Below are 54,351 nucleotides of genomic sequence, written 5' to 3' on the forward strand. Positions count from 1 at the left end.
TGACCCTGATCATTGATGACCTTGACGGTCTTGTGATGGCGACGCTCGATCGAGCCGGTCACGATGACAGTATCCGGGCGATGATGTCTGCGGCCGTGGTCGTAGAACGCAACCGTGCCGTGTTTACGGTGATGAAGGCGTTGACCCTGATCATTGATGACCTTGATGGTCTTGTGATGATGTCGATGATGGGTTGCGATGATTACGTCAGCTTCGGCTGCCGACGCTATCGTCGGCATCGCGATAAACAGCGCCAACGCGCTTACGATCATTGTTTTCATTGCAATATCTCCGTCTGCTAATTGGCCCTTCGCGGGGATAACCGCGTCCCATCCCTTTGGTTCCGAGTGGCGTCGTCGGGTCACGCGGCGCGATCAGTGACCGCTGCTGCCGAGCATTGCGGCATGTCGAAAGAGGGAATTTCGCCACCAGGTCTTGTTGGCGGGACGCTCTTTCAGAGCCGACCCGAGGCGTTGCGCAGCTCGGCAAAGCAGCGCTGCGCACGACCCCCTCCATGTCATCGCGTTCGATCACCTGAGCTGTGGTGTGAAGCATCTGCCTTGTGAGGAAGACCGTCGGCACGCGCCTTCCGAGAAGACGACCAATCAGGCCGTCTCAGATGCCGTAAGCAAGTGCAAAGTAGGCCACCGGTGCCAAGATCAGCAAAATCCCCATCGCGATCAGCACGGCGATCGCCAGGCGCTCTGTTCGCCTGACAAGGTCAGCGACCTTGTCGTCGTCAGCCGACGGTATGAGGTCAAGGACCGAAGAAACTTCAGGAGGACTGTCGTTGTCGTTTGCGGGTCGGGTCACCCCTTCACGCACTGATCTCTGGACAAAGGTCACTGTTGGCCTCTCTATCGAATACGCCACGCCGCTTGGCGGGTGCCACAAACAATCGGGTGCCCGCTAGTCTTTGGAGAATGGCGGGCACCCGATTGACCGCCGATGAAGGGACTCATACTCGGCAGCCTGCTTGCAATGTATTGGGAGGGCATAGGTTGCCGCCTCCAGACCTATGGCTGTGACCCCAGGACTTCAGTCAATACCCTGTTCCGACCTTGGTCCGCAGTTCGACGAAGGGGTGGCGGACATTTGTTTCGACGCAGAAGAACGCGGGAACATTAGTAGGCTCTGATGAGTTCACTCTCAGCAACACAATTTTGGGAGAGATATCGTGAACAACATAATCTGGCTCGTCGGAGCAGTCGTCATCGTGATTGCGATACTGAGCTTCTTTGGCCTCCGATAGACGTCGTGTCTGCCGAATTGGCGATAACCGCGAACTCGCTGGCGCAACTGGAAGCGATTCAGCACGCTATGGGGCCACGCCACGTAGTCCCATAGCGTGCGTTTTCCCGTTCCCTACGCCAAGGCAGGCTCGGGGATGGTAGTTGCGCCGCCATTGCCTCGCTTCGGCGGAATTGCGCAAAAAGCAGGACAAGGTGGCGGATCATCGTCGTCATCCCGCCCCAGGCGACGAAACCAAGGGGACAACCGCCTCAGCGGCCTTCGATCGATGGGCTTTCGCCACGATGTCCGAAGCCGATACTGCGCGTCAGGGTGTTGACCGTCGAGCGCTTTCAGAGCGTCAACAATTGCATCAATCGTCACGATTGAACCGTCATCCAACTGACGCAGCATCGGCATTCCAGCGACGGCGCGCGCGTCGGATGCCCACGAGGCGAGTAACGCCCGTTTGTCGACGATGCTCATTGTTGGGTGGTGGAGGACATCATCAGGATGTCCCAGTATTTCCGACATGCTGCCGGGGTTGCGTGCTTCGGTTTGTGAAAGGATTTCAGATTCCCTGGTCATCTCCATTCTCCGCAATCAAGGCCTCCCGGCTCGGCCGGGAGGCGGGACCGCAGGGTGAGGTGGTGGGTCAGGCTACCTTGCTGTGTGGCCGGGTATCCTGGCTGATCTGCCTGGCCTGCAAGCCTTCCTTGTCGGTCGATGTCCCAATGCCAATCCGACGCGGCTTCAGCTCCTCGGGAATGTCGCGAACCAGATCGACCGACAGCAAGCCATTCTCCAGTGTGGCATTCGCGACCTTCACATAGTCTGCCAGCTTGAAGACCTGTTTGAAGTTTCGCGTCGCCATGCCGCGGTGAAGAATTTGCCGGTCGCTTTCCTCGGGCTGTTTCTGACCGGTTACAATCAGTTCAGGGCCGTGTTGTGTAAGCTCGACCTCATCGCGGCTGAAGCCGGCGATTGCCATCGTAATGCGATAGTCGTTGTCGCCGGTCTTCTCGATATTGTAGGGCGGCCAATCCGACCGCACTGTGTCATCGAGCATGTCAAAAAGGCGGTCAAAGCCGACCGTCGTGCGATACAGGGGGGCGTAATCATAGCTTCTCATAGCCATATCCTCCGTGAAGCAACATGGTTTCCAAGCTACGTCGCGGGGGGTGACCGCGACGCCTATTTGTCGAGCTTAAGCCTCGACGGCGAGCGATTTGGGAATGCCAAGGAGACCTTTCAAGAGGGGGCTGCAAAATTTTTTGAGGTTGCCGAAGCACCTTGTCGGCGCGCTTTCCGCAGCCGCCAATGACCGCTCGACGGGTTCTTCCTGTTAATGAGTTTTCCAGGTCGCGTTGCGGTTTGTTCCGATCTGTCCAGTGCGGTTTGGCATCGCCTGGTTCTGGAATGCTGAGGCACTGGCGATCACCTCGTGACCAATTTCGCCATCCATTCCGAGCGGTACCAATCGACGAATTTCTTCAGGCCGTCCTCGATCGAAATGCTGGGGCGAAAGCCGAAATCGCGCTCCAACGCCGTCATGTCGGCATAGGTCTGCTCGACATCGCTGGTCTGCATCGGCTCGTTGTTGCGGATGGCTTTGACGCCGAGCAGCCGCTCCAGCGTGGCGATGAAATCGTCGAGCCGCTCCGGGCGGTTGTTGCCGACATTGTAGATCCGGCACGGCGGGGCCTCGACCGGCGGCTTGTCGAGCACGGCGACAATGGCGCGTACGACGTCGTCTATATAGGTGAAATCGCGCCACATCTCGCCATCGTTGAAGACGCGGATCGGTCTGCCCTCCAGCATCGCCTGGGTAAACAGCCAGTAGGCCATGTCGGGCCGGCCCCAGGGACCGTAGACGGTGAAGAAACGCAGCCCGGTCTGCGGCAGGCCGAAGAGATGAGCGTAGGTATGGCTCATCAGCTCGTCAGCCTTCTTGGTGGCAGCGTAGAGCGAGACCGGCCTGTCGACCTGATCGGTTTCCGCAAACGGTACCTTGCGGTTGCCGCCGTAGACCGAGCTCGACGAGGCATAGACCAGATGCTCGAACCCGACTGCCGCGCGGCAGAATTCGAGCACTTCGAGGTGGCCGACGACGTTGGAGCGGACATAGAGCCTGGGATTGTCGAGCGAATGGCGCACGCCCGCCTGTGCTGCCAGATGCACGACCTTGACGATGCCTTGCCCGGCGAGCGCATCGGCGAGCGCGCCCTGCTCAGCGATGTCGAGCTGGTGAAAGGAAAAACCCTTGTGTGGCTTGAGACGCGCGAGCCGGCCCTCTTTGAGCGCCAGGTCGTAATAGTCGTTCATGTTGTCGACGCCGACGACGGCTTCGCCGCGGTTCAGCAAATGATGGCAGACATGGCTTCCGATGAACCCCGCGGCTCCGGTGACGAGTACAGGCAACAACGTTCTCCAGGCACATGACCAAGCCAGCCATAAGAGGCGATTGGCTGCATTCCATTGGTGCTATAGTCGAAAGCCGAGATTGAGGCCATTGGCCAAGCTGACGCGTCAGCTCGCCTCGCGCATCGCCTCGGCGGCCTGCAGATCGACCGAGACCAGCTGGCTGACGCCCTGCTCGGCCATGGTTACGCCGAACAGCCGGTTCATGCGCGCCATGGTGATCGGGTTGTGGGTGATGATGACGAAGCGCGTCTCGGTAGTGGCGGCCATCTCATCCATCAGGTTGCAGAAACGCTCGACATTGTGATCGTCGAGCGGCGCGTCGACTTCGTCGAGCACGCAGATCGGCGCCGGGTTGGTCAGGAACACGGCAAAGATCAGCGACATCGCCGTCAGCGCCTGCTCGCCGCCCGAGAGAAGCGTCATCGTCTGCGGCTTCTTGCCGGGCGGGCGCGCCAGGATTTCGAGCCCGGCTTCGAGCGGGTCGTCGGATTCGATCAGCTGCAGTTCAGCCGTGCCGCCTCCGAACAGATGCGAGAACAGCCGCTGGAAATGGCCGTTGACGACGTCGAAGGCGGCGAGCAGCCGCTCGCGGCCCTCGCGGTTCAGGCTCTGGATGGCTTGCCTGAGCTTGCGGATCGCCTCGATAATGTCCTCGCGCTCGGAAACGATGGTCTCCAGCCGGTCGGACAATTCCTTCTGCTCTTCCTCGGCGCGCAGATTGACGGCGCCGAGCCGTTCGCGCTCGACCTTCAGCCGGTCGAGCTGGCGCTCGATGTCGGCCATTTCCGGCATCGGGCTGTCGACCTCCAGCCCGGTATGGCGGATGACCAGATGCGGCGGCGTGTTCAGCGTTTCCTGGATGCGCGCCTCGACCTCGAGTCGGCGTTCGTCGGCCGCGGTCAGCCGCTCCTCGGCGCGGACGCGGGTTTCGCGGGCATCGGCCAGCGACTGGATCGCCGCGGTGGCGGCCTTGTCCAGCTCAGCCTGCTTGTTTTCGGCCTCCTGCAAACGGTCGGCAGCCGCCTTGCGCAAGGTTTCGGCCTCGGTCAGCTGTGACAGCAGCGCGCGGCGCCTGGCGTCGATCTCGTCCGGGGCGTCGGCCAGCGTTTCGCGCTCGGCCTCGGCTTCGGCCCTGCGCTCGCCGAGCGAGGCGATCTGGGTGGAGGCGTTTTCGGCCCGCTGCAGCCAGCTGCTGCGCTCGGCGCCGATGGCGTCGAGCCGGCGCGTGCGCGCCTCGGCCTCGCGCCTCAAACCCTCATGGACGGCGCGCGCGTCGGCAAGGGTCGCGCGGTCCCTGCCGACATTGGCGGCGGATTGTTCGAGCTGCAACTGCAAGTCGCCGAGATCGGGCGCGTCCTGCAGCAGCATTTCGGCCTCGGCAAAGGCGGCGGCGGTCTCTTCATGGCTGTCGACGATGCGCGCCCGCGCCTCGTCCAAAGCGGCACGGCGGCTCGCCAGCTCGCCGCCGGCCTTTTCGGCCTCGGCCAAAGCGTTGCGGGCGGCGTCCAGCCCGTGCTGGGCATCGCGCCCGGCCTGGCGAGCATTGCGTTCAGCTTCGCTTGCCTGGCGCAGCGCCTGTTCGGCCTGGGCAAGCGCGGCTTCGGCCTCGCGCACGATCTGCGTCGCCTGTACCGCCTCGGCGTCGAGCTCGGCCAGCCGGTTCTTCTGCGCCAGCCGCTGCGCGGCAGCGGTCGGCGCATCGGCGCTGGCGGTCAGTCCATCCCAGCGCCACAGCGCGCCGTCGCGGCTGACCAGGCGCTGGCCGGGTGCTAGCAGTGCCTGCAGCCGGCGGCCGTCAGCAGCATCGACGATGCCGATCTGCGCCAGCCGGCGGGCAAGCTGCGACGGCGCGCTGATCACGCTGGCAAGGCTCTTGATGCCTTCCGGCAGAGCCGCATCGCCCGGCTTGACCTGGCTTTCGCCCCAATGCACCGGCGCGCTGCGGTCGAGCGGTACGTCGAGGTCTTCGCCAAGGGCAGCACCCAGGGCCGTTTCATAGCCGCGCTCGACGCTGAGCTGTTCGAGCACGGATGGGAAAAGATCGCCGCTGGCGGCGTTCAGGATCTTGGCAAGCGTACGGGCTTCGGTCTCGATACCGGCGAGTTCCGCCTTGGCGTCCTGCAGCGGGGGACGGGCGGCACTCTCAGTCTCGCGCGCCTCGGCGACCGCCTGTTCGGCAGCAACGGCGCCGGCCTCGGTTTCCTCCAGCCGGGCAAGCGCGTCCTCGACCAGCGCACGCTTCTCGGCGGGATCAGGCAAGCCGGCGACTTTGGAGATGATCTCGGACAGTTCGCGGTCGACGTCGGCCAGCTGGCGGCCAAAACGGTCGCGGCGTTCGGCGGTTTCGCGCAGCGTGCGCTCGATCTGGTTTCGCGAGGCGGCGGCTTCGGCCCGTTCGGCGGTCAGCGCAGCGAGTTTTGCTTCACTTTGGGCGAGCGTCGCGCCGGCCTGCTCGAAAGCGGCGCGCGTGGTGGCCTCACGTTCCGCGGCACCGGCATTTTCGGAGTTGAGCGTGGCCTCTTCGTCGCGCAGGCGCTCAAGGATGTCCGCATTGTCGCGCACCATGCGCTCTTCGCGGGCGATGTCGCCGTCGAGTTGCTGCAGCCGGCGCTCGAGTTCGGCCTGGCGGGCACGGATGCGGCCGGCCTCCTCCTCGATCTGCGCCTTGGCGATCGACAGGCGCTGGAAGGCGGCCGCGGCCGCGGCCTCAGCGTCGCGCAAGTCGGGCAGCCGGTGGGCGGCGATGCCTTGCTCGCGGGCGGCAGCCATCTGCGCAGCGGCGCGGTCGCCGACCAGAGCAGTGGCAATGGCGAGTGCCGAGCGGGCCTCGCCCTCTTGGGACTTGGCCAGTGTCCAGCGCAAATGCAAGAGCGTGGCTTCCGCCTTGCGGATATCGGCCGACAGATTCTTGAAGCGGGAGGCCTGGCGCGCCTGGCGCTTCAGGCTTTCGATCTGGCTCTCCAGCTCACCGACGACGTCGTCCAGCCGTTCAAGGTTCTGTTCGGCCGCCTTCAACCGAAGCTCGGCCTCATGCCGGCGCGTGTGCAGGCCGGAAATGCCGGCCGCTTCTTCGAGCAGCGCGCGGCGCGCTTGCGGCTTGGCCTGGATCAATTCGCCGATGCGGCCCTGGCCGACCATCGACGGCGAGCGGGCGCCGGTCGACTGGTCGGCGAACAGTAGCTGCACGTCCTTGGCGCGGGCTTCCTTGCCGTTGATGCGGTAAAGCGAACCTGCCTCGCGCTCGATGCGGCGCGATACCTGCAGTTCATCGGCGTCGTTGAAAGCGGCGGGCGCGGTGCGGTCGCTATTGTCGAGGAACAGCGTGACTTCGGCGGTGTTGCGGGCCGGGCGCGTTCCCGAGCCGGAAAAGATCACGTCGTCCATGCCGGACGCGCGCATGTTCTTGTACGAGCTTTCGCCCATCACCCAGCGCATCGCCTCGACAAGGTTCGACTTGCCGCAGCCATTCGGCCCGACAATGCCAGTCAGGCCGCGTTCGATGACGAACTCGCCGGGTTCGACGAAGGACTTGAAGCCGAGGAGGCGAAGGCGCGAAAACTTCATTCGCGCCTGCCCGGAAGACACAGAGATGCGCAGACGCCGAAGCGCAGTCGCTCCGGCGCCGCCTGGACGTCAGAGCAGAGGGTCGATGATGGCCGATATTTCCTCAATCGACATCGCACCTTTGTAGGTCTTTCCGTTGATGAAGAAGGTCGGCGTCGAGTCGACCTTGAATTCATCGGCGCCGCGCTTCTGGACCGATCTCACATCGTCCAGAAGTTTCTGGTCCGTCAAGCAGGCCTCGAACGACTCCTGTGTAAAACCGGCGAGCTTGGAGATCTGCAGCAGGGCGTCCTTGGTGTTGTTGACGCCGACCCAGTTAGCCTGCTGCTTGAACAGCACGTCGACCATCGGAAAATAATTGTCCTTAGAACAGCGCGCCAGCATGAAACCGGCTTCGGCGCTCGGATCGAACGGGAATTCGCGCAGGATGTAACGGGCCTTGCCGGTGTCGATGTATTTGGCCTTCAACTCAGGGAAGGTGGTTGCGGCGAAATGCGCGCAATGCGGGCAAGTCATCGAGGCATATTCGACGATGGTGACCTTGGCGTCGTCCTTGCCGAGTTGCTTGTCGGGCAGAGCGCCGGGCTTCAGCAGCTGAGCCATGTCGACGTCGCCGCTCGATTCCGGCGCCTTTGCCGCGGCAGGCGTGGCAGGCGTCGCGGCAGGCACGGCTGGCGCCGCAGGCTTTACGTCCGCAGCCTTGGCGTCCTCGTCGGAATCGCTGCATGCGGCGAGCATTGCCACTGCCGGAATGGCTGCCAGCGACGACAGAAGGTTTCTGCGGGACAAGCTACGGTTCATGCGAATCACCTGACTATGGTTGGATTTTGCAATGCAAAGGCTAGAAAAGGCGAGAGTTGGCGGGAATTAAGGCATCGCCGTCCCCATTCCAATCGGCTAACTCTATATGCATCATCACGAATGCGCGAGATTGGTGACGGGTTCATGACCGGCCGACTATCCTGGTCGCTTGCGCTCGCCAAGAATGGTGGCGCCCAGCCGCTCCAGCGAGGCGCGCAAGCCTTCATCCTCGATCTTGCCGACCGTATCGGACAATTTGGCCTTCTCGACAGGCGTCAACGGCCTGGGAGCCGGCTTGGGCCGAGCCTTCTCTGACAGCACCGGCTTCTGCACGATCCTGATGCGGCCGATTGCGTTGAAACCAAGGAAGGCGTTGACCCGGTTGATGATTTCGCCGGTCTCGTGCTGCAGATGGAGTGCGGCCATGCCTTCGCAGGCGATGACCAGTGTCGCCGGCTCGAACGGGTCGTCCTCATGCATGCGGCGCGGCCACTGGATTTTTTCCGGGCGCGAATGGCCGGCGAGCCTGGTGCCGGCGATCTCTTCCCACGACTGCACCAGGCCGATCGAAATGCCCGCCCGCTTGCGCAGCACGGGATCGAGAATCTGGGTCGCGAGATCGCTCACCGGAACGGGATTGCCGTAGGGCGTTCTCCCTGCCATGTACGTTCTCCAGCCACGCTCCTCACCAGCCAGACCTTACCAACCAAGAGCCAGCCCGCGATCAATGGCACTGCACGAACAGACCCGCAAGGCCGCATCCCATGACAGCAGCAAAGCCGCGTCCGGAGACATCGCTCTCCGCCTGCTCGGCTGGTACGACGCGCACCACCGCGAACTGCCATGGCGGATCACGCCGCGCGCGGCCGTGGGTGGCGCGCTGCCGGATCCCTACCGCATCTGGCTGTCGGAAGTGATGCTGCAGCAGACCACGGTCGAAGCGGTAAAATCGTATTTTCGCGCTTTTGTCGAGAAATGGCCTGATGTCGTGGCATTGGCCGCGGCACCGACCGAGGATGTGATGAAGGCCTGGGCCGGGCTCGGCTATTATTCGCGGGCGCGCAACCTCAAGGCCTGCGCCGATCTCGTCGCGGGGCAAGGTGGGCGATTTCCGGATAATGAAACGGGATTGAGGGAATTGCCGGGGATCGGCGCCTATACGGCGGCGGCGATCGCGGCAATCGCCTTCGACCGCCCGGCGGCGGTCGTCGACGGCAATGTCGAACGCGTCGTATCGCGACTCTATTCGGTCGCTACGCCGCTCAGCGAGGCAAAACCCGAAATCCGCGCGCGGGTCGAAAGACTGGTTCCGCAGACAAGGCCGGGCGACTTCGCCCAGGCGATGATGGACCTCGGCGCCACGATCTGCACGCCAAAGCGGCCGCGGTGCATGCTGTGTCCGTTGCGCGAGGATTGCAGCGCCCTCCTGTCCGGCGATCCCGAGCGCTTTCCGGTGCGCTTGCCGAAGGCCGACAAGCCCCTCAGGCGCGGCGCCGCCTTCGTTGCCGAGCGCACCGATGGCGCCATCCTGTTGCGCAAGCGGCCGGAAAAGGGCCTGCTCGGCGGCATGACCGAAGTACCGACCTCCGGCTGGACCGCACGGATCGACGGCGCGACGACTGCGGACGCGGCGCCCTTCCCCGCCGACTGGCGGCGCGCCGGTGAGATCGCGCATGTCTTCACCCATTTCGCGCTCGAACTCGAAGTCTTTCACGCTCACATCGGAAGTGATGCTCCTGATGGGTATTTCTGGTCGCTGGCCCATGACATTTCCGGGGAAGCGTTGCCGACCGTCATGAAAAAGGTAATCGAAGCGGCGATACCGGGAGCGACCAAAAAGAAGCTCGCCTCGAAGGGATAAAAATGACTGAAATCCGCCACATCGTGTTCGACATCGGCCGCGTGCTGATCCACTACGATCCGAACATTCCGTTCAGCCGCCTGATCCCGGATGCCGAGGAGCGCAAGTGGTTCTTCGACAATGTCTGCACGCATGACTGGAACATCGAACAGGACCGTGGCCGGACGTGGGAAGAGGCGGAAGCGCTGCTGATCGCCGAGCACCCCGATCACGCTGAAAACATTCGCAATTTCCGCCGCTACTGGCACGAGATGGTGCCGCATGCCTATGAGGACAGCGTCGCCATCATGCTCGGCCTGATCGAGAGTGGCCACGACGTGACCATGCTAACCAATTTCGCCGCCGACACGCTTGCCGAGGCCCGGCAGCGTTTCGACTTTCTGAGCCGCCCGCGCGGCGTCACCGTCTCGGCCGATATCCGTGAGATCAAGCCGGACCGCGCCATCTACGACCACCACGTCGCCGCGTTCGGCCTCGATCCATCCGCGACGCTGTTCATCGACGACAGCCCCAGGAATGTCGACGGCGCCAAGGCCGCCGGCTGGCAGGCAGTGCTGTTCAGGGACGCAAAAACGCTCAAGGCGGACCTTGAGCGTTTTGGGATCGCAGTCTGAGACAATCGGGAAGTGGCCGATCAGGCCCCTGCCCGCTCCATGCCGAGGCGGGCGATGCGGCGCAGTTCGTCGATCGGGGTCAGGCCGCCGCTGCGCTCATAGTGCCAGAAAGTCCAGCCATTGCAGGCGTCCAGCCCCTGCACCTCGGCGCCGATCTTGTGGATCGAGCCGGCGCTGTCGCCGATCGCCACCGTGCCGTCGGCGCGGACCTTGGCCGCCCAGCGCTTCTTTGAGTCGTAAAGCGTGGCGCCTGGGGTCATCAGCCCGGTATCGATGAGGCTGACAAAGGCGACGCGCGGCTCCGCGCGCTTGCCGGTGAGTACGGTGAGATCGGCGCCTTCCAGCGGACGCACGGCGTCAATGCGCTCATTGGCGGCGTCGATATAGGCCTGCTCGCGCTCGATGCCGACAAAATGGCGGCCGAGCCGCTTGGCGACGGCACCGGTGGTGCCGGAGCCGAAGAACGGGTCGAGCACGATGTCGCCGGGCTTGGTCGAGGCCATCATGATGCGGGCAAGGAGCGCTTCCGGCTTCTGCGTCGGATGCAGCTTGTCGCCATTGTCGTTCTTCAGCCGCTCGCCGCCGGTGCAGATCGGAAACAGCCAGTCGGAACGCATCTGGATGTCGTCGTTCGACGCCTTCATCGCTTCGTAGTTGAACGTATAGCTCTTGCCCTTCTGGTCGCGCGAGGCCCAGATCATGGTCTCATGCGCGTTCTGGAAGCGGCGGCCACGGAAGTTCGGCATCGGATTGGTCTTGCGCCAGACGACATCGTTGAGGATCCAGAAGCCGAGATCCTGCATCTTGGCCCCGACCCGGAAAATGTTGTGGTAGGAGCCGATAACCCAGATGGTGCCATTGGGCTTCAGGACGCGGCGCGCCGCCAAAAGCCAGGCGCGGGTAAAGGCGTCGTAGGCCTCGAAGCTCTCGAACTGGTCCCAGTCGTCGTCGACGGCATCGACCTTGGACTGGTCGGGCCGGTGCAGGTCGCCGTCGAGCTGCAGATTGTAGGGCGGATCGGCGAAGATGACGTCGATGGACTTTTCCGGCAGCCGGTCAAGTGCGGCAACGCAGTCGCCCTTGAGAATCGTGTCCAGCCATTCGGATTGCTGGGGGGCGTGGGAGAGGTCGTCGAGAAGACGCACGGCAGACATGTTTACACCCAAGGCACGCGTTACTGTTTACTCCCCGTTATGGTTACCGATCAGCGTAAATATTCCGTGAAGGGAAGGACCGGACCGATGGTATCGGCCTCGTTCATTTGCGCGAGCCGGCCTGTTGGTGTATGCCGCGCGGCTCAAGCCCTGCCGGGCTTGCCCCTCCTTCCCCTGTTCCGGATTGCCATGCCCCAGCCAGATCTTGTCATCTTCGATTGCGACGGCGTGCTCGTCGATTCCGAAATCATCGCCGCCCGCGTCGAGGCCGAACTGCTGACACTCGCCGGCTTCGAAATATCGGCCGAGGAGATGGCCGAAACCTATGCCGGGCTGACCTTCAAGGACATCATGATGCGGGTCGAGGAGAAATCCGCGATCCCGTTCCAGGCCTCGATGATCGACCGCGCCGAAGAGTTGGTCGACCGCAAATTGCGCAGCGACGTGCGCGCCATCGACGGCGTGCGCGAAGCGGTGGCCTCGGTGACGGCGCCGCGCTGCGTCTGCTCCAACTCGCGCTCCGAGCGGATCGAGTTCATGCTGGAGAAAGTGGGCCTGCTGCCGTTCTTCGCCGGCCGGATCTTTTCAGCGCTGGAGATACCGAGCAGGAAGACCAAGCCCGCCCCTGACGTGTTCCTGGTCGCGGCGGAGAAACTCAATGCCGATCCGGCAAACACCTTCGTCATCGAAGATTCCGTGCATGGCGTCGCCGGCGCCAGGGCTGCCGGCATGCGCGTGATCGGCTTCACCGGAGCCGCGCACAGCTATCCCGGCCATGCCGATGCGCTGACCGAGGCCGGCGCCGAAACGGTCATCCGTCGCTGGGCCGAACTGAAAAGCGTGATTGCCGCTCTGTCGGAGTGGTCGGACGCCTGAGTCAACTCAGTCCTTGGCTTTGGCCGACCTTACTCGCGCCGGTCTTTTCTTTGCCCTATTATAGGCAATAGCGGCGCGGACGAGCGCTTTCAGGGCATCCGCATCGATCTCCTCGCCCTCGGACACATCGATGGCGCGCCACACCTTGCCGTTCAGCCCGTTGTTGAACAGCCCGTCTGGATCCGGCAGGCTGGCGCCGTGGGAAAAGGTAAGCTTCACCTTGTCCTTATGGGCGTTGCCGACGGCGATCATGCCGTCGCACGACCACACCGGGCTTCCCATCCACTTCCACTCCTCGATGATTTCAGGATCGGCGTCGAGGATGGTCTTGCGCAGGCTGGCGAGCGTTTTGCCCCGCCAATCGTCCAGTTCGCGGATTCTGGCGTCTATCCGTGCGGAGGGTGAAGGTCCTGCCTCTGACTTGTTGGCACCGCTGGTCTTCATGGTGTCCTCCGTTCACATCTTCTCGCCGGGCAATTTACTGGCCTGCTTCACCCAGCTGACAAACCTGCCTTCGTCGATCACTTCGCCTTCATGAATGTCGAGATAGCGCACTTCCTTCTGTTTCGACCCGCCGGGAGGAATTGGATCCAGCGACATGCCGCGGAAGAAGGCGACTTTGACGTAGTTGGTGAAGCAATGCAGGCTGAGGAACCAGCCGCCGCCCTCGATCCCGTAGAGCGGCGAGTTCCATTTGACGGCCTTGTAGACGCCGGGGAAGGCACGCTCGATGAGCGCGTCGAGGCGGCGCCCAACACCGCCTTTCCAGCCCGGCATGGCCGCGATATAGGCCTGCACGGGCGCATCCCCATAGGCCTTCGGGATCTGCGGGTTGCCGGCTGAAAGCAGCGCCGGCTTGGCTGGCGCTGGCTTGGCTGGAGCCGGCTTTGCCGCCTTCGATTGTCTGGTCACCCTGGCCTCCGTCCCTACCCCTGCGCGCGCTGCTCGCCACGCGGTCGGGCGACATAGGGCAGCACGAACATATAGAGCCCGCTGAACAGCAGCAGGAAGAGAGGCGGCAACGGCGAATAGACCACCCATGCCGGAGGCTGCCCGAATGCCATTGTGATGAAATTGGCTGCCACGGTCGCCGTAAAGATGATCGACAGCCAACGGTGGGTTTGCCTTATCCACTTGCTCCAGTTCATTGCCACCTCCACCTGAAAACGAGCGCTTACCAGAGCGCCAGCTGGGTGATCTGGATGAGATTGCCGCAGTTGTCGTTGAGCTGGGCAATGGTCGAGCCGGTCACTTCGGTCGGCGCCATGGCAAACGCACCGCCGCGCCCCTTGATGCGCTCATAGTCGCCCTTGATGTCGTCGGTGAACAGCATGATCGCGGGCTGCCCCTGTTTGAAGATGGCCTGCTGGTAGGTTTTAGCGGCCGGATTGTCGTTGAGCGCGAGTTGCAGCTCGGTTCCCTCGGGCTCGTCGGGTGAGGTTACCGTCAGCCAACGAAAAGGCCCATTGCTGAAGTCGGCCTTCACGGAAAAGCCCAGCACGTCGGTATAAAAGCGCAGTGCATTGTCCTGGTTGTCCACATAGACGCTGGCCAGCTTGATCTTCATCGATTTTCTCCTTTGTGCTCGGTGACCCGGCGATCGGGGCATGGCGTTGAATTGTGCCGGCAGGTCTCAATCTGGCTTTGCCAGAACCTGCTCCAGCTTGGTGAGGAATTGCTGCCACCCGGCCCGGGCGCCGCCATAGGCCTGCTTCTGATCGGGACGGAAGCCCGACTGCTCGACGCGCAGATGGGTTCCCGTGCTGGTGGGCGTGAGTGTGAACGTCACCACGCTCTTCAGATTGTAGGCCGCATCCTCATGCGCAAAATCCCAGCTGTAGGACAGCGTCCTGTTTTGCTCGATGGCCAGCACCTCGCAGTCCAGCACGCCGCCCCAGTCGCCGCGAAGATTGAAGCTGTGGCCGATGACGGGCTTGAAATCGTTCTTCATGAGCCATTCCTCCATCAGATGCGGCTGCGTCAACGCGCGCCAGATCTTCTCCGCCGGCCAGGATATGTCCCGCTCGACGACGACGGTGCGCAGTTCCGGCTTGCTCACTGGTCCATCCTTTTCAGCAGGTGCTCGAGATCATCGAAGCGGCTCTCCCAAAACCCGGCCATCTTGCTGGTCCAGTCGTTGAGAGGAGCGAGCGCGCCGGGCTGCGCGCTGTAATGGGTCTGCCGTCCGGCGTGGCGGTCGAGCACGAGGCCGGCCTGTTTCAGGACGCCGAGATGCTTCGATACAGCCGGCTGCGAGACCCCGGACTGCGCCGTCAGCGCCCCCACCGTCTGCTCACCCTGTCGGCACAGGCGCTCAAAGATGGCCCGCCGGGTCGGGTCGGCAAGCGTTCTGAACAGAGTGTCGTGGGCGTCCGGCATCGGGATCAATAACCTGCGAGCTATTGATTGACGTATAACCGCCGAGATATGAATGAGTCAAGTGCCGACAGGATCCAGGCAAACGCCACCTGCCTGCAGGCTCACTCCTGCAGGGCCACGACCAGATCGTGTCGATCTTTCAAAGAGTTGACAGTCACCGTCGCAACAGCGACGCCGCCCAAGCACTGCCTAGTTCGTGGCGGGAGCTCGCTTCTTCTTGCCGGACTTCTTGTCCGCCGCCGGCGCGATCTCGTCGTAGCCGGCATAGACCTGGTAGTCCTTGGCGGAAGGCTCAGGCACGACGACATTGGAATCGGTGAAGACGAACTGAGTGGCGGTCGAGGGATCGCTGACCTGGATCTGATAGGGATGGATCTGCGAATAAAGCACGTCGGTGCCATGCATGACGGCGATGCGGATCGGCATGGTGATTGTGCCGGGGGTGAACATCGGTCCCGGCACGATCTTGCCGGCAACGCCAACCTTCATCGTCAACTGTCCGTTGGCACGGCTGCAATCGCGGCTCACATCGCTGATCGAGGCCTGGTAGATGATCTTGGTCGGATCCTTGTTCGGGTCGACGATGGTGCCATCCGGCGCCGTCTGCGCGGCGGCAGCGGCCTCGGCATCCTGCGCGGTGTCAGCCTTTTTCTTTTTCGACTGCGGCGCACCCTTGGCGTAGGTGTTGAAATAAGCGGTGCCGTCGCGCACCGTCACTTTCGGGCAATAGGCCTGCAACTGGCTGGCGAGCACCTTGGGGTCCTGCGGCGGTATTGGCGCATTCGGGTCGGTCTTCTTGCCCAATCCGAGGTTGAGGATGCCATTGTCGCTCGATTGGCAGCCAGCGGCGGCAAGCATAAAGCCGGTGAGCGCCAGACCCGCGACAAAGCGACGGTTGAACGAATAGAACGCCATGAAACTGCACTTCCCTCTCGCAAAGCTGGTGACCTATAGCAATGGCGCGGCAAAAATGCGACTGAGCCAGCGCAGAAATTAACCACTCTGTGGTGAACGGAAACGCCAAGCGGCAACGGGTCTGTGACATGCAATATGTGAGTACTCGCGGGGAAGCGCCCGCGCTTGGATTTTCCGACGCGGTGCTGGCCGGACTGGCACGTGACGGCGGGCTCTACGTGCCGCGCGAGTGGCCGCAGTTTTCGGCAGCCGAGATCCGCGCCATGCGCGGCCTGCCTTATGCCGACCTCGCCATCCGCGTGCTGACGCCGTTCCTCGGCGGCGAAATCGCCGCACCCGTTTTCGAACGCCTGGTGCGCGAAGCCTATGCCACCTTCCGCCACCAGGCCGTCTGCCCCCTGGTGCAGACCGGCCCTAACACCTTCATCCTCGAACTCTTCCACGGTCCGACGCTGGCTTTCAAGGACGTCGCCATGCAGCTGCTTGCCCGGCTGATGGACCATGTGCTGGCAGAGCGCGGCCAGCGCGCCACGATCGTCGGCGCCACCTCGGGCGACACCGGCGGTGCGGCCATCGACGCCTTTGCCGGCCGCGACCGCACCGATATCTTCGTGCTGTTCCCGCATGGCCGCGTCTCGCCGGTGCAGCAGCGGCAGATGACGACATCGACCGCCGCCAACGTCCAGGCGCTGGCCATCGAAGGCAATTTCGACGATTGCCAGGGGTTGCTGAAGGATATGTTCAACGACCATGCCTTCCGCGATGGAGTGTCGCTGTCGGGCGTCAATTCGATCAACTGGGCCCGCATCATGGCCCAGATCGTCTACTATTTCTCCTCGGCGCTTTCGCTGGGCGCACCCGACCGGCCCGTTTCCTTCACCGTGCCGACAGGCAATTTCGGCGACATTTTCGCCGGTTATGCCGCAAAGAAGATGGGCCTGCCGATAGAGCGACTTATCGTCGCCACCAACGACAACGACATATTGGCGCGCACTTTCGCGACCGGCGAATACCGCACCAAAGGTGTGTTTGCGACGACGTCGCCTTCGATGGACATCCAGGTGTCGTCGAATTTCGAGCGGCTGTTGTTCGAGGCCTCCGACCGCAATGCCGAGACGGTGCGGCGCTATATGGCCGGGCTGAAACAGTCCGGCGCCTTCACCATCGAAACGGCTGAAATGGCCAGGATGCGGTCGGAATTCGACGCCGGCCGGGCTAATATGAGCGAGGTCGCCGCCACCATCCGTTCGACGCTGGAATCAAGCAACTACCTGCTCGACCCGCATACAGCCGCGGCCGTGCATGTCGCCGCCGGCAAGGCTGACGGCGCAGTGCCGATGGTGGTGCTGGGCACGGCCCACCCGGCCAAGTTCCCGGCGGCTGTCGAAGCCGCCTGCGGCGTGTCGCCGGCCCTGCCTGCATGGCTGGGGTCGTTGATGTCAGCCGACGAAAAATACACGGTACTTCCATCCGACCTGAAAATGGTGGAAGATTACGTGAGCCGCCACTCAAGGGCAGCGCGTTAGGGAGTAATTGCCATATGGGTGTTGAGGTAAGCCGTCTGTCGAACGGCCTGACAGTCGCCACCGAAACCCTTCCAAGCCTCGAATCCGTTGCCCTTGGTGCCTGGGTCAAGTCGGGCGCTCGCAATGAGCGTGACGAAGAGCACGGAATGGCCCATTTGCTCGAGCATATGGCCTTCAAGGGCACGAAAAGGCGTACCGCCTTCGAAATCGCCTCGGAAATCGAGGATGTCGGCGGCGAGATCAACGCCGCCACCTCAGTCGAGACGACATCCTACTATGCCAGGGTGCTGTCCGACGACGTGCCGCTGGCCGTCGATATCCTTGCCGACATCCTGCAGGAGTCCGAATTCGACCCGCAGGAGCTGGAGCGCGAGCAGCATGTGATCCTGCAGGAGATCGGTGCCGCGCACGACACGCCCGACGACATCGTCTTCGACCGTTTCACCGAGACGGCGTTCCGCCACCAGACGATCGGCCGCTCGATCCTCGGCACGCCGGAAACCGTCAAATCCTTCACCTCCAAACAGCTGCACGATTTCATCGAACGCCAATATGGCGCCGAGCGCATGGTGATCGTGGCCGCGGGCGACATCAAGCACGACAATTTCGTGCGCGAGGTGGAAAAGCAGCTCGGCGGCTTCCGCAGCAAGGCCGACAGCACGATGCCGCAATATGCGCAGTATGTCGGCGGCGATTTCCGCGAGGATCGCGACCTGATGGACGCGCAGATCGTGCTCGGCTTCGAAGGCCGCGCCTATCACGTGCGCGACTTCTACGCCTCGCAGGTGCTGTCGATGATCCTCGGCGGCGGCATGTCTTCGCGCCTGTTCCAGGAGGTGCGCGAAAAGCGCGGCCTGTGCTACTCCGTCTATGCCTTCCATTGGGGCTTTTCCGATACCGGCATTTTCGGCGTCCATGCCGCGACCGGCCAGAGCGACATTGCCGAACTGGTGCCTGTCATCATCGACGAATTACAGAAGGCCGGCGAAAACATCCTGCAGGAAGAACTCGACCGGGCGCGTGCGCAATACCGCGCCGGACTGATCATGTCGGCGGAAAGCCCGGCCAGCCGCGCCTCACAGATCGCCAGGCAGTTGCTTCTGTTCGGCCGGCCGATCGCCAAGGAGGAGTTGATGGAACGGCTGTCGGCGCTGACCATAGAGCGGCTGACCGACCTGTCGTCACGGCTGTTTTCGACCAAGCCGACGCTGACCGCCGTCGGCCCCGTGGGTACGCTCGCGCCCTATGAGGCGATCCTCGATTCGCTTGCGGGCACGCACACCACGGCCCGCAAGCTCGCCGTCTAAGCCCCCTCAAGGCGCGCCCCGTGTTCGCGCTCCCTTTCTTTCGCCGTGACCTGCCGGCACTGAAGGGCGACCGGGTCACGCTGCGCGTGCCCTACACCAACGACTATCGCGAATGGTCGGCGCTGCGCGGCGAAAGCCGCGGCTTCCTCGAACCGTGGGAGCCGCGCTGGACGCCCGACGAACTCGACCGCACCGCCTGGCGGCTGCGCATCGGGCGCTACCGCGAAGACTATGCACAGGGAACCGCGATCGCCTTCTTCATCTTCGAGAAGGCGAGCGGCAAGCTTGCCGGCGGCATTACGCTGGGTAACATCCGCCACGGCGTCTCGCAAAGCGGCCATGTCGGCTACTGGATCGGCGAGAGGTTTGGCGGCCGCGGCCTGATGACCGACGCGGTCAAGGTCGTCTGCCGCTTCGCCTTTGATACGCTGAGGTTGCACCGGATCGAAGCTGCCTGTATTCCCGACAACGCGCGGTCGATCCGAGTGCTTGAAAAAGCCGGATTCCGGCGCGAAGGACTTTTGCGATCCTACCTCAGGATCAATGGCATCTGGCAGGACCACTACCTCTACGCCCGGATCGCGGACGATCCGCCGGGCGGCGCTGGAACGAAGGACTGATTTTTGACGAATTTCCTGCGAAACGGGTCGCTGTTGGCCTTCGTTCTGGCGGCTGTCGTCACGCTATGCGCGGCGCTCCCGGCCTTCGCCGTCGAACCGATCAAGATTGCCCGCGACGACGTCGCGCTCGACCTGTCGCGCGCCGTCACGATCTACCCCAACCAGGGCGAAAACTTCCAGGTGTCGACTGCGCCCGGCCCCGACGGCATCGTGCGGCGCATCGAGGTCGAGGCCAATAACGCGCGCTCGAGCGGCGACTGGGCGGTGTTCGCGCTCGCCAACACCACCGACCAGCAGCTCGACCGGCTGATCGTGGCGCCGCATTTCCGGCTGGTGAATTCGGGTATCTTCTGGCCCGATCTCGGCGCTACCCGCATCGCCGCAATCACGCCCAGCGAAGGCTTTGCGCTCGACCGCCAGTCGAGCCCCGACGCCGATGTGTTCCGGGTGACGCTGAACCCGGGAACGGTGATCACCTTCATCGCCGAACTCGCCTCGCCCAAGCTGCCCCAAGTCTATCTCTGGGAGCCGGAGGCCTACAAGGACTCGGTCAATTCCTACACGCTGTTTCGCGGCATCGTCATCGGCATTGCCGGCCTGCTGGCGCTGTTCCTGACCATCCTGTTCGTGGTCAAGGGAACCTCGATGTTCCCGGCGACCGCGGCCCTCGCCTGGGCAGTGCTTGCCTATATCTGCGTCGATTTCGGCTTTCTGAACAAGATCATAGAGATATCGCCCGGCAATGAGCAGATGTGGCGAGCGGGAACGGAGGTGGCGCTTGCGGCGACCTTCGTGGTGTTCCTGTTCGCCTATCTCAACCTCAATCGATGGCACGGCCATTTCAGCTATGGCGCGGTGGTCTGGATCCTTGGCCTGGTGCTGATCGCGGGTGTCGCCATCGTCGATCCGGCCGTCGCCGCCGGCATTGCCCGGCTGTCCTTCGCCGCCACCGCGCTAACCGGGCTCGGCCTGATCATCCTGCTCGGTATCCGTGGTTACGATCGAGCTATCATGCTGGTGCCCAGTTGGGTCATGGTGCTGCTCTGGCTATGCGGATCGTGGATGGCGATCACCGGCATGCTCGACAACGACATCGCCCAGCCGGCCCTGGGCGGCGGGCTGATCCTGATCATCCTTCTGATCGGCTTCACCGTCATGCAGCATGCCTTTGCCGGCGGCGCGCTGCATCAAGGCCTGTTCTCCGATCTCGAGCGCCAGGCGCTGGCGGTGGCGGGCTCCGGCGACACGGTGTGGGACTGGGACGTTCTGCGCGACCGCGTCGTCACCAAGCCCGATGTCAGCATTCAGCTTGGCCTTGCGCCCAACAGCCTGGGGGGTGCCGCCCGCAACTGGCTGCCGGTGCTGCATGCCGACGACCGCGATACCTTCCGCACCACGCTCGACGTGGTGCTCGAACACCGGCGCGGCCGGGTGTCGCAGAATTTCCGCCTGCGCGGCGCCGACGGGCATTACCACTGGTTCTTGCTGAGGGCGCGGCCGGTGATCGGCTCGGACGGCGAAGTGATTCGCTGCGTCGGCACCATGGTTGACGTCACCGAGCAGAAAAAGTCCGAGGAAAGGCTGCTGCACGACGCCGTTCACGATAATCTGACCGGGCTGCCCAACCGCGAACTTCTGATGAACCGGCTGGAAGCCATCATCTCGATCGCGCGCACCGAAGAGAAGGTGCGCCCGACCGTCTTCGTCATCGACATCGACCGGTTCAAGCAGGTCAATGACGGGCTCGGCATCTCGGCCGGCGACACCATCCTGCTCACCATTGCGCGCCGCCTGCATCGGCTGCTGAAGCCGAAGGATTCGCTGTCGCGCTTTGCCGGCGACCAGTTTGCGCTGATGCTGCTGTCCGAACAGGACCCTGCCCGTATCGCCGCGGTGGCGGACGCCATCAAGCACGCCATCAACAACCCGATCACCTTCGCCAAGCGCGAGATCGTGCTGACTGCCTCGATCGGCCTGATCACCTGGACTTCGGCGCAGACTTCGGCCGAGGACATGGTCAAGGACGCCGAGCTTGCCATGCACCAGGCCAAGCGCTTCGGCGGCGACAGGATCGAGCCTTTCCGGCCGGCCTTCCGCACCGTCGGTACCGACCGTCTGCAATTCGAATCCGATCTGCGCCGCGCCATCGAGCGGCGCGAGTTCACCCTTGCCTACCAGCCGATCGTGCGGCTGGAGGATGGCAGCATTGCCGGCTTCGAGGCGCTGCTGCGCTGGGACCACCCGCGCCGCGGCATGATCCCGCCGGGCGATTTCATTCCGGTCGCCGAAAGCTGCGGTCTGATCGTACAGCTCGGCCTGTTTGCCATGCAGCAGGCGGCCGAGGACCTCGCCGGCTGGCAAAAGCAGATCGGCGACACGCCGCTATCGGTGTCGGTCAACCTGTCCAGCCGCCAGCTGATCCGCCGCGACCTAGTCAGCGATGTCCGCTCGGTCATCGCGCGGGCCAATCTGAAGCCGCGCTGCTTCAGGCTCGAACTCACCGAATCGCTGGTGATGGACAATCCCGAGCAGACCTCGCATGTGCTGACCAAGCTGAAGCAGCTCGGCATCGGCCTGTCGCTCGACGATTTCGGCACCGGCTACTCGTCGCTCGCCTATCTGACGCGCTTCCCCTTCGACACCATCAAGATCGACAAGAGCTTCGTCGACGACGCGACGCCGAAGCGCGCGGTGCTGCTCAAATCCATGGTCAACATGGCGCATGAGCTCGGCCTGTCGGTGGTGGCCGAGGGTATTTCCGACGAAAGCGATGCGCTGGAACTGCGCCAGATGGGCTGCGAATACGTGCAGAGCTTCATGTTCGGCGCCCCAATGCCCGGCGATCAGGTGCTGAAGGCGCTGAAAGAGCAATACCCGATGACCCAGGCTTAGGGCCGTTTGGCCTTTGGGTCAGCTGATAGGTCAGGCGTGCCCCGCCGCGAGGCTCAAATGCGCCAGGTCGATGCCGATGGTGGCCAGGATACGGTCGTATTTGCGTTCGATGTCGGTGTCGAACAGAAGCTCCGGCGTCGCCGGGCACGTCAGCCAGCCATTTTCGGCGATCTCGGTCTCCAGCTGGCCGGCGCCCCAGCCAGAATAGCCGAGCGCCATCAGCGCGCGCCGCGGGCCGCGACCGGACGAGATGGCGCGCAAGATGTCGACGGTCGCGGTGAGGCAGATATCATCGGAGACGGTGAGCGAGGATTCCACCCGGTAGTCGCCGGAGTGCAGGACAAAGCCGCGGCTGCGGTCGACCGGGCCGCCATTGCGCACGACGAAGTCGCGGGCCTGCGCCGGCAGCCTGATCGCCTCCTGCTCGTTCATGATGCCTAGCTGCACCAGAAGATCGGGAAACAGCATCTGCTGCGTCTGGTTGATGATCAGGCCCATCGCGCCTTCGTCGCTGTGCGCGCAGATGTAGATGACCGAGCGCGTGAAGCGGTCGTCCTTCATGCCGGGCATGGCAATCAGGAACTGGTCGTCGAGAAAGCCGCGTCCGCCGGCCGTCTTCTTGTGCCGCAACAAGTCCATGGAGGGGAGCGTAACGCGTTTCCGGGACGCCGAAAAGATGCGCCGCGCGCGATTCGCCCAAAGCCCAATAGCTGGAGCAACGGATTCCCGATTGCCAACTTAATCCGGCTGATCGCTTGAACTCGACTGTTCCTCGCCCGAAAGTCACGCAAATATGATACGCAGAGCGCCATGAAAACATTGCGCGGCCATGAACTGACGATCAAATCACCGCCATGCAAAGCTTGAAAATCCTGCTGCTCGGCGCCGCCATCGGAGGCGGAGCAGCTCTTCCCGCCGCGGCTTCCTCTTCGGACTGGTACAACAGCGAAGGCGGCAAGGTACGGCTGGTGACATCAGGCAAGGCCGACGACGCCGGGCGCATCCATGGCGTGCTCGACATTGCGCTCAAGCCCGGCTGGAAAACCTACTGGCGCGATCCGGGCGACGCCGGCGTGCCACCGCAGATCGACGTGTCGGCCAGCACCAACATCACCGATGCGGCGTTTTCCTTCCCGCCGCCGCAGCGTCATGACGACGGCTATGGCAAGTGGGCCGGCTACAACCATCCGGTTTCGCTGCCGGTGACATTCACCCTGTCGTCGCCTGGGGATGCGGCCGTCATCGATGCCGACATCTTTCTCGGCATCTGCGAGACGATCTGCATTCCGGTGCAGACGCGGCTGAGCGTCGATCCCGCCGCCGATCCCGACAATGCCGAGGATGCGGCCCTGGTGAAAGCGGCCCTTGCAACCTTGCCCGCCCCCGCCAAGGCCGATTTCGGCATCAAGGTCCTGCCCGGCAACCACGAGACGCTGATCGTCGAGGCGACCTTTCCCGGCGATCCGGAGGCGGCGGATTTCTTCGTCGCCGGCGAACGCGATTACATGTTCGGGGCGCCTGCGCGCAGCGAAAAGGACGGCCGGCTGGTGTTTACCGTACCGATCCTCGACCGGCCGTCGACGACACCGACCGATGGGGGGTTGTATTACACGCTGACAAGTGCGGAAGGCGCGGTCGAGGGCGTTTTGCCTTTCCCTTGATACATACCCGATCCAGGCTTTCCCTTGATCCAGGCCTTGTCGGCGGTTGCGGGAGATGCCTGATTTCGCTATCGCAAGAAACCTTCCCTGCTTTCACACGAGGACCATCATGACGATTGCCGTTGGCGACAAACTACCAGATGCGACCTTCAAGGAAATGACCGCCGACGGCGCCAAGGTGATCACCTCGGCCGAGATTTTTGCGGGCAAGAAGGTGGTGCTGTTCGGCGTTCCCGGCGCGTTCACCCCGACCTGCAGCAACAACCATCTGCCGGGCTATCTCGAGAACCACGACGCCATCCTGGCGCGCGGCGTCGACACCATCGCCGTCGTCTCGGTCAACGACGTCCACGTCATGGGCGCGTGGGCGAATTTCACCGGCGGTGAAGGCAAGATCCTCTATCTGGCTGATGGGAATGGCGACTTCGCCAAGTCGGTCGGCCTCGATTTCGTAAGCAACGATATGGGGCTACGCGCGAGACGCTTCTCGATGATCGTCGACAATGGCAAGGTCACCGCGCTCAATGTCGAGACCAAGCCCGGTGTCGACACATCCGGTGCGGCTCACATTCTGAGCCAGCTCTAAATAGCGGCAGCCGCGTGGGGCTATGCGCGCCATGGCCTGACCATCGCGCGCTTCCTGCCGGACTGCCTTGCTTTTGGGGGATATCGACGATGTTTGCCATCATCTGGCGCAGTGTTGCGATCGGCATCGGCGCCACGGTGCTGATGGACCTCTGGGCGATGTTCCTGCATCTGGCGTTCGGTCAGCCGCGGCCGAACTGGGGGCTGCCCGGCCGCTGGGTCTGGCACCTCAAGGACGGCAAGGTCTTCCACGATGATATCGCCAAGGCCGCGCCCTATGCGCACGAGCACGCGCTGGGCTGGGCCTTCCATTACTTCACCGGCATCGTCTACGGCGTCATCCTGGTGGCGCTGGTGGGCAGGGCGTGGCTGGACGCACCGACCTTCCTGCCGACCTTCATCCTTGGCATGGTCACCATCGGCGCCGGCTGGTTCCTGCTGGCGCCCGGAATGGGCGCCGGCTGGGCGGCTTCAAAGCGCCCCAACCCGATGCAGATCCGCGCCTTCAACGTGATCTCGCATACGGTGTTCGCACTCGGCCTTTACGGCACTGCCCTGCTGATCCGCTGAGGACAGGTTCTATTCGCTGATCGCGCGCGGCTTCATCGCGGCTACGGTGTCGACGATCTCCTGACGCAGCACGTTTTTCTCCGCCTCGAACTGCTCCCGCGTGATGCTGCGACCGCCGGTGGCGGTGACGCCGAATTCTTCCAGCGCGAATTCATAGCGCGCCTTCCATCGGACCACGTGCCCGGTCATTGCCTGGGTAAGCGCCGGTACCGAACCCGGATGTGCCGGCAGGCCGCATGATTGCGTGGTCCGCGCATCAGCCGCCAGCATCACAACATTCCAGTCGTCGAAGCCGACGAGATCCATCTGGGCATAGAGGAAGGCGCCATGTTCGCCGTCCCAGATCGACTGGTCGATGACCAAAAAGGGCGCGGCCCGGCAATAGCCGTTGCGTGCCGCCATCTCGGCGTTGAAGGCCTCGGTGCGCTGCTGAAGCCGGTATCTCGCCGCGGCGAAAAGGGCGATGTAATCATCCGCCGTGCGCATGATGTTGCGCTGGTCGTCCGGTGCGATGCCGGCCTCACGCAGGAAGGAACCGATCTTCGGATCGTCCCAGAGCTCTTTTGAGAAAACGCGCGTCACGCCGTCGGCATCCGGCGTCGGACGCATCATTTTCTTGAGATCGGCAAAGCTGTGCTGCTGCTTGCCGAAAGTCCTGCGTCCGAACATCGCCGCGCCTCACCGCCAGGATCGATTGCGCCGTTCTATCACCCAGGGATGAAATCGACTTTAAGCCAAAGCCTAGAATTGCTGGCTTCCGGCCATCAATTACCGTGGCGCGGCTTGTCTATCGGCCACCATCCGTGGACGACGCGGCGTAGGCCGACATCGTAGGCGAAGCAGTTGCCGCCGCCGGCCGGCTGGTCCGCCTCGCGGCTGATTTCGCGACCACTGAGCGAAAGCAGCAGCAGGGTTCCGACGCCGCCATGGCCGACGAAGGCAATATCGCCACTGCCGGCGGTGCCGAGCACCGTTTCGACCTCGCTGACAATGCGCTGCTGGGCATCGATGGCGCGTTCCCAGCCGCGAATGCTTTTGTGCGGGTTGGCGAAGAACTGGTCGGCGACCGCTTCGAACTCCGGCGGCGGCAGGAAGCCGGTTGCCGACCGGTCGTTCTCATGCATGCGTTCGCGCAACTCGACCGTAAGGCCGAGATGCCTGGCCAGTATCTCAGCGGTTTCGATCGCCTTGCGCTCGGTCGACGCGACGACGCGGCGGATTGGGCCGACCCATGGTTGGTCGAGCATGGCTGATGCCCGCGCCCGTCCGATCTCGGACAGCCCCCATTCCGGCACGGGAACGTTGGCATCGATCTGAACCTGGGGATGGGTGATGTAGTATGCAATCGGCACGGGTGAGATCTTCCTGCCGGGAAGCCTGAACTCAATAGCTCTGGGTCGAGCGCCGTGCTCTTGGGGCCGCCGGCTGCGTCGCCGGCGCGGCCGGCTTCAGCGCCGCTGCGGGCTTCGGCGTTGCAGATGCGGCCGAGCCCTTCTTGAACGGCGCCATGCCTTCCCTTGCGAGTTCGTCGGCGCGTTCGTTCTCGGTGTGGCCGGCATGGCCCTTGACCCAGTTCCAGGTCACCTTGTGGCGCCTGTTGGCCTCGTCCAGCGCCTGCCACAGCTCACCGTTCTTGACCGGCTTCTTGTCGGCGGTCTTCCAGCCGTTTTTCTTCCAGCCATGAATCCATTTGGAAATGCCGTCCATGACATATTTGCTGTCGGTGTGAAGCTCGACGGCGCACGACTCCTTCAACGCGTTCAGCGCCGAAATGGCGGCGAGCAGCTCCATGCGGTTGTTGGTAGTCTCGGCCTCGCCGCCCGACAATTCCTTGGTCTTGCCGTTGAAGCGCAGGATCGCGCCCCAGCCGCCGGGACCTGGATTGCCCGAGCAGGCGCCGTCGGTGAAGATTTCAACCTGCTTGGTCATGTCAGTCCATATTCCGAAGGGGATCTGATCGCGCGATGGAAGCGCATGCGGCGGATATATTCTGTCGGATCGCGCTTCATGACCAGCCCGCCATCGGGAACGGTCAGCCAGTCATAGAGCCGGGTCAGCATGAAGCGCAGCGCCGAGCCTCGCGCCAGCATCGGCAGCGCCGCCTTCTCGGCAGTGCCCAACGGCCGCACGCTCTGATAGCCGGCCAGCAGCGCCGTGCCCTTGGTGAGATTGAAGGAGAAATCCTTCTCGAAACACCAGGCGTTGAGGCAGGTGGCGACATCATAGGCGTAGAGGTCGTTGCAGGCGAAATAGAAGTCGATGAGTCCGGACAGTTTCTCGCCGAGGAAGAAGACATTGTCGGGGAACAGATCCGCATGGATGATGCCCGTCGGCAGGTCCTGCGGCCAATGACGTTCAAGATCGGCGAAATCGGCATCGACCTCGGCCGCCAGCCCCGGCTCGACCTCGTCGGCGCGGTCGCGTGAGGCGTTCCAGAGCTTGCGCCAGCCATCGATGGCGAGCGCGTTGTCGCGGGTCATCGCAAAGTCCTGGCCGGCCAGATGCAGGGCGGCCAGCGCCTTGCCGACCTCTGCACAATGCGCCGCTGTCGGCCGCCGCAGCGACAGGCCCTCGAGGAAAGTGATGATGACCGCGGGACGGCCGGCCAGCGTGCCGATGACGGTGCCGTCATGCGCGGTCACCGGCAGCGGACAGGAAATGCCTTTGCGGGCGAGATGGCCCATCAGGCCGAGAAAGAACGGCAGGTCGGCCTTGTCGACGCGCTTTTCGTAGAGCGTCAAAATGTAGGAGCCGCTCGATGTGTGCAGCAAAAAATTCGAATTCTCGGTGCCTTCGGCAATGCCCTTGTAGGACAAGAGTTCGCCGACCGGATAGGCCTTGAGGAACGCGCCTAGTTCGCCCTCGTTGACATCGGTGTAGACCGCCATGTTCTGTTCACGCGGCTCCGTTGACGAAGGCCATGTCGGCCCGCGTCAGTTCGACATCGCGCAGAACCCGCATGACTGGAAAATCCTCCGTTTCGGTCGCCGTGATCGCGAGATCGATGGTCACTTCGAAGCGCTGGCGGAAAGCGTCGATGATCTCGTCGACGATGATCTCCGGCGCCGACGCGCCGGCCGACAGGCCGAGCGTCGAGATGTCGGCGATGTCATTCCATGGAATTTCGGAAGCGCGCTGTACGAGAAGCGACATGCTGGCGCCGGCGCGCTCCGCCACTTCGACAAGACGGCGCGAATTGGAGGAATTGGGCGCGCCTACGATCAGATAGAGATCGGCGCCGGCGGCGGTTTCCTTTACCGCTTCCTGGCGGTTGGTGGTGGCGTAGCAGATCGATTCGGCGGCCGGCGCATTGAGCTGCGGGAAGCGCTCCTGCAGCACGCGCAGGATGCCGGCGGTGTCCTCGACCGACAGCGTCGTCTGGCTGACAAAGCCGAGCGCTTCGGGGTCGGCTGGGGCGAAGGTCGCGGCGTCGGCCTCGGTCTCGATCAGCGTGACGGCGCCTTCCGCCAACTGGCCCATGGTGCCGATTACTTCGGGGTGCCCGGCATGGCCGATCAGAAGCACATGGCGGCCGAGCCGCTGGTGGCGCATCGCCTGCTTGTGCACCTTCGACACCAGCGGACAGGTGGCGTCGAGATAGAAGAGTTCGCGCGCCTGGGCGTCGGCCGGCACCGATTTCGGCACGCCGTGGGCCGAAAACACCACCGGCGACTTGCGATGCTCGGCCGGGATCTCCGACAGTTCCTCGATGAACACCGCGCCAAGGCTTTGTAGGCCCTCGACGACATAGCGGTTGTGCACGATCTCGTGGCGGACATAGACCGGCGCGCCGTATTTCTTCAGCGCCAGCACGACGATCTGGATGGCACGGTCGACGCCGGCGCAAAAGCCGCGGGGCTGGCAGAGCCGGATCGTCAGCGGAGGCTTGGTCTTGGTGTGAAGCATTTAATCCGGGCCGTTGTTCAGAGGCGAAATGAGGTCTGCGCCCCCACCCTGTCAAGGGCAGCTGACATCATTCGGGCTTTGCCGGACGGCGCAGCCTGATGATCAGCACCGCCGCGAGAGCGGCTGCAAGGCCGTACCAGGTGAAGGCATATTGCAGATGAGAATTCGGCAGATCGATGATGGTGACGCCGCCGACCGGCAGCCCACCGGGGTTCGGCGACTCGTCGGCGTCGATGAAGATCGGGACCAGCACGGCACCGGCCGGCAGGCCGGCGCTTGCCGCCATCGCATCGCGGTCCTTCCAGTAGAAGATGTTCTTGGCCACGTCATTGTCGGGCAGCATCGTCGACGGCTTGGCCGGCAGCGGATTGCGCGCCAACCCGGTGACCGTAACCTTGCCGGTGACCTGCCCTTGCGGCCGCTTGGCGGCATCCTTGAGATCGTAGGGCACGAAGCCGCGGTTAATCAGCACGAAGCGGCCATCGTCGAGCGCCAGCGGGGTGTAGACATTGAAGCCGGCATCGCCGTCCCAGGTGGCGTAGAAATGCCGCTCGCCCGAATGCAGGAATGTGCCGCTGACGGTGACCGGCGTGTAGTCGACATCGCCGGTGGCGGCGAATTCCTTCTCGACATCCGCCAGCGGGCGCGGCACTGAGTGGGTGCGCTGGTCGATGGTCTGCAGCAGGCCTTCCTTCCATTGCAGGCGCTGCACCTGCCAGGTGCCGAGCCCAAGCAGGATGACGAACAGCACCAGGCCGAGGCCGAGCAGCAACGCCGTCTTCGGCCGCGAACGGCCGGCAGTCCTGGCCAGTGCCTCGCTCATTGCTCGCGATCCAGCCGGCCTTCGGCCGCCTTGTTGGCGTATTGCAGCGTCAACAGCACGCCCTTGATCAACCTCAGCGCCGTCAGGCACAGCGCCACCGCCAGCGGTATCCAGATGATGAAATGCAGCCAGAGCGGCGGGCTCAGCGTCACTTCCACCCACAGCGCCAGCCCGACGATGATGAAGCCGATGATCAGGATGACGAACACCGCCGGACCGTCGCCGGCATCGGCGTAGGAATAGTCGAGACCGCAATTCATGCAGCGCTTGCCAACGGTCAGGAAGCCGGAGAACAGCCGCCCTTCCCCGCAACGCGGACACCGGCCGTGCAGGCCGGCCGAGATCGGCTCGATGGGTGGCCAGATCGCCCTATCTTCACTCATGGATAGCGTCTTCGGTCATGTTCTACGGCTCGATTTCTATCGGCGTTCCATCCGGCACCATAGTCCAGATTTCATCCATGTCGGAGTCGGTAACCCCAATGCAGCCATCGGTCCAGTCGACCAATTGAAGCAGCCAGCCCCACCAGCCGAAGCCGTTGGGCTGGCCATGGATCATGATGTTGCCGCCGGGATCCATTCCGGCGGCTTTTGCGGCCTCGACCTGCGCGGCGTTGGGATAGGAAATGTGGATCGACTTGTGGGCGACGCTGCCGGGATTGCGCCAGTCGAGGAGATAACGCCCCTCGGGCGTGCGCTCATCGCCCTCCCGGCTTTTTTGCCCAACAGGATCGCTGCCGAGCGCAATGCTGTATGTGCGCAGGACCTCGCCGGCGCCGATCAGATGCAGCCGCCGCTCCGACTTGTCGACGCGCACGAGATCGATGCGTTCGGGGGCAAAGGCCGTGGTGGGTAGGATCATGCAGATCGCCCAGAAAATCGTCAGCCGCATCGGCTACCGATCGGTGATCATTGCGCCGAAAAGAAGAAGGCGGCAGCGTTACCGCAGCCGCCTCATCAAACTTTCCCAGATCAGTCTTAGATCTGTATCAGTGGCCTTCGATCAGCGCGCCGGTCGATCCCCAGACATAGATCGCGCTGAACAGGAACAGCCAGACCACGTCGACGAAGTGCCAGTACCAGGCGGCGGCCTCGAAGCCGAAATGCTGCTTGGGGGTGAAATCGCCCTTCATCGCGCGCAGCAAGCAGACAGCCAGGAAGATGGTGCCGATGATGACGTGGAAGCCGTGGAAGCCGGTCGCCATGAAGAAGGTGGCACCATAGATGGAATCCTTGAAGCCGAACGGCGCGTGTATGTACTCATAGGCCTGCACCATGGTGAACAGCATGCCGAGGCCGACGGTCAGCACCAGGCCGTTGATCAGCCCCTTGCGGTCGCCGTGGATGAGCGAGTGGTGCGCCCAGGTCACCGTGGTGCCCGACAAAAGCAGGATGATGGTGTTGTAAAGCGGCAGATGGAAGGGATCGAGGACCTCGAGACCCTTCGGCGGCCAGACGCCGCCCGTAAACGCGGTACGAGCATATTGCTGCGCTTCGCCCGGAAACAGGCTGGCGTCGAAATAGGCCCAGAACCAGGCGACGAAGAACATCACTTCCGAAGCGATGAACATGATCATGCCGTAGCGCAGATGCAGCGACACGACGCGCGTGTGGTGGCCCTCATGCGCTTCCTTGATCGTGTCCGACCACCAGGCGAACATGGTGTAGAGGACGATGACCAGCCCAATGAAGAACAGCCACGGATTGGCGATGTTGTGGCCGAAGATCGGAAAATCACCGTTCTTGAGATACTGCATCAGGGCAACGCCGCCGACGGCGGTGACCAGCGCACCGATGGAGCCCAGGAAGGGCCACGGGCTCGGGTTGACGAGATGGTAGTCGTGTTGTGGTTTTGCGTGCGCGTCTGCCATATCAACCCCCGAGATTTGCTTCGGTATCTGAAATTTTGCTGCTGTTGGCCGGTGCCGACGAGGCGACCGGTTTGTTCTTTTCGACCGGGAACATGGTGTAGGACAGGGTGATCGTCTTCAAGTCCTTCAGTTCCGGCACGTTGACGATGTCGGGATCCACATAGAACACGACCGGCATGTCCAGCGTCTCGCCGGGCTTCAGCGTCGTGTCGGTGAAGCAGAAACACTCGACCTTGTTGAAGTAGGGACCAGCCAGTTCCGGCTGCACGTTGAAGGTGGCGCGGCCGGTGACGGCGCGGTCGAATTTGTTGGTGGCGCTGTAATGCGCCTGCGTGGTCTCGCCGATCTTGACGGTGACCGAGCGGGCGACCGGCTGGAACTGCCAGGGAATGCCGTTGGTGTTGGCGTCGAAGCGTACGGTGATGTCGCGGTCGAGGATGCGGCCGGCATATTGCTTCTCGGCGCGCTGCGTGGTGCCGCCATAACCGGTAGCCTGGCAGAACATCTTGTAGAGCGGCACCGCGGCGTAGGCCATGCCGATCATGCCGCCGAAGAAGGCGACGCAGACGGCGGCGACGACGCGGTTGGTGTTGTTCTTTTTCGGGTCGGTCATGGTCTGGCGGGTCATCATCGGCCTCACATCGATCCGCTATGGCCGAATTTGACGATGGTGATGACGTAGAAGACGACAACCAGCGCCGCCAGCGCCAGGCCGATGGCGGCCGAACGGTTGCGGCGGGCTTTCTGCTGGCGCTCGGTCAGCGTGACCAGTTCAAGCTTCTTGTCGACCATGGTCATGCTCCGCCGATGGCCAAAGCGCGACCGATGACACAGTCGGCGAGGTAGATAGCGAAGATGGCGAAGAGGTAGAGCAAGGAATAGGCAAACAGTGCCTTGGCCGGCTTCATGACGCGGTCTGCGTCAGTCATACGAAGCACTTTCCAGGCGTACCAGATAAAGCCGGCGCCGAGCGCCAGCGAAGCGATGCCGTAGCCCGCGCTGGTGAAGCCGAGCACCCAGGGCAGCACGCCGATCGGGGCCAGGATCAGCGCGTAGGCAAAGATCTGGCGCCGGGTCGAGGCGTGGCCGGCAACATTCGGCATCATTGGAACGCCGGCCTTGGCGTAGTCGTCGGACTTGAACAGCGCCAGCGCCCAGAAATGCGGCGGCGTCCACAGGAAGATGATCAGGAAAAGAACGAGGCTTTCGAGGCTGACTGTTCCGGTCACCGCCGCCCAGCCGATCACAGGCGGGATGGCGCCGGCGGCACCGCCAATGACGATGTTCTGCGGCGTCGAGCGCTTCAGCCACATCGTGTAGACGACGGCGTAGAAGAAGATGGTGAAGGCGAGCAGCGCCGCCGACAGCCAGTTGATCAGCACACCCAGTGTCATCACCGACAGCACCGACAGCACAAGGCCGAAACTCAGCGCCTCGCCGGGCAGGATGCGGCCGGAAGGAACCGGGCGGCCGGCGGTTCGGCTCATAACGGCATCGATGTCGGCGTCGTACCACATGTTCAGCGCGCCCGAGGCGCCGGCGCCAATGGCGATCGCTAGGATTGCGACCATTGCGATCAGCGGGTGAACGGTCACGGGCGCCGCCACCATGCCGACAAAGGCCGTGAACACCACCAGCGACATGACGCGCGGCTTCAGGAGGGCGAAGAAATCGCCCGCCGTGGCTTCCGAAATTCGAAAGCCCGCTTCGTCAATCAATGGGTCGTCGACCAGGGCCATGCGTACATAAGTCCAATCATTCCGTTGGCCAAAACCGCCGGCGGGCCGGCGGTTTCGTAATCAGGCTGCCTTACTTGATCTTCGGCAGCTGTTCCCACTGGTGGAAGGGCGGCGGCGAAGGCAGCTGCCATTCGAGCGTCGTTGCACCCTCGCCCCATGGATTGGCGCCGGCCACCCGCTTCTTCTGGAAGGCTTCGAAGACGCCGTAAAGGAAGATCACCACGCCGACGGCCGAGATATACGAACCGTAGGACGACACCATGTTCCAGCCGGCAAACGCGTCCGGATAGTCGATGGTGCGGCGCGGCATGCCGGCGAGGCCAAGGAAATGCTGCGGGAAGAAAATCAAATTGACGCCGACGAAGGTGACCCAGAAGTGGGTGTTGGCGATCACCGGGGAGTACATGTAGCCGGTCATCTTCGGGAACCAGTAGTACCAGCCGGCGAAGATGGCGAAGACCGCGCCCAGCGACAGCACATAGTGGAAGTGGGCGATGACGAAATAGGTGTCATGCAGCGAGCGGTCGAGGCCGGCATTGGCGAGCTGGACGCCGGTGACGCCGCCGACCGTGAACAGGAAGATAAAGCCGAGCGCCCACAGCATCGGCGTCTTGAACGAGATCGACCCGCCCCACATCGTCGCGATCCAGGAGAAGATCTTCACGCCTGTCGGCACGGCGATGACCATGGTGGCGAAGACGAAGTAGCGCTGCGTGTCGAGCGACAGGCCGGTCGTGTACATGTGGTGCGCCCAGACGATGAAGCCGACGGCGCCGATCGCGACCATCGCGTAGGCCATGCCGAGATAGCCGAACACCGGCTTCTTCGAGAAGGTCGAGACGATATGGCTGATGATGCCGAAGCCCGGCAGGATCAGGATGTACACCTCAGGGTGACCGAAGAACCAGAACAGGTGCTGGAACAGCAGCGGGTCGCCACCGCCATCCGGGGTGAAGAAGGTGGTGCCAAAATTGCGGTCGGTGAGCAGCATGGTGATGCCGCCAGCCAGCACCGGCAGCGACAAGAGCAGCAGGAAGGCGGTGATCAGCACCGACCAGGCAAACAGGGGCATCTTGTGCAGCGTCATGCCGGGCGCTCGCATGTTGAAGATGGTGGTGATGAAGTTGATGGCGCCGAGGATCGACGAGGCGCCGGCAATGTGGATCGACAGGATCGCCAGATCCATGGCCGGCCCGGGCTGGCCGGAGGTCGACAGCGGCGGATAGAGCGTCCAGCCGCCGCCGACGCCGAAGGCGCCCGGCGCGCTCGGCATGAAGGCCGAGGCGATCAGCAGGATGAAAGCCGGCGGTAGCAGCCAGAACGAGATGTTGTTCATGCGCGGAAAGGCCATGTCAGGCGCGCCGATCATGATCGGCACCATCCAGTTGGCGAAGCCGCCGATCAGCGCCGGCATGACCATGAAGAAGATCATGATCAGAGCGTGCGCGGTGCCGAAGGCGTTGTACATGCTCTTGCCGCCGTCGATGGCGGCGTCGCCGTTCATGCCGTAGACCATCTGCGCCAGACCGGTGAAGATCTGGATGCCCGGCTCCTGCAGCTCCATGCGAATGACGACCGAAAGCGCCCCACCGACGATGCCCGCGAAGATCGCGAAGATCAGATAGAGCGTGCCGATGTCCTTGTGGTTGGTGGAGTACACCCACCGGACCCAGCCATGATAGGGCTTGTGGTCGTGGTCGTCGTGAGCTGCAGCTTCTGCCATGGTCGGCTCCGTTCCCTAAATCTTGCTAACCCGCGGCATCAATTGCCGGCGGCCGCTACCTTGTTGGTACCGTCGACCTCGGCCATCAGCGCCTTGTTGGCACCGGGAAGGTCGGTCTTGGCTGCTGCCAGCCAGCTCTTGTACTGCGCGTCGGAGACGACGCGGATGGCGATCGGCATGAAGGCGTGGTCCTTGCCGCACAGCTGCGAGCACTGACCGTAATAGAGGCCTTCCTTCTCCGCCTTGAACCAGGTCTCGTTGGTGCGGCCGGGAACCGCGTCCATCTTGATGCCGAAGGCCGGCATGGCGAAGGAGTGGATGACGTCGGTCGCGGTGACCAGGACGCGGGTCATGGTGTTGACCGGCACCACCAGCTCATTGTCGACCGCCAGCAGGCGCGGATAGACCTTGCGGTCTTCCTTGCCGATCGCCGCGCGGTCGGCGTCCTGAAGGATGGCCGAGTTGAAGGAGAGCGTGTTCTCGGTCTGGTACTCATAGTCCCAGTTCCACTGATTGCCCGTGGCCTTGACGGTCAGCTTGGCTTCTTCCGGCGGCGTGTACTGCGCGGTCAGAAGCTGGAACGAGGGGATGGCGATGAAGAGCAGGACGACGACCGGCCCGACGGTCCAGATGATCTCGATCAGCGTGTTGTGGCTTGTCTTGGACGGAACCGGGTTTGCGCTGGCGCGAAACCTGAAGATGCACCAGGCGAGAAGAGCCAGAACCAGCGCGGTGATCGGGACGACGAACAACATCGTGTAGTTTCCGAACCACTCGATCTGCCGCATCATGTCGGTCGCTGCCGGCTGAAAGGTCATCTCCCACGGCTGCGGCTGGGCCGCATGGGCGGAGGCACCGGCGAAAAATGCGGCGGCAGCGCCTGCTGTTGCCATCAATTTGGCGCTTGCTGGGAATTTTCTCATCGCCCTCTTCATCTCCCGGTTCCTCGCGATCGCGCGCAAGAATATCGAACAATGCCGGAATGGGAATCCCGGACAGTTCCAAGGGTGGTTCAAACCATACTCTATTTCCCTCCGCAAGAAAGGAGCGGGCGAAACCGTGCGGCATTTTTGCGCGCAACTGCTGCCGCGCCGTTTCAGCGGCCTTTTGCCTCGCGCCGATCGTCGGCAGATGAGCTATTCGGGCTTGTGGCCGGAATACGCCCGACGGTCGCAATTCGGGCGAATTTGCTAGGGAAAAGCGCATTATTGCGCTTGCCGAGCTGACCGGCGGTCGCCCTATCCTTTACTTGGCCCCGGCGCGGCTTAAAGTGCCGTGATTCGCAATGGAGCCGTCATGACCTCTTGGCTTTCGAGAAACGCTTGGCATTCGAAAAGCGCTTGGCTTTCGAGCAGCGGGGCGAAGGTCATCTTTCTCGCCGCCCTGATCGGTATCGGCTCGTCCGCGGCCGGCATCGCCAATGCAGCGCAGCCGAGCGGCACGGTCAAGTCGACGCATGGCGCGTGGTCGATCATCTGCGACACGCCGGCCGGCGCCACCTCCGAACAGTGCGTGATGATGCAGAATGTCGTCGCCGAGGATCGCCCGGAAATGGGGCTGTCCGTCGTGGTGCTGCGCACTGCCGACAACAAGGCCGAGATCCTGCGCGTGCTGGCGCCGCTCGGCGTACTCCTGCCCAACGGGCTTGGTCTCAATGTCGACGGCAAGGATATCGGCCGCGCCTATTTCGTGCGCTGCTTCCAGGACGGCTGCTACGCCGAGGTCATTCTCGAAAAGCCGCTGCTCGACACGCTGAAGACCGGAACGTCGGCCACCTTCATCGTCTTCCAGACGCCGGAAGAAGGCATCGGCATCCCCGTCGACCTCAAGGGCTTCGCCGACGGTTTTGCCGCGCTCCCCTGAGCTTGATGCTTGCGAAGAGCCCGCCCTGAAACAGAATTCCCACGGGTTCGATTTTTGGCTTGGGGGTCATGATGCGCTCTTTTTCTCTCCTTCTGTCGACCGGCCTGATTTTGTCCGGCGCAATTTCCGTCGCCTTTGCCGAGGATGCCGAAATCATCACGGCGCCCGATCCGGCCGTCATTCTCGAGATTGCGAAAGGCTATGGCTCGGCCAAGATGGACAAGGATGACGGCGGCGATCCGATGGTCTCCGGCCGGCTTCAGGGCATGAAATATGTGATCTACTTCTATGGCTGCGAAAACCATGAGAAGTGCAAGTCGATCCAGTTTTCGTCGGGCTATACGGATGTCTTCACGGTCGACCAGGCCAATGAATGGAACAAGAAGTTCCGCTGGGTGAAGGCCTTTTCCGGTGACGGGTCGAACTTCAAGATGGATGTCATGTTCAAGGGCGGGGTTACCCGCTCCTACCTCGAGGAGCAGTTCTCGAACTGGGATTCCATGACCAGCGACATCAAAGAGTTCGTGAACGAGAAGTAGGGCTCCGCGCTCCACGTCCAGCTGCGGATCGTCATTGCGGATTGTGCAGGCGCGTCTTCGCGCCTACATCGTGGCAACAACCATTCCTCCTGTGAACGGACCTGCCATGAACAGCCTGATCGGCCAATTCGACATTTCAGACGATCGCATCAAGCGGATCGTCGCCGACACTCTCAACGGCGCCGATGACGGCGAGCTGTTTCTCGAATACAGCGAGAGCGAAGCGCTGATGTTCGACAATGGCAAGCTGAAGACTGCCAATTTCAACACCGACCAGGGCTTTGGCCTGCGCGCGGTGGCCGGCGAGGCCAGCGGCTACGCCCATTCCAGCGATCTGTCCGAAGCCTCGCTGCTGCGCGCGGCGGAAGCGGTCTCGACCGTCAAGGGCGGCTATTCCGGCACGCTTGCCGCGGCCCCTGCCCACACCAACCGCCATCTCTATGGCGACGAGAACCCGATCCCCTCGCCCTCCTTCGAGGTCAAGGCCAAGCTGTTGCAGGAAATAGACGCCTGGCTGCGGGCCGAGGATCCGCGCGTGCGCCAGGTGACGGCCTCGCTCGCGGCGTCATGGCAGCATGTCGAGATCGTGCGCGCCGACGGCCAGATGGTGCGCGACATCCGGCCGCTGGTCAGGATCAACGTGTCCGTCGTGGTCGGCGATGGCGACCGCCAGGAGAGCGGTTCCTACGGCATGGGCGGTCGCAAGGCGTTCGGCGAGTTCCTGGTCGAGGACAGCTGGAAGCATGCGGCACGAGAGGCGCTCAGGCAGGCGCTCGTCAATCTCGAAGCCATCCCGGCGCCGGCCGGAACCTTCGACATCGTTTTGTCCAGCGGCTGGCCGGGCGTCATGCTGCACGAAGCCGTCGGCCACGGGCTTGAGGGCGACTTCAACCGCAAGAAGACCTCCGCCTTTGCCGGCCTGCTGGGTCAACAGGTGGCTGCCAAGGGCGTCACCGTGGTCGACGACGGCACCATGCCCGAGCGGCGCGGCTCGTTGACCGTCGACGACGAAGGCACGCCCTCCGCCCGCAACTTGCTGATCGAGGACGGCAAGCTGGTCGGCTACATGCAGGACCGCCAGAACGCCCGGCTGATGGGCATGAAGGCGACCGGCAACGGGCGGCGCGAAGGCTATGCGCACCAGCCGATGCCGCGCATGACCAACACCTACATGACATCGGGCGACATGGAGCCCGACGAGATCATCGCTTCGGTCAAGAACGGCATCTACGCCGTCGCCTTCGGCGGTGGCCAGGTCGACATCACCTCAGGCAAGTTCGTGTTCGGTTGCACCGAGGCCTACATGATCGAGAACGGCAAGGTGACGCAGCCGATCAAGGGCGCCATGCTGATCGGCAACGGACCGGACGCCATGCACCGTGTGTCGATGATCGGCAACGACATGAAGCTGGACAACGGCATCGGCATGTGCGGCAAGGCCGGACAGGGCGTGCCGGTCGGCGTCGGCCAGCCGCATCTCAGAATGAACCAGATGACGGTTGGCGGCACCAGGGTTTGAGCGGCTACCGCCGCCTTCTCGGCTTCTCCAGCAGCGCCACTGCCTCGACATGCGGCGACCACAGGAACTGGTCGATCGGCGTGACGCTCTTCAGGGCATAACCGCCGTCGATCAGAATGCGCAGGTCTCGGGCCAGCGTCACTTGATTGCAGGAGACGGCGGCGACGAACGGCACGTCGGAGCGGGCGATCTGCTTCGACTGGTCCTCAGCACCGGCGCGCGGCGGGTCGAAGACGACGCCGTCGAAAGCGTTCAGCTCCTTGAACGTCAGTGGGCGCCGGAACAGGTCGCGACGTTCGCCGGTTACCCGCTTCAGGCCGGTGGCGAAGCGTGATCCGCGGTCGAGCGCCGAAAGGGCGGCCGCATCGCCTTCGATCGCATGCACCTCGGATTTCGCCGCTAGCCGAAGCGCGAAGCTGCCGCAACCGGCGAAAAGATCCGCGACCTTCTTGGCGCGCTGCAAATGTCCGCCGACAAGATCGGCCATCATCTGCTCGGCGGCTTCGGTTGCCTGCAGGAAGGCGCCGGGCGGTACGGCGACAGCGACGGTGCCGAACATGACCACCGGTTTTTTCGGCTCGATGACGATCTCGTCGTCGATCGAAAGCCGGGCAAATCCATTGGCCATGACGAAGTTGGAGGCGATCCGGCGTTGGTGCTCGCCCAGCTTGCCTGACTCATAGACCGCGACGTCGAGGCCCGAGCCCGTCACCGTGACCGCCATGCGGAACGATTTGGTGGTGGCGCAAACCAGGTCTGCGACCGATCGCAAGCGATCGAGCGCGGCAACGATCTCCGGCAGCGAAATCGGACATTCCTCGATGGGGATGATTTCCGGCGACAGATGGCGATGGAAGCCAAGCCGCATGCCCGTGTCGGTGCGCCGCGCGGCGAGCACGACGCGGCGGCGCGTATGGGGCGCGCACGGCACCAAGGCGCCGATGTCGCCGGCAATGCCCTTCAAGGCATGCACGACCTTGTCGCGCTTCCATTGCTGGTAGGCGTCGGCTTGCAGATGCTGGACGGCGCAGCCACCGCATTCTGTGAAATGCCGGCAGGCCGGATCGATGCGCAGCGGCGAGGCCTCCAGCACCGCCATCAGCGTGGCGCGATCCCTTTCGCGCGCCGCGGTGACGGTCTCGCCGGGCAGCGTGAAAGGAATGAACAGCTCGCCGGTTTCCGTCTCGGCGACGCCGTCGCCTTGGGAGCCCAGTCTCTTGATGGTGAAGCGCGTGCTCATCGGTCCTTGATCCCACCGAGCAGGAACTCGCGGTTGCCGTCGCCGCCTTCGATCGGCGACATGTGCAGACCCAGTGTACGCCAGCCAGGGACGCCTTCGAGCCATTCCTGCAGCAGGCCGGCAACGCGGGCGGCGTCATACGGGTCCTTCAGCAAGCCTCCCTTGCCGATCGCCTCGCGGCCGGCCTCGAATTGCGGCTTGACCAGAAACACGGCACGGGTTCCCGGTCTGGCGATGGCGAGCGCCGGCGGCAGCGCCAATTTCAACGAGATGAAGCTGACGTCGGAAACGATGAAATCCGGGATCCGGCCGCCGAGATCGGCGACGGTGAGCTCGCGGGCGTTCACGCCCTCGATCACGGTGACGCGCGGATCGGACGAGACATCGGGATGCATCTGGCCGTGGCCGACATCGATGGCCGTGACGTGGGCCGCGCCGCGTTCGAGCAACACCTGGGTGAAGCCGCCGGTCGAGGCGCCGATATCAAGGGCTTCGGAGCCCGAGGGATCAAGACTGAAGTGGTCGAGCCCGGCAATCAGCTTCAGCGCCGCGCGTGAGACATAGCCCTGCGCGGGATCGTCGATAACGATAAGGCATTGCGGCAGGACGGTCTGGCCGGGCTTGCGAGCGACCACGCCGTCGACCGTCACGGTGCCACGCTCGACCGCGTCGCGGGCGCGAGAGCGGCTCGCAAACAGGCCGCGCTGAACGAGCAATTCGTCGAGCCGCTGGCGTGTGCTGGCTGGCAGAGGGGAGTTCATGTGCCTTCATGGCGAAAGCCGGTCGCGAAGGCAAGGACATTGGGGCGAGAGAAGCTGGCCGACCCGCCGCCAGTTGATAATCGCACCCAGTCCGGCAAGATGGCCGGGGCGGGATGGCTCGGCAATGCGGAGGAGGACGAATGCTGACGGGAACCTGCCATTGCGGCGCCGCCCCCTGGACCCTGGAGGGCGGCCCCGGCCCGATCACCGCTTGCAACTGCACGCTTTGCCGCCGCTACGGCACGCTCTGGGCCTATGATTTTGTCGATGAGCGCATGCGCGTTGTAGGACCCGTGCATTCCTATACCCGCGCCGGCAAGGACACGCCGTCGCTGGAAATCCTGTTTTGCCGGACCTGTGCCTGTGTGCTCGCCTGGCGCGGCTTGCGCCGCAGTGACAGCGGCCGCACGCGGATCGCCGTCAATGTCAGGCTGGCGCCGCCGGAGGCGGTCGCCGACCTGCCGATCGACCATTTCGACGGTCTGGATACCTACGATGACCTGCCACGCGATGGACGCTGCGTGCGTGACATGTGGTTTTAAGCATGATCCCGAAAAGTGGGAACCGGTTTTCGGACAAGATCATGCTCAAGCAAAAGAGATAGAGCCCCATCCCGATCCCATCGGGATGGGACAGGCTCTAGAAAATCGTGCGAGAAACCTGGCGTTCGACGGCGGGCGCCAGCCCGTCGCTGGCGTCGCTGGAAGCCTGCTTGGGCGGGCTCTCAGCGGGCGCAACCGGTACGTCCGGCACGACAACGAGCTGCGGCACCTGCTTGTAGGAGAAGCCGCCCCTGATATCGCCCATCTTGCCCGCGACGATGCTTGCCACCGCCTGTTCGAGCTTGCGGTCATAGCGTGTTTCGGCCACGGCCGGCGTGGCGATGGCGGCCAAAAGGGCCACGCCGCACAGAAGCGTTCGCATTGTTTTTAACTCCCTGCCTCGGTCGGGTTTCTAGCAGGGCGGCGTTGAAAAACGGCCAAAAGACACGGTAAGCGAAACGCCAAACAGAAGCGTTAACAGAATGTTACGGAAGGAAGCCGGCAAACCGCTTCAAAGGCGTGAGATTTTGATTCAGGCGCGATTTCAAGCCCGCTGGGCGCGAGCGGAATGGCCAAGCGCAACGAATACGGTGCGCACGATGCCGGCGGCATCGAGCCCGGCATCGGCATACATTTTTTCGGGCTTGGCGTGGTCGGTGAATTCGTCGGGCAGCACCAGCGGCCGGACTTTCAGGCCGCTTTCCAGCAAGCCTTCATGGGCGAGGAACTGCAGCACATGGCTGGCGAAGCCGCCGACAGCGCCCTCTTCCACCGTCACCAGCACTTCGTGCGAGCGGGCAAGCCGGCGGATCAGATCCTCGTCGAGCGGCTTGGCGAAACGGGCATCGGCAACCGTCGTCGAAAGCCCGGCCGCGCCGAGTTCCTCGGCCGCAAGAAGGCAATCCTGCAGCCGCGTGCCGAAGGAGAGCAGCGCCACCTTGGTGCCTTCCCTGATGATGCGGCCCTTGCCGATTTCCAACACCGACCCGCGCTCGGGCATATCGACGCCGACGCCGTTGCCGCGCGGATAGCGGAAGGCGATCGGACCTTCGTCATAATAGGCGGCGGTGCGCACCATGTGGCGAAGCTCTGCCTCGTCGGCGGCCGCCATCACGACGAAGCCCGGCAGTGTCGCCAGGAAGGTGGTGTCGAAGGCGCCGCAATGGGTGGCGCCATCGGCGCCGACAAAGCCGGCCCGGTCGATGGGGAAGCGCACCGGCAATTTCTGGATCGCCACATCGTGGACGACCTGGTCATAGGCGCGCTGCAGGAAGGTCGAGTAGATGGCGGCGAAAGGCTTGTAGCCCTCGCTGGCGAGGCCCGCGGCAAAGGTCACCGCATGTTGCTCGGCGATGCCGACATCGAAGGTCCGGGTCGGAAACGCTTCGCCGAACAGGTCGAGGCCGGTGCCGTTCGGCATGGCGGCGGTCACGGCGACGATGCGGTCGTCGGCGCGGGCTTCCTGGATCAGGCTTTCGGCGAACACCTTGGTGTAGGCCGGCGCGTTGGCCGGCGCCTTGGTCTGCGCGCCGGTGATGACGTCGAACTTGTTGACGCCGTGATATTTGTCGGCCGCAGCTTCGGCCGGCGCGTAGCCCTTGCCCTTCTGGGTCACGACATGGATCAGCACCGGGCCATCGGCATTGTCGCGGACGTTCTTCAGGACCGGGATCAAATGCTCGAGATTGTGGCCGTCGATCGGGCCGATATGGTAGAAGCCGAGCTCCTCGAACAGCGTACCACCGGTGACATAGCCGCGCGCATGCTCGACCGCCCGCGTGATGGCGCGATCGGCGCGCTTGCCGAGATAGGAGGTCAGCTTCTTGCCGAAATCGCGCAGGCCAAGATAGGTCTTCCCTGAAGCGAGCCGCGCCAGATAGGCGCTCATGGCGCCGGTCGGCTGCGCAATCGACATGTCGTTGTCGTTGAGGATGACGATAAGGCGGGCATCGAGCGCGCCGGCATTGTTCAATGCCTCGAAGGCCATGCCGGCCGACATGGCGCCGTCGCCGATAACGGCAATGACATTGTTGTGGCCGCCTGAGAGGTCACGCGCCATGGCCATGCCGAGGCCAGCGGAAATCGAAGTCGAGGAATGCGCGGCGCCGAAGGGGTCGTATTCGCTTTCGGCGCGCCGGGTGAAGCCGGACAGGCCACCCTCCTGGCGCAGCGTGCGAATGCGGTCGCGGCGGCCGGTCAGGATCTTGTGCGGGTAGGCCTGGTGGCCAACATCCCAGATCACGCGGTCTTCCGGCGTGTTGAAGACATAGTGCAACGCTACCGTCAGTTCGACGACACCGAGGCCGGCGCCGAGATGCCCGCCCGTATGCGAAACGGCATCGATCAGTTCGGCGCGCAACTCCGAGGCCAGCTGCGGCAGCTCGCTTTCGTCAAGCTTCTTCAGGTCGGCGGGAATGCGGACCTTGTCGAGAAGCGGCGTATGCAGCGTTGCGTTCACTGTTTAGGAGCCTGCCCAGCTATTTTCGTTCATGCGCGTTGATCATGGGCGAAATATGCCTGCGCCGCCCGAATGTAAATGCGTGTCAGTGACGCGGGTGTTGCTGACGTTAATTGTCCGGTAACGGAATGAACTCTTCCTCATCTCCAGGAACGATATCGAAGCGGCCCGTCTTCCATTCCTGCTTGGCCTGTTCGATGCGCTCCTTCGACGACGAGACGAAATTCCACCAGATGTGGCGTGGCGACCCGAGCGAAGCCCCGCCGAACAGCATGAAATGAGCGCCACGCTCGGACGACACGACGATCTCGTCGCCGGGCCGGAATACCAGCAGCCGCTCGGCCGGAAAGCGGTCGCCCGATATCGAGACATCGCCGTCCAGCGTGTAGATGGCGCGTTCCTCGGCGTCGGCTGGAATTTTCACGCTGGCGCCGGGCGCCAGGCGCAGATCGGCGTAAAGCGTTTCGGTGTCGGCCCTTACCGGCGAGCGCAGGCCAGAGAAATCGCCGATCACCACGCGGCCGCTGACGCCCTCTGCGTCGATTTCGGGCAGACGGATTGCTGCGGTGTTCTCGAACACCGGCGCCACCTCCTCCTTGTTGTCGGGTAGCGCCAGCCAGGTCTGCAGGCCGGAGACCGACATCGGTGCGCCGCGCAGTTCCTCGGGCGTGCGCTCGGAATGGACGATGCCGCGGCCGGCGGTCATCAGGTTCACGTCGCCGGGCTGGATCACCATTTCGGTGCCGAGCGAATCGCGATGCCTGATTTTGCCGTCGAACAGATAGGTGACGGTGGACAGGCCGATATGCGGGTGCGGACGGACATCGAGCGCCTGACCGGCGCGCAAAATGGCCGGACCCATGCGGTCGAAGAAGATGAAGGGGCCGACCAGCCGCCGCTTTGCCGTCGGCAAAGCGCGGCGGACCTGGAAGCCGTCAATGTCCTTGGCGTTCGGAATGACCATCAACTCGATCTGGTCGCTGGCGAAGGCATCGCCAGGCTCAGGGTCCTTGCCGGGGAAGAAACTCATCTGGATTTCCTCAGGCGAAGCGCAGCGCCGATTTGGCTTTTGCCTTGGCTGCCACCTCTTCGCGATTGCGCGGATGATGGTTGGTTTCGAGCGAATGGAGCAATTCATGCGCCGATTCGGCGATCGCCTCGACGGCGCGATCGAAGGCTGCCTGGTTGCGCTGTGAGGGCCGCGTCGTACCGCTCAACTTGCGCACGAACTGGAGGGCGGCATCGCGGATCTCGTCATGTGTTGCCGGCGGATCGAAATTGAACAGGGTCTTGATGTTTCTGCACATGCTTGAACTCCTTACCTGCTTTCTCTGCCCGCCCCGTTTGACAAATTATTCCGCGTCGAGTGGTTCCGTTCCCACCGGCTTGCCGTCGCGCGATAGCCGGATCTTCTCGACCTTGTCCTCGGCCGACTTCAGCAGACGGTCGCAATGGGCCTTCAGCGCCTCGCCGCGCTCATAGATCCTGATCGACTGGTCGAGCGGCACGTCGCCGCGTTCGAGATCATCGACGATCTTCTCCAGCGCGTCGAGTGCCTGCTCGAAGCTCATCGCCTTGACGTCTTCATTTGCTTCGCCAGCCATACCTTATCCCTTCATCAGCCGCCCGACATGGGCGGCGACCGAAAATGCCAATCCCTGCAGATCGTAGCCGCCCTCGAGCAGGCTGACGAGCCGATTGCCGCTGTGGCGCCCGGCGCGTTCCAGCAACTGGCCGGTCGCCCAGTCGAAATCGTCCTCGCTGAGGTTGATCTCGGCCAGCGGGTCGCGATGGTGGGCGTCGAACCCGGCGGAAATGATGATCAAATCGGGTGCAAAATTGTCGAGCGCCGGCAGGATGCGCGACAGCAAGGCATCGCGAAACATGTCCGAGCCGGTCTGCGGCGCCAGCGGCGCGTTGACGATGTTGCCGACACCGGTTTCGGTCTTGGCGCCGGTGCCGGGATAGAGCGGCATCTGGTGCGTCGAACAATAGAGCACCGAGGGGTCGTCCCAGAAAATGTCCTGCGTGCCGTTGCCGTGGTGGACGTCCCAGTCGATGATGGCGACGCGCTCGGCGCCGTGTTTCTTCTGTGCATGGCGCGCCGCGACCGCCGCGGTGTTGAACAGGCAAAAGCCCATCGCCGTTGTCTTTTCGGCGTGGTGGCCGGGCGGACGTGAAGCGACGAAGGCATTGGCGACGCGGCCCTCGAAGACGTCGTCGACGGCGGCGTTGGCCGCACCGATGGCGGTGACCACCGCCTGCCAGCTTTTCGGGCTGGCGCTGGTGTCGGCGTCGATCGAAACGATGCCGTTTTCGGGGATCGCGGCGCGGACGCGGGCGACGAAATCCTCAGGGTGGGCGTAGAGAATGGTGGCCTCGTCGCCTTGAGGCGCCGTGACCCGGTCGAGCCCGGCAAACGCCTCGTCATCGAGCACGCGCTCGATGGCGCGCAAGCGATCTGGCCGCTCCGGATGACCGGGCGGCGTCAGATGTTCGAGGAAGATCGGATGGGTGTAGAGACGGGTGACCATGACCCGATATAGGCGCGTCCCGCCGCTTTGACCATGTTTTCGCGGTAGGAAAGGCCGGTGTTCAACAGGGATTAGGTGCTCGGCTGCGTCCAGCGCGAACCACCAAAGGAGGCCAGAGCCTTGTCCTTGAGTTCCTTGAACTTGGACGACGCCTCGACCAGCCGCCGGTCCCATTCGGCGTTCGGCACCTGGCCTTCAATGGTCTTGAAATAGAGCTGCATCAGGCAGGCGATGGCGAAGGGCTCGATGAAGGCCGCCTTGAAGGCCCAGGCAAGAAGGATGGCGAGCACGAAGGCCCAGCCGCCGAGCTGCCCCGGAATGAACCACATGATGGCGGCAGCCGGCGCCAGCATCAGCAGGAAGATGACGAAGGACACGCCCCACATGATGACCGCGAGCCAGACGGCGTTCTTGACCATGGTCTTGCCGTTCTGGGCATAGAGCACGACGCCTTGCCTGGCCGTTTCGAAGGGCGACGACGAGTTGATGCGGATGTTGTAGCCGAGGATGATCTCGTCGACATAGGTCAGCGACAGGCGGATGACCGTGTTGATGAACGAGACCAGGCCGCCGAGGCCCGGAATGGGCAGGAAAGCGGCGATGCCACCGATCAGGCCGGTGATGGCGCGGATGGCGCCCTTGACCAGCTGGTCGAGCACGAAAAGGATGTTGGCCTCGGCGAAACGCTCCTTCACGACATCCTTGGCGTAGGCGATCTGGTCCTGACCATTGGGGACGTCGCGGCCGTCGATCAGATGCACCATGACGGCGATATGGCCGGCCTTGACGACATACAGGATGTATTCGCGGATCCAGTAGAGCGCGATCGAAACAACGCCGATGCCGACGATGCCGCCCCAGAGTGCAAAGGAAAGCGGGCCGTCGGGATCGGTGGAGATATGGCCGACGCCATAACCGACAGAGGCGCCGCTGCCTGTCGCCACGATATAGGCCAGCGTGATGCCGAAATAGACGATCATGCGAAAGACGATGAACGGCCATGTCCTGATCATGATGGACACCGACCTGCCGATTTCGAAATCCCACACGCCCGAATCTCCCCTCAGAGATGGTGGCAGAGGATGGACCCGGGTCCGGAATTGTCAATCTCGGCAAATGCCGGGTCGCGGCTGGTGAGAGTTCAGACCGGCTGCGAACCCTGCTTCTTGAGCAGCCCTTCGAGCAGTTGCTTGAAGGCCGCGACCACGGTCTTCGACGTCGCTTCGGGATCATTCGAATTGGCGATGCGCTGCGCCGCCTGGCTGCTGGCTCCGTTGATCAGCCGCGCGGCGGTTTCGGGGTCGACGCCGGGAACGACCACGCCCTCCTGCTGCAGACTGGTCAGATGATCGGTCATTGAACCTATGCAGGCATTGGCATTCGGCCATTGCGCTGGATCACCCAGTACGGCCGGGCCATCGCGGAACATGATGCGCTGGATCTCCGGCTCCAGCGCCATCTCGATATAGATCGTGCACTCGTCGACAAAACGCTGCCAGCGGCTCGGCGCTCTCGACGCGATCTCATTTATGCGAACCGCCATCTCGCCGTCGATTTCGGCGATGACCGCCTGCAGCAGGCCCTTCTTGTCGCCGAAATGATGATAGAGCGCGCCACGCGTCAGTCCCACGGACGCGGTGAAATCATCCATCGACGCTTCGGCATAGCCGATCGTGCCGAAGGCATGGCGGGCCGCCGTGATCAGCTTGGCGCGCGTTTCGGCAATCATCTCCTTGCGGGGTCTGTGCATGGCTTTGGACCTATTCACATACGTCTCGTATGCCAATTGACATACGCGACGTATGATCTATTTAACAATCATACGCATCGTATGTAATTGTCGAATTGGCCTTTGTCGAGGAACCAAGCCATGCAAAACCCCTATTCGGAAATCTTTCGCGCCCCTGGAGCCAAGGGCTTTGCCGCCGCGGGCTTCCTGGCGCGCCTGCCAATCGCCATGGCGCCGATTGGTATCGTGGCCATGCTCTCACAAACACGCGGCGAATATTGGCTGGCGGGTGCGGTCTCGGCGACATTCGCGCTGAGCAATGCTTTCGTGGCGCCGCAAATCTCAAGGCTGGTCGACCGCCTTGGCCAGACGCGGGTCGTGGTGCCAACCACCGTCGTCACCGTAATTGCTTTCGCGGTGCTGATTGCGGCAGCCAATCAGGACTGGCCGGTATGGACGCTGTTCGTCTCGGCGCTGGCTGCCGCCGCCATGCCCAGCATGCCGGCAATGGTGCGCGCGCGCTGGACCGAGATCTTTCGCGGCCGGCCGCAGATGAACACCGCTTTCGCCTTCGAGTCGGCGGCGGACGAACTCGTCTACATCGCCGGGGCATCGCTGTCCGTGGGCTTGAGCGCCGCCCTGTTCCCAGAAGCTGGTGTTCTGGTCAGCACGCTGTTCCTCGCCATCGGTTCGACGGCTTTCATCCTGCAGCGCGCGACCGAGCCGCATGTGCGGCCGGTGGATCATGTCACGAGCGGCTCGGCAATTCGCCTGCGGCCGGTGCAGATCATCACCTTTGCCCTGATCTTCATAGGTGCGACCTTCGCGACGACGGAAGTAAGCACCGTCGCGATCACCAAGGAGCTCGGGCAGCCCGGCGCCGCCAGCCTCGTCATCGGCGTCTATGCGTTGGGATCGTTCGTGCTTGGCCTCGTCGTCGGCGCGCTCAATCTGAAGGCGCCGCTGCAGCGCCAACTGGCGATAGCGGTGGCCCTCGTCGCGCTCGGCGCGCTGCTGCCGCTCACGGCCGGCACCGTGCCGCTGCTGGCGCTGACGGTGTTCCTTAGCGGCGTGGCAATCTCGCCGACCTTCATCACCGCCTTCGGCCTGATCGAGCGGCACGTGCCGGAAGCGATGCTGACCGAAGGCATCACCTGGGTGATGACCGGCATTGGCATCGGCATGGCGCTCGGCTCGTTTGCCGCCGGCGCGGTGGTGGATGAATTCGGCGCCCGGAACGGGTTCTGGGTTTCGGTGGCGGCGGGCACCATCGCACTGGTCACCGTGCTCGCGGGCCAGCGCAGCCTGGCCACCCACACATGCGAGTTGGACGGATGCGACGCAGCCGCCGTTCCTGCAGAGTGATTACGGTCGGAATGGCTTAGGCCAGCTAGAAAATTTCCGTCTTGGCGATGTGAATGCCAAAACCTTCCAGACCAACATAGTGGCGCTCGCGCGAGGCGATCAGGTTGATCGAGGAAATGCCGAGATCCTTGAGGATCTGCGCGCCGAGGCCGATTTCACGCCACTCGTTCTCGCGGCGGCGTGCCTCTTCATGGTCCTCGCGGTCAGCGCTCAGCGGCCGCTTGCGCTCCTGATGGGCGACGCCGACGGAGCCTTCCCTGAGATAGACGATGACGCCGCGCTTGCGCTCGCCCATCGCCTTCATGATGCCGTCGAGTCGATGGCTGGTGCCGAAGACGTCGGTCACCACATCCTCCGAATGCAGCCGCACCGGAACATCCTCGCCGTCCCTGATGTCGCCGAAGACGACGGCGACATGGTGCATCGAATCCCAGGGCAGCGTGTAGGTGAAGACCTGCGCCTTGCCGCCAAGTGTGTCGATTTCGGAACAGGCGACGCGCTCGACCAGTGTTTCCTTGCGCTGCCGGTAGGCGATGAGGTCGGCGACCGAAACCTGCTTGAGGCCGTGTTCCTCGGCAAAGGCCGCCACCTGTGGGCCGCGCTTGACGGTGCCGTCGTCATTGACCAGTTCTGAAATGACGCCGACCGGCGGCAGGCCGGCGAGCTTGCAGAGGTCAACCGCGGCTTCGGTGTGCCCAGAGCGCATCAGCACGCCGCCTTCGCGCGCGATCAGCGGGAAGATGTGGCCGGGCCGGACGAAGTCCGAGCCGCCGACATTGCCATTGGCAAGGTTGCGCACGGTCAGCGTGCGGTCCTCGGCCGAAATGCCGGTCGTGGTGCCGTGCTTGAAATCGACGCTGACGGTGAAGGCGGTGGTGTGAGCGGAATCGTTGTCGGCGACCATCGGCGACAGGTTCAGCCGCTTGGCCTCGTCGCGCGGCATCGGCGTGCAGACGATGCCGGAGGTGTGGCGGATGATGAAGGCCATCTTTTCGGGCGTGCAATGCACGGCGGCAACGATCAGGTCGCCCTCATTCTCGCGCCCGTCATCGTCCATGACGACGACGATCTCGCCGCGCTCGAAGGCCCGGAGGGCTTCGACGATTTTCTTCTGATCGTAAGGCATGGAAGGCTCGCTTCGCTCGCAGGGCAGTAGGGGAATAGGGCAGTAAGGCAGTAGGGACAAGGAAATTTCTGGCTGCTTAGGTGGGCTTCTTAACATACTGCCCTACTGCCTTACTGCCCTATTCCCCTCCCTTCCCCGTCTGTCCTCGGTGCCGCAGATAATGATCGGCAATCGCGCAGGCAACCATGGCCTCGCCGATCGGGACGGCGCGGATGCCGACGCAGGGGTCGTGACGGCCTTTGGTCATGACGTCGACGTCGTGGCCGTCCTTGTCGATCGACTTGCGCGGCGTCAGGATCGACGAGGTCGGCTTGACCGCGAAACGGGCGATGATGGCCTGGCCGGTCGAGATGCCGCCGAGAATGCCGCCGGCATTGTTGGACAGGAACACCGGCTTGCCGTCATTGCCCATGCGCATCTCGTCGGCATTCTGTTCGCCGGTGATGCGGGCGGCTTCGAAACCGTTGCCGATCTCGACGCCCTTGACGGCGTTGATCGACATCAGGCCGGACGCAATGTCCTGGTCGAGCTTGGCGTAGATCGGCGCGCCGAGGCCGGCCGGCACGCCGTCGGCGACGATCTCGATCACCGCGCCGACGGAGGATCCGGATTTGCGGATGCCGTCGAGATAGAGGGTGAAGACCGGAACCGACGCCGGATCCGGGGTGAAGAACGGGTTTTCGGCGTCGCCAATAAAGTTCCAGTTCCAGTTGGCGCGGTCGATCGATTTCTCGCCTATCGAGACCAGCGCGCCGCGCACCACCATGCCGGGCACCACCTTGCGGGCGAGCGCACCGGCAGCCACGCGCGCGGCCGTCTCGCGGGCCGAGGAACGGCCGCCGCCGCGATGGTCGCGGACGCCGTATTTGACATCATAGGTGTAGTCGGCATGGCCGGGACGGTACTGGCGGGCGATCTCGCCATAGTCCTTGGAGCGCTGGTCGACATTCTCGATCAGCATCGAGACCGGCGTGCCGGTGGTGATCATCGTCTCGCCGTCCTCGTCGAGGATGAAGCCGGACAGGACCTTCACCTCGTCCGGTTCGCGGCGCTGTGTCACAAAACGTGACTGGCCGGGACGGCGCTTGTCGAGTTCGGCCTGGATATCTTGCCGCGTGAAGCGGATGCCGGGCGGGCAGCCGTCGACGACACAACCGAGTGCGGCGCCATGGCTTTCGCCCCAGGTGGTGACGCGGAACAGATGGCCGAACGTGTTGTGAGACATGGATTTTAGCCCTGCCCGGCATGAGAGCCGGCTTAAACCTGCCTTCTATTGGCGTTTTCCACAGGGGTCAAACTGTGATCTGGCGGTTTTAGTTTTGACACATTCGGTTGGTTTCTGCTCTCTTCCATCCGCCCGTTGAAAGCTCGCCGCCACCTGTGCAGGCGCAATGACAAAGAGGACGACGATGCGTACCCTGATTGGCGCTGCTGCCGCCATGTTGCTGATTTCCACCGCCGCCTATGCCGGCCAGACCGAAGGCCTGATCGCGAAGGTCGACAAGGACGCGCTGACGCTGACGCTGGAGGACGGCAAGTCCTACAAGCTCAACGCTGAGACCGATCTCGACTCGCTGAAGCCGGGCATGGATATCGTAATCGCCTATGACGTGACGAATGGCGAGAACGTCGTCACCGACATGGAACTGCCCGATACCGAGTAAGGCCGACACCGTATAGGACCGGCATCGAACGGGATCTTTCACCCTGCGTACAAAACAGGAGGGACGTCCTGTTTGTTGGGCTTCTGGTCATGCGAAGCTCCGGCTTCCAGCCTAAAGCCACTCCAGACGCCCGTCCTGCAGCCTGAGCACCCGGTCCTGCGGCACTGCCAGGTTTGCCGCTTCGTGCTCGGAGACACCTTCCACCATCCTGAACAGGGTCCGTATGACCCCGCCATGCGTGACGCAGACGGTCTGGCAGTCCAACGCATCGAACCACGGCTTCACCCGTTCGAGCAGCATCTGGTAACTTTCGGCGTCCTCGCCCGGCGGATGGAAATTCCACTTGTCGCGGCGGCGCGCCTTCGGCGAGCCGGGGCTGTGCGCCTCGAGTTCGGCAAAGGTAAAGCCCTGCCAGTCGCCAAAGTGCACCTCGACCAGGCGCGGGTCGGTGCGGTAGGCATCAGGATCGAGGCCCATTGCCGAGCGCAGCCGCTGCATCGTCTCACGCGTCCGCTTCATCGGGCTGGCGACAAAGTCGAAATCGCCGGGATTGTCGATCAGTCCGGCCAGCCGCCGTCCGTTGCGGGTCGCCTGCTGGCGGCCAAGTTCATTGATATCGGTGTCGGCCTGGCCCTGCAGCCGGGCCTCTGCATTCCACTGCGTCTGGCCGTGGCGCACGATGTAGACGAGCGGAACCATCAGGTCTTCCGGGTGTCAGGACAGGCAGGCGGAAATCGTGGCAGGACTATTCCTTGACGGTCGAAATATCCGGCGCGTCGACCGCCTTCATGCCGACGACATGGTAGCCGGAATCGACATGGTGCACCTCGCCGGTGACGCCACGCGACAGATCCGACAGGAAATAGACGCCGGAATCGCCGACTTCTTCCTGGGTGACCGTCTGCTTCAGCGGTGAATTGTATTCGTTCCACTTCAGGATGTAGCGGAAGTCGCCGATGCCGGAGGCCGCCAGCGTCTTGATCGGGCCGGCCGAGATGGCGTTGACGCGGATCTTCTTGCCGCCGAGATCGACGGCGAGATAGCGCACGCTGGCTTCGAGCGCGGCCTTGGCGACACCCATGACATTGTAGTGCGGCATGACTTTTTCGGCGCCGTAATAGGTCAGCGTCAGCAGCGAGCCGCCATCGGTCATCAGCGCCTCGGCGCGCTTGGCGATGGTGGTGAAGGAAAACACCGAGATGTCCATGGTGCGCAGGAAATTGTCGCGCGTCGTCTCGACATAGCGGCCGGTCAACTCGTCCTTGTCGGAAAAGGCGATGGCATGGACGAGGAAGTCAAGCTTGCCCCAGTGCTTGGCGACATTGGCAAAAACTTCATCCAGGCTTGCCGGATCGGTGACATCGCAATGGCCGGCAACAAAGGCGCCCAGTTCCGCAGCCAGCGGCTCGACGCGTTTCTTGAACGCCTCGCCCTGATAGGTCAGCGCGATCTCGGCGCCATGGTCGACGCAAGCCTTGGCGATGCCGTAGGCGATCGATCTGTTGTTGGCGACGCCCAGTATAAGCCCGCGCTTGCCGGCCATAAGGCCCTGTCCACCCGCCATGTCAGCGCTCTCCGAAAGATATTCTGCTTTGGAGTGCCTATCGCACAGGCAGAAAGGCGCTTCAAGCGGAGACGGGCCGCGCGTTCAATTCAGACACTCGGCATAAACAACGAATGGGGGATAATAACGATGTTGTGAGAAATGCCTCACTTCGGCGAGCGCGCGTTGATCGCCCAGGCCCGGCCGACCAGCCGAATCGGCTGATCGGCACCGGATATCGCCTTTATTCGGCGACTTTGCGCCAGGGAATGATCATTCCCACCTGCTTGCGGTAGAGGCGGTACTGATCGCCGAACATCGCGATGAGATCGCGTTCCTCGAGGAAGATGCCGAGCAGGATGTAGCCGGTGCTGCCGGCTGCGAAGAGGAGATGGCCCCATGTCATGGACGGCGTCGCCCAGAAGGCC

62 protein-coding genes (2 of these 62 running past the window's edge) are annotated in these 54,351 nt (G+C 63.2%); 16 read left to right on the plus strand and 46 right to left on the minus strand.

From position 1 onward, the window contains the following. The 8 genes from ACWGTI_RS08125 to ACWGTI_RS08160 all read right to left on the minus strand — a co-directional run. Positions 1-281: the 5' portion of a hypothetical protein gene (locus ACWGTI_RS08125; protein WP_454586627.1), read on the minus strand. 151 nt of this gene lie to the left of the window's left edge; the window shows 281 of its 432 coding nt (coding positions 1-281); it begins with the start codon at positions 279-281; the stop codon falls past the left edge of the window. A gap of 334 nt (positions 282-615) precedes the next feature. Then, the gene (locus ACWGTI_RS08130; RefSeq protein WP_454586628.1) at positions 616-846 is read right to left on the minus strand and encodes a hypothetical protein; all 231 of its coding nucleotides are present in this window, start codon (positions 844-846) and stop codon (positions 616-618) included. Positions 847-1,365: 519 nt separating this feature from the next. Further along, the gene (locus tag ACWGTI_RS08135) at positions 1,366-1,818 is read right to left on the minus strand and encodes a hypothetical protein (protein ID WP_454586629.1); all 453 of its coding nucleotides are present in this window, start codon (positions 1,816-1,818) and stop codon (positions 1,366-1,368) included. 67 nt (positions 1,819-1,885) lie between these two features. Further along, the gene (locus tag ACWGTI_RS08140; protein WP_454586630.1) at positions 1,886-2,362 is read right to left on the minus strand and encodes an Hsp20 family protein; all 477 of its coding nucleotides are present in this window, start codon (positions 2,360-2,362) and stop codon (positions 1,886-1,888) included. 305 nt (positions 2,363-2,667) lie between these two features. Then, positions 2,668-3,651 carry an NAD-dependent epimerase/dehydratase family protein gene (locus ACWGTI_RS08145; protein ID WP_454586631.1) on the minus strand — a complete coding sequence of 328 codons (984 nt, stop codon included), beginning with the start codon at positions 3,649-3,651 and terminating at the stop codon, positions 2,668-2,670. 108 nt (positions 3,652-3,759) lie between these two features. Then, entirely contained in the window at positions 3,760-7,218 is a 3,459-nt protein-coding gene (gene smc, locus ACWGTI_RS08150) for a chromosome segregation protein SMC (protein ID WP_454586632.1), read from the minus strand. Between the two features lie 69 nt (positions 7,219-7,287). Beyond that, positions 7,288-8,019 carry a DsbA family protein gene (locus tag ACWGTI_RS08155; RefSeq protein ID WP_454586633.1) on the minus strand — a complete coding sequence of 244 codons (732 nt, stop codon included), beginning with the start codon at positions 8,017-8,019 and terminating at the stop codon, positions 7,288-7,290. 156 nt (positions 8,020-8,175) lie between these two features. Beyond that, positions 8,176-8,682: a DUF721 domain-containing protein gene (locus ACWGTI_RS08160; protein WP_454586634.1), complete on the minus strand. Its 507-nt coding sequence runs from the start codon at positions 8,680-8,682 to the stop codon at positions 8,176-8,178. Between the two features lie 64 nt (positions 8,683-8,746). On the opposite strand from ACWGTI_RS08160, the gene mutY reads away from it, so the two are divergent. After that, positions 8,747-9,880 carry an A/G-specific adenine glycosylase gene (gene mutY / locus ACWGTI_RS08165; RefSeq protein ID WP_454586635.1) on the plus strand — a complete coding sequence of 378 codons (1,134 nt, stop codon included), beginning with the start codon at positions 8,747-8,749 and terminating at the stop codon, positions 9,878-9,880. 2 nt (positions 9,881-9,882) lie between these two features. Next, positions 9,883-10,494: an HAD family hydrolase gene (locus ACWGTI_RS08170; RefSeq protein ID WP_454586636.1), complete on the plus strand. Its 612-nt coding sequence runs from the start codon at positions 9,883-9,885 to the stop codon at positions 10,492-10,494. Between the two features lie 20 nt (positions 10,495-10,514). Here ACWGTI_RS08170 and ACWGTI_RS08175 read toward each other — a convergent pair whose 3' ends face one another. Beyond that, on the minus strand, positions 10,515-11,648 hold the full coding sequence (locus ACWGTI_RS08175) for a DNA methyltransferase (protein WP_454586637.1): 1,134 nt from the start codon (positions 11,646-11,648) through the stop codon (positions 10,515-10,517). Between the two features lie 189 nt (positions 11,649-11,837). Here ACWGTI_RS08175 and ACWGTI_RS08180 point away from each other — a divergent pair, with 189 nt between their 5' ends. Beyond that, positions 11,838-12,524 (plus strand): HAD family hydrolase, encoded by a 687-nt coding sequence (locus ACWGTI_RS08180; RefSeq protein ID WP_454586638.1) that lies wholly within the window; start codon positions 11,838-11,840, stop codon positions 12,522-12,524. Positions 12,525-12,530: 6 nt separating this feature from the next. On the opposite strand, the gene ACWGTI_RS08185 is transcribed toward ACWGTI_RS08180, so the two are convergent. The 7 genes from ACWGTI_RS08185 to ACWGTI_RS08215 all read right to left on the minus strand — a co-directional run bounded on the left by ACWGTI_RS08185 (position 12,531) and on the right by ACWGTI_RS08215 (position 15,818). Continuing rightward, a complete protein-coding gene (locus ACWGTI_RS08185; protein ID WP_454586639.1) occupies positions 12,531-12,968 on the minus strand; it encodes a DUF1801 domain-containing protein in 438 nt (145 codons plus the stop codon). A gap of 12 nt (positions 12,969-12,980) precedes the next feature. Then, positions 12,981-13,436: a DUF1801 domain-containing protein gene (locus tag ACWGTI_RS08190; RefSeq protein ID WP_454586640.1), complete on the minus strand. Its 456-nt coding sequence runs from the start codon at positions 13,434-13,436 to the stop codon at positions 12,981-12,983. Positions 13,437-13,450: 14 nt separating this feature from the next. Next, positions 13,451-13,672, minus strand: coding sequence for a hypothetical protein (locus tag ACWGTI_RS08195; RefSeq protein WP_454573815.1), 222 nt, complete (start codon positions 13,670-13,672; stop codon positions 13,451-13,453). Positions 13,673-13,698: 26 nt separating this feature from the next. Then, a complete protein-coding gene (locus tag ACWGTI_RS08200; RefSeq protein WP_454586641.1) occupies positions 13,699-14,091 on the minus strand; it encodes a VOC family protein in 393 nt (130 codons plus the stop codon). A 66-nt stretch (positions 14,092-14,157) separates the two neighbouring features. After that, entirely contained in the window at positions 14,158-14,583 is a 426-nt protein-coding gene (locus ACWGTI_RS08205; RefSeq protein WP_454573813.1) for an SRPBCC family protein, read from the minus strand. After that, entirely contained in the window at positions 14,580-14,903 is a 324-nt protein-coding gene (locus ACWGTI_RS08210) for an ArsR/SmtB family transcription factor (RefSeq protein ID WP_454586642.1), read from the minus strand. Before ACWGTI_RS08210 ends, ACWGTI_RS08205 begins: the two co-directional genes overlap by 4 nt. Before the next feature lie 189 nt (positions 14,904-15,092). Further along, positions 15,093-15,818 carry a hypothetical protein gene (locus ACWGTI_RS08215; RefSeq protein WP_454586643.1) on the minus strand — a complete coding sequence of 242 codons (726 nt, stop codon included), beginning with the start codon at positions 15,816-15,818 and terminating at the stop codon, positions 15,093-15,095. Between the two features lie 128 nt (positions 15,819-15,946). Between ACWGTI_RS08215 and thrC the strand changes: the two genes are divergently transcribed. The 4 genes from thrC to ACWGTI_RS08235 are packed head-to-tail and all read left to right on the plus strand — an operon-like array spanning position 15,947 to position 22,163. Continuing rightward, complete coding sequence (thrC, locus tag ACWGTI_RS08220; protein WP_454586644.1) at positions 15,947-17,344, plus strand: threonine synthase; 1,398 nt, start codon at positions 15,947-15,949, stop codon at positions 17,342-17,344. Positions 17,345-17,358: 14 nt separating this feature from the next. Further along, the gene (locus ACWGTI_RS08225; protein ID WP_454573809.1) at positions 17,359-18,651 is read left to right on the plus strand and encodes a M16 family metallopeptidase; all 1,293 of its coding nucleotides are present in this window, start codon (positions 17,359-17,361) and stop codon (positions 18,649-18,651) included. A gap of 20 nt (positions 18,652-18,671) precedes the next feature. After that, entirely contained in the window at positions 18,672-19,271 is a 600-nt protein-coding gene (locus ACWGTI_RS08230) for a GNAT family N-acetyltransferase (protein ID WP_454573808.1), read from the plus strand. A 3-nt stretch (positions 19,272-19,274) separates the two neighbouring features. Then, positions 19,275-22,163, plus strand: coding sequence for an EAL domain-containing protein (locus ACWGTI_RS08235; RefSeq protein WP_454573807.1), 2,889 nt, complete (start codon positions 19,275-19,277; stop codon positions 22,161-22,163). 30 nt (positions 22,164-22,193) lie between these two features. Here ACWGTI_RS08235 and ACWGTI_RS08240 read toward each other — a convergent pair whose 3' ends face one another. Then, the gene (locus tag ACWGTI_RS08240) at positions 22,194-22,802 is read right to left on the minus strand and encodes a YqgE/AlgH family protein (protein WP_454573806.1); all 609 of its coding nucleotides are present in this window, start codon (positions 22,800-22,802) and stop codon (positions 22,194-22,196) included. A gap of 215 nt (positions 22,803-23,017) precedes the next feature. On the opposite strand from ACWGTI_RS08240, the gene ACWGTI_RS08245 reads away from it, so the two are divergent. The 3 genes from ACWGTI_RS08245 to ACWGTI_RS08255 all read left to right on the plus strand — a co-directional run bounded on the left by ACWGTI_RS08245 (position 23,018) and on the right by ACWGTI_RS08255 (position 24,979). Then, the gene (locus ACWGTI_RS08245) at positions 23,018-23,824 is read left to right on the plus strand and encodes a protein-disulfide reductase DsbD domain-containing protein (protein ID WP_454586645.1); all 807 of its coding nucleotides are present in this window, start codon (positions 23,018-23,020) and stop codon (positions 23,822-23,824) included. A gap of 109 nt (positions 23,825-23,933) precedes the next feature. Beyond that, a complete protein-coding gene (locus tag ACWGTI_RS08250; protein WP_454586646.1) occupies positions 23,934-24,410 on the plus strand; it encodes a redoxin family protein in 477 nt (158 codons plus the stop codon). An 89-nt stretch (positions 24,411-24,499) separates the two neighbouring features. Further along, a complete protein-coding gene (locus ACWGTI_RS08255) occupies positions 24,500-24,979 on the plus strand; it encodes a DUF2938 domain-containing protein (RefSeq protein WP_454586647.1) in 480 nt (159 codons plus the stop codon). Positions 24,980-24,988: 9 nt separating this feature from the next. On the opposite strand, the gene ACWGTI_RS08260 is transcribed toward ACWGTI_RS08255, so the two are convergent. The 14 genes from ACWGTI_RS08260 to coxB form a co-directional block, all read right to left on the minus strand. Then, complete coding sequence (locus ACWGTI_RS08260) at positions 24,989-25,648, minus strand: hypothetical protein (RefSeq protein WP_454586648.1); 660 nt, start codon at positions 25,646-25,648, stop codon at positions 24,989-24,991. A 95-nt stretch (positions 25,649-25,743) separates the two neighbouring features. Beyond that, complete coding sequence (locus ACWGTI_RS08265; protein ID WP_454586649.1) at positions 25,744-26,331, minus strand: histidine phosphatase family protein; 588 nt, start codon at positions 26,329-26,331, stop codon at positions 25,744-25,746. Between the two features lie 31 nt (positions 26,332-26,362). After that, the gene (gene rnhA / locus ACWGTI_RS08270) at positions 26,363-26,908 is read right to left on the minus strand and encodes a ribonuclease HI (protein WP_454586650.1); all 546 of its coding nucleotides are present in this window, start codon (positions 26,906-26,908) and stop codon (positions 26,363-26,365) included. Continuing rightward, a complete protein-coding gene (locus ACWGTI_RS08275) occupies positions 26,905-27,867 on the minus strand; it encodes a homoserine kinase (protein WP_454586651.1) in 963 nt (320 codons plus the stop codon). The genes rnhA and ACWGTI_RS08275 overlap by 4 nt, the downstream gene beginning before the upstream one ends. Positions 27,868-27,874: 7 nt before the next feature. Next, positions 27,875-28,885: a 4-hydroxy-3-methylbut-2-enyl diphosphate reductase gene (gene ispH / locus ACWGTI_RS08280; protein WP_454586652.1), complete on the minus strand. Its 1,011-nt coding sequence runs from the start codon at positions 28,883-28,885 to the stop codon at positions 27,875-27,877. A 67-nt stretch (positions 28,886-28,952) separates the two neighbouring features. Further along, entirely contained in the window at positions 28,953-29,708 is a 756-nt protein-coding gene (locus tag ACWGTI_RS08285) for an SURF1 family protein (protein WP_454586653.1), read from the minus strand. Beyond that, positions 29,705-30,091, minus strand: coding sequence for a DUF983 domain-containing protein (locus ACWGTI_RS08290; RefSeq protein ID WP_454586654.1), 387 nt, complete (start codon positions 30,089-30,091; stop codon positions 29,705-29,707). The genes ACWGTI_RS08285 and ACWGTI_RS08290 overlap by 4 nt, the downstream gene beginning before the upstream one ends. Before the next feature lie 22 nt (positions 30,092-30,113). Next, positions 30,114-30,569: a L,D-transpeptidase family protein gene (locus ACWGTI_RS08295; RefSeq protein WP_454586655.1), complete on the minus strand. Its 456-nt coding sequence runs from the start codon at positions 30,567-30,569 to the stop codon at positions 30,114-30,116. A gap of 127 nt (positions 30,570-30,696) precedes the next feature. Beyond that, positions 30,697-31,578, minus strand: a complete 882-nt coding sequence (locus tag ACWGTI_RS08300; protein ID WP_454586656.1) for a cytochrome c oxidase subunit 3 — start codon at positions 31,576-31,578, stop codon at positions 30,697-30,699. A 1-nt stretch (position 31,579) separates the two neighbouring features. Next, the gene (locus ACWGTI_RS08305) at positions 31,580-32,206 is read right to left on the minus strand and encodes a cytochrome c oxidase assembly protein (RefSeq protein WP_454586657.1); all 627 of its coding nucleotides are present in this window, start codon (positions 32,204-32,206) and stop codon (positions 31,580-31,582) included. An 8-nt stretch (positions 32,207-32,214) separates the two neighbouring features. Beyond that, a complete protein-coding gene (locus ACWGTI_RS08310; RefSeq protein ID WP_454586920.1) occupies positions 32,215-32,370 on the minus strand; it encodes a hypothetical protein in 156 nt (51 codons plus the stop codon). Positions 32,371-32,372: 2 nt separating this feature from the next. Continuing rightward, entirely contained in the window at positions 32,373-33,317 is a 945-nt protein-coding gene (locus ACWGTI_RS08315) for a heme o synthase (protein ID WP_454586658.1), read from the minus strand. A 70-nt stretch (positions 33,318-33,387) separates the two neighbouring features. Further along, positions 33,388-35,040 (minus strand): cytochrome c oxidase subunit I, encoded by a 1,653-nt coding sequence (gene ctaD, locus ACWGTI_RS08320; RefSeq protein ID WP_454586659.1) that lies wholly within the window; start codon positions 35,038-35,040, stop codon positions 33,388-33,390. Positions 35,041-35,078: 38 nt separating this feature from the next. Further along, entirely contained in the window at positions 35,079-35,975 is an 897-nt protein-coding gene (gene coxB / locus ACWGTI_RS08325; RefSeq protein WP_454586660.1) for a cytochrome c oxidase subunit II, read from the minus strand. Between the two features lie 361 nt (positions 35,976-36,336). Here coxB and ACWGTI_RS08330 point away from each other — a divergent pair, with 361 nt between their 5' ends. From ACWGTI_RS08330 to tldD, 3 genes are all read left to right on the plus strand, one after another. Then, the gene (locus tag ACWGTI_RS08330) at positions 36,337-36,903 is read left to right on the plus strand and encodes an invasion associated locus B family protein (RefSeq protein WP_454586661.1); all 567 of its coding nucleotides are present in this window, start codon (positions 36,337-36,339) and stop codon (positions 36,901-36,903) included. Between the two features lie 71 nt (positions 36,904-36,974). Continuing rightward, complete coding sequence (locus ACWGTI_RS08335) at positions 36,975-37,442, plus strand: YbjN domain-containing protein (RefSeq protein ID WP_454586662.1); 468 nt, start codon at positions 36,975-36,977, stop codon at positions 37,440-37,442. A gap of 106 nt (positions 37,443-37,548) precedes the next feature. Next, the gene (gene tldD / locus ACWGTI_RS08340) at positions 37,549-38,961 is read left to right on the plus strand and encodes a metalloprotease TldD (protein ID WP_454586663.1); all 1,413 of its coding nucleotides are present in this window, start codon (positions 37,549-37,551) and stop codon (positions 38,959-38,961) included. Between the two features lie 4 nt (positions 38,962-38,965). On the opposite strand, the gene ACWGTI_RS08345 is transcribed toward tldD, so the two are convergent. Together ACWGTI_RS08345 and ACWGTI_RS08350 are read right to left on the minus strand one after the other, a co-directional pair. Then, a complete protein-coding gene (locus tag ACWGTI_RS08345) occupies positions 38,966-40,201 on the minus strand; it encodes a class I SAM-dependent RNA methyltransferase (RefSeq protein ID WP_454586664.1) in 1,236 nt (411 codons plus the stop codon). Continuing rightward, on the minus strand, positions 40,198-40,962 hold the full coding sequence (locus ACWGTI_RS08350) for a TlyA family RNA methyltransferase (protein ID WP_454586665.1): 765 nt from the start codon (positions 40,960-40,962) through the stop codon (positions 40,198-40,200). The genes ACWGTI_RS08345 and ACWGTI_RS08350 overlap by 4 nt, the downstream gene beginning before the upstream one ends. Positions 40,963-41,102: 140 nt before the next feature. On the opposite strand from ACWGTI_RS08350, the gene ACWGTI_RS08355 reads away from it, so the two are divergent. Next, complete coding sequence (locus ACWGTI_RS08355) at positions 41,103-41,504, plus strand: GFA family protein (protein WP_454586666.1); 402 nt, start codon at positions 41,103-41,105, stop codon at positions 41,502-41,504. Between the two features lie 97 nt (positions 41,505-41,601). On the opposite strand, the gene ACWGTI_RS08360 is transcribed toward ACWGTI_RS08355, so the two are convergent. From ACWGTI_RS08360 to ACWGTI_RS08395, 8 genes are all read right to left on the minus strand, one after another. Continuing rightward, positions 41,602-41,886: a hypothetical protein gene (locus tag ACWGTI_RS08360; protein WP_454586667.1), complete on the minus strand. Its 285-nt coding sequence runs from the start codon at positions 41,884-41,886 to the stop codon at positions 41,602-41,604. A 162-nt stretch (positions 41,887-42,048) separates the two neighbouring features. Then, positions 42,049-43,962, minus strand: coding sequence for a 1-deoxy-D-xylulose-5-phosphate synthase (gene dxs / locus ACWGTI_RS08365; protein WP_454586668.1), 1,914 nt, complete (start codon positions 43,960-43,962; stop codon positions 42,049-42,051). A 109-nt stretch (positions 43,963-44,071) separates the two neighbouring features. Further along, entirely contained in the window at positions 44,072-44,992 is a 921-nt protein-coding gene (locus ACWGTI_RS08370) for a pirin family protein (RefSeq protein WP_454586669.1), read from the minus strand. A gap of 10 nt (positions 44,993-45,002) precedes the next feature. Next, positions 45,003-45,269: a DUF2277 domain-containing protein gene (locus ACWGTI_RS08375; protein ID WP_112563862.1), complete on the minus strand. Its 267-nt coding sequence runs from the start codon at positions 45,267-45,269 to the stop codon at positions 45,003-45,005. A gap of 45 nt (positions 45,270-45,314) precedes the next feature. Continuing rightward, the gene (locus tag ACWGTI_RS08380) at positions 45,315-45,566 is read right to left on the minus strand and encodes an exodeoxyribonuclease VII small subunit (protein ID WP_142866766.1); all 252 of its coding nucleotides are present in this window, start codon (positions 45,564-45,566) and stop codon (positions 45,315-45,317) included. 3 nt (positions 45,567-45,569) lie between these two features. Next, positions 45,570-46,496, minus strand: a complete 927-nt coding sequence (locus ACWGTI_RS08385; RefSeq protein ID WP_454586670.1) for a histone deacetylase family protein — start codon at positions 46,494-46,496, stop codon at positions 45,570-45,572. 71 nt (positions 46,497-46,567) lie between these two features. After that, positions 46,568-47,545, minus strand: coding sequence for a hypothetical protein (locus ACWGTI_RS08390; protein ID WP_454586671.1), 978 nt, complete (start codon positions 47,543-47,545; stop codon positions 46,568-46,570). A 92-nt stretch (positions 47,546-47,637) separates the two neighbouring features. After that, on the minus strand, positions 47,638-48,246 hold the full coding sequence (locus tag ACWGTI_RS08395; RefSeq protein ID WP_454586672.1) for a TetR/AcrR family transcriptional regulator: 609 nt from the start codon (positions 48,244-48,246) through the stop codon (positions 47,638-47,640). 120 nt (positions 48,247-48,366) lie between these two features. Here ACWGTI_RS08395 and ACWGTI_RS08400 point away from each other — a divergent pair, with 120 nt between their 5' ends. Next, positions 48,367-49,590 (plus strand): MFS transporter, encoded by a 1,224-nt coding sequence (locus ACWGTI_RS08400; protein WP_454586673.1) that lies wholly within the window; start codon positions 48,367-48,369, stop codon positions 49,588-49,590. Positions 49,591-49,615: 25 nt separating this feature from the next. Here the strand turns inward: ACWGTI_RS08400 and ribB are convergent, their stop codons facing one another. Both ribB and aroC read right to left on the minus strand, forming a co-directional pair. Continuing rightward, positions 49,616-50,716: a 3,4-dihydroxy-2-butanone-4-phosphate synthase gene (gene ribB / locus ACWGTI_RS08405; protein WP_454586674.1), complete on the minus strand. Its 1,101-nt coding sequence runs from the start codon at positions 50,714-50,716 to the stop codon at positions 49,616-49,618. 118 nt (positions 50,717-50,834) lie between these two features. Further along, a complete protein-coding gene (gene aroC / locus ACWGTI_RS08410) occupies positions 50,835-51,941 on the minus strand; it encodes a chorismate synthase (protein WP_454586675.1) in 1,107 nt (368 codons plus the stop codon). A 184-nt stretch (positions 51,942-52,125) separates the two neighbouring features. Between aroC and ACWGTI_RS08415 the strand changes: the two genes are divergently transcribed. After that, positions 52,126-52,380: a DUF1344 domain-containing protein gene (locus ACWGTI_RS08415; RefSeq protein WP_454586676.1), complete on the plus strand. Its 255-nt coding sequence runs from the start codon at positions 52,126-52,128 to the stop codon at positions 52,378-52,380. A 111-nt stretch (positions 52,381-52,491) separates the two neighbouring features. Here ACWGTI_RS08415 and ACWGTI_RS08420 read toward each other — a convergent pair whose 3' ends face one another. From ACWGTI_RS08420 to mddA, 3 genes are all read right to left on the minus strand, one after another. Beyond that, the gene (locus ACWGTI_RS08420; RefSeq protein ID WP_454586677.1) at positions 52,492-53,079 is read right to left on the minus strand and encodes a histidine phosphatase family protein; all 588 of its coding nucleotides are present in this window, start codon (positions 53,077-53,079) and stop codon (positions 52,492-52,494) included. Positions 53,080-53,125: 46 nt separating this feature from the next. After that, positions 53,126-53,944 carry an enoyl-ACP reductase FabI gene (fabI, locus tag ACWGTI_RS08425; RefSeq protein ID WP_454573774.1) on the minus strand — a complete coding sequence of 273 codons (819 nt, stop codon included), beginning with the start codon at positions 53,942-53,944 and terminating at the stop codon, positions 53,126-53,128. 223 nt (positions 53,945-54,167) lie between these two features. Further along, positions 54,168-54,351, minus strand: the 3' portion of a protein-coding gene (gene mddA / locus ACWGTI_RS08430) for a methanethiol S-methyltransferase (RefSeq protein WP_454586678.1). The gene runs 551 nt beyond the window's last position; only the last 184 of its 735 coding nucleotides appear in the window; its start codon lies beyond the right edge, outside the window — the gene reads right to left on this strand; the stop codon is at positions 54,168-54,170.

It is taken from the genome of Mesorhizobium sp. ArgA1 (assembly GCF_053714375.1).

Bases quoted from the DNA above. Each gene is read 5' to 3' on its own strand.
- ACWGTI_RS08135 (WP_454586629.1), bottom strand. From the start codon at position 1,818: ATGACCAGGGAATCTGAAATCCTTTCACAAACCGAAGCACGCAACCCC.
- ACWGTI_RS08140 (WP_454586630.1), bottom strand. From the start codon at position 2,362: ATGAGAAGCTATGATTACGCCCCCCTGTATCGCACGACGGTCGGCTTT.
- smc (WP_454586632.1), bottom strand. From the start codon at position 7,218: ATGAAGTTTTCGCGCCTTCGCCTCCTCGGCTTCAAGTCCTTCGTCGAA.
- ACWGTI_RS08155 (WP_454586633.1), bottom strand. From the start codon at position 8,019: ATGAACCGTAGCTTGTCCCGCAGAAACCTTCTGTCGTCGCTGGCAGCC.
- ACWGTI_RS08160 (WP_454586634.1), bottom strand. From the start codon at position 8,682: ATGGCAGGGAGAACGCCCTACGGCAATCCCGTTCCGGTGAGCGATCTC.
- mutY (WP_454586635.1), top strand. From the start codon at position 8,747: ATGGCACTGCACGAACAGACCCGCAAGGCCGCATCCCATGACAGCAGC.
- ACWGTI_RS08170 (WP_454586636.1), top strand. From the start codon at position 9,883: ATGACTGAAATCCGCCACATCGTGTTCGACATCGGCCGCGTGCTGATC.
- ACWGTI_RS08175 (WP_454586637.1), bottom strand. From the start codon at position 11,648: ATGTCTGCCGTGCGTCTTCTCGACGACCTCTCCCACGCCCCCCAGCAA.
- ACWGTI_RS08180 (WP_454586638.1), top strand. From the start codon at position 11,838: ATGCCCCAGCCAGATCTTGTCATCTTCGATTGCGACGGCGTGCTCGTC.
- ACWGTI_RS08185 (WP_454586639.1), bottom strand. From the start codon at position 12,968: ATGAAGACCAGCGGTGCCAACAAGTCAGAGGCAGGACCTTCACCCTCC.
- ACWGTI_RS08195 (WP_454573815.1), bottom strand. From the start codon at position 13,672: ATGAACTGGAGCAAGTGGATAAGGCAAACCCACCGTTGGCTGTCGATC.
- ACWGTI_RS08200 (WP_454586641.1), bottom strand. From the start codon at position 14,091: ATGAAGATCAAGCTGGCCAGCGTCTATGTGGACAACCAGGACAATGCA.
- ACWGTI_RS08210 (WP_454586642.1), bottom strand. From the start codon at position 14,903: ATGCCGGACGCCCACGACACTCTGTTCAGAACGCTTGCCGACCCGACC.
- ACWGTI_RS08215 (WP_454586643.1), bottom strand. From the start codon at position 15,818: ATGGCGTTCTATTCGTTCAACCGTCGCTTTGTCGCGGGTCTGGCGCTC.
- thrC (WP_454586644.1), top strand. From the start codon at position 15,947: ATGCAATATGTGAGTACTCGCGGGGAAGCGCCCGCGCTTGGATTTTCC.
- ACWGTI_RS08225 (WP_454573809.1), top strand. From the start codon at position 17,359: ATGGGTGTTGAGGTAAGCCGTCTGTCGAACGGCCTGACAGTCGCCACC.
- ACWGTI_RS08240 (WP_454573806.1), bottom strand. From the start codon at position 22,802: ATGGACTTGTTGCGGCACAAGAAGACGGCCGGCGGACGCGGCTTTCTC.
- ACWGTI_RS08245 (WP_454586645.1), top strand. From the start codon at position 23,018: ATGCAAAGCTTGAAAATCCTGCTGCTCGGCGCCGCCATCGGAGGCGGA.
- ACWGTI_RS08250 (WP_454586646.1), top strand. From the start codon at position 23,934: ATGACGATTGCCGTTGGCGACAAACTACCAGATGCGACCTTCAAGGAA.
- ACWGTI_RS08255 (WP_454586647.1), top strand. From the start codon at position 24,500: ATGTTTGCCATCATCTGGCGCAGTGTTGCGATCGGCATCGGCGCCACG.
- ACWGTI_RS08260 (WP_454586648.1), bottom strand. From the start codon at position 25,648: ATGTTCGGACGCAGGACTTTCGGCAAGCAGCAGCACAGCTTTGCCGAT.
- rnhA (WP_454586650.1), bottom strand. From the start codon at position 26,908: ATGACCAAGCAGGTTGAAATCTTCACCGACGGCGCCTGCTCGGGCAAT.
- ACWGTI_RS08275 (WP_454586651.1), bottom strand. From the start codon at position 27,867: ATGGCGGTCTACACCGATGTCAACGAGGGCGAACTAGGCGCGTTCCTC.
- ispH (WP_454586652.1), bottom strand. From the start codon at position 28,885: ATGCTTCACACCAAGACCAAGCCTCCGCTGACGATCCGGCTCTGCCAG.
- ACWGTI_RS08285 (WP_454586653.1), bottom strand. From the start codon at position 29,708: ATGAGCGAGGCACTGGCCAGGACTGCCGGCCGTTCGCGGCCGAAGACG.
- ACWGTI_RS08290 (WP_454586654.1), bottom strand. From the start codon at position 30,091: ATGAGTGAAGATAGGGCGATCTGGCCACCCATCGAGCCGATCTCGGCC.
- ACWGTI_RS08295 (WP_454586655.1), bottom strand. From the start codon at position 30,569: ATGATCCTACCCACCACGGCCTTTGCCCCCGAACGCATCGATCTCGTG.
- ACWGTI_RS08300 (WP_454586656.1), bottom strand. From the start codon at position 31,578: ATGGCAGACGCGCACGCAAAACCACAACACGACTACCATCTCGTCAAC.
- ACWGTI_RS08305 (WP_454586657.1), bottom strand. From the start codon at position 32,206: ATGACCCGCCAGACCATGACCGACCCGAAAAAGAACAACACCAACCGC.
- ACWGTI_RS08310 (WP_454586920.1), bottom strand. From the start codon at position 32,370: ATGGTCGACAAGAAGCTTGAACTGGTCACGCTGACCGAGCGCCAGCAG.
- ACWGTI_RS08315 (WP_454586658.1), bottom strand. From the start codon at position 33,317: ATGGCCCTGGTCGACGACCCATTGATTGACGAAGCGGGCTTTCGAATT.
- ctaD (WP_454586659.1), bottom strand. From the start codon at position 35,040: ATGGCAGAAGCTGCAGCTCACGACGACCACGACCACAAGCCCTATCAT.
- coxB (WP_454586660.1), bottom strand. From the start codon at position 35,975: ATGAAGAGGGCGATGAGAAAATTCCCAGCAAGCGCCAAATTGATGGCA.
- ACWGTI_RS08330 (WP_454586661.1), top strand. From the start codon at position 36,337: ATGACCTCTTGGCTTTCGAGAAACGCTTGGCATTCGAAAAGCGCTTGG.
- ACWGTI_RS08335 (WP_454586662.1), top strand. From the start codon at position 36,975: ATGCGCTCTTTTTCTCTCCTTCTGTCGACCGGCCTGATTTTGTCCGGC.
- tldD (WP_454586663.1), top strand. From the start codon at position 37,549: ATGAACAGCCTGATCGGCCAATTCGACATTTCAGACGATCGCATCAAG.
- ACWGTI_RS08345 (WP_454586664.1), bottom strand. From the start codon at position 40,201: ATGAGCACGCGCTTCACCATCAAGAGACTGGGCTCCCAAGGCGACGGC.
- ACWGTI_RS08350 (WP_454586665.1), bottom strand. From the start codon at position 40,962: ATGAACTCCCCTCTGCCAGCCAGCACACGCCAGCGGCTCGACGAATTG.
- ACWGTI_RS08355 (WP_454586666.1), top strand. From the start codon at position 41,103: ATGCTGACGGGAACCTGCCATTGCGGCGCCGCCCCCTGGACCCTGGAG.
- ACWGTI_RS08360 (WP_454586667.1), bottom strand. From the start codon at position 41,886: ATGCGAACGCTTCTGTGCGGCGTGGCCCTTTTGGCCGCCATCGCCACG.
- ACWGTI_RS08370 (WP_454586669.1), bottom strand. From the start codon at position 44,992: ATGAGTTTCTTCCCCGGCAAGGACCCTGAGCCTGGCGATGCCTTCGCC.
- ACWGTI_RS08375 (WP_112563862.1), bottom strand. From the start codon at position 45,269: ATGTGCAGAAACATCAAGACCCTGTTCAATTTCGATCCGCCGGCAACA.
- ACWGTI_RS08380 (WP_142866766.1), bottom strand. From the start codon at position 45,566: ATGGCTGGCGAAGCAAATGAAGACGTCAAGGCGATGAGCTTCGAGCAG.
- ACWGTI_RS08385 (WP_454586670.1), bottom strand. From the start codon at position 46,496: ATGGTCACCCGTCTCTACACCCATCCGATCTTCCTCGAACATCTGACG.
- ACWGTI_RS08395 (WP_454586672.1), bottom strand. From the start codon at position 48,246: ATGCACAGACCCCGCAAGGAGATGATTGCCGAAACGCGCGCCAAGCTG.
- ACWGTI_RS08400 (WP_454586673.1), top strand. From the start codon at position 48,367: ATGCAAAACCCCTATTCGGAAATCTTTCGCGCCCCTGGAGCCAAGGGC.
- ribB (WP_454586674.1), bottom strand. From the start codon at position 50,716: ATGCCTTACGATCAGAAGAAAATCGTCGAAGCCCTCCGGGCCTTCGAG.
- aroC (WP_454586675.1), bottom strand. From the start codon at position 51,941: ATGTCTCACAACACGTTCGGCCATCTGTTCCGCGTCACCACCTGGGGC.
- ACWGTI_RS08415 (WP_454586676.1), top strand. From the start codon at position 52,126: ATGCGTACCCTGATTGGCGCTGCTGCCGCCATGTTGCTGATTTCCACC.
- ACWGTI_RS08420 (WP_454586677.1), bottom strand. From the start codon at position 53,079: ATGGTTCCGCTCGTCTACATCGTGCGCCACGGCCAGACGCAGTGGAAT.
- fabI (WP_454573774.1), bottom strand. From the start codon at position 53,944: ATGGCGGGTGGACAGGGCCTTATGGCCGGCAAGCGCGGGCTTATACTG.